We start from the raw sequence: 56922 nt of genomic DNA on the forward strand, positions 1-56922 counted from the left end.
TGATCTGACTTTTATTTTGGATTTATCAAAAAGAAGATTGTTGAGTTTCTGGAACTCATTGTCTGACTGATGCAGCTAATTAGATGGTTATGATACTTGAGTTGGAAATTAAATTTAGTTCATACCAACAAAGTATCCATACACAACATTTTAAAATTTTCAATACGACTTTTATTCATGAATATTTCCACTGACAAAGATCAGAATAAACTCATGTAAGTATTGTCATTTAATCATTGATCAGGAGGTTTATTTATGACCAAAAAGAACAATAAAGGTAGCGAGAATCAAAACTCACCAAAAAAGAATCTATTTGAATTAGAATTAGCTGAAGAACATATTCCTGGGGACAATAGCAAAGGTAACAAAAGAAACAAAGATCAAAGAGATAAAACAAGAAAAGAATAGAAAAAGCGGGCAACAGTTTGTACTGTTGCCCGCTTTTTAAAAATTAGAAACAATCTGAATGATTCACCAAAACTAGAGGGAAAATAACTTCCTTATCTCTAGATCATGAGCCAATACGTAATTTGGAAATAGAACGATACCTTCCTATTTCACTCATTATGCTATTTCAAATCTAGCAAAGTGCCTAAGCTTATTTACTCGCCTAAACCTTCTGTAGTAATAGCTCTTTCAACAGCTTCTAATGCTGCCTCTGCATCACTACCACTAGCAGAAATTGTAATTTTTGTACCTTTAGAGATTCCTAAAGACATAACACCCATAATTGATTTTAAATTTACTGTACGTCCATTTGCTTCTAGATTTACATCAGATGTAAATGAATTTACAGCGTTAACTAATGCTGTTGCAGGTCGAGCATGTAACCCCGCTTCATGTGAAATTACAAAAGACTTTTCTACCATTTCTATACATTCCCCTTTCCTATTAGCAAATGTAGCTTTATCATTTAGAAGATGATTATGTAAAACACTCATCTTGTGTAGCATAGTAATAAGCTACATTAGTATTACCATAATTATAAACCTTTTTTCAAAAAAGAAAACTAGTTTTATTACGACAAATTCATTATATATTCAGTTATTGATATTATTTTCTGAATTTTTACTAATTTATCCTCATTTTTTCTTTATTGTTTGTCATGTTTAAATTAATTAGTTTTTTTTATCAGTATGTTGATTAAAGAAATTTGAGCTGTTTGATTTTAAAAACCAATTATATCCCCACTAGTAGAAGCTAGTTATCTAGATCTAAATTAATCAGAGATTCATTTTTATAAATTGTAAACTTGTTCTCTTAAGATATGATAATGTATATGTAAAGTAAATGTATCTGTATTCATTCTTTCAATAACAAAATGCTCATTATTATTATTTATTACAAGAATGATAACCGTTGCTTTTTCAATCTGTAAATATTGTTTTTCTAAATTGCATATTTTTTCATACGCTCTATTAAATCCCTCATAATCAACATTTCTACTGCAAGTTAATATCATTTCTTGTCCTTGTATATAAAATTTGCGCATGCCTAATATACCCCCAAGGTTTTTATGCATTATATGCTAGTTTTCCTGAAAGTATTAGCGTAATAAATGAAATGTAAAGTTTCTGAAAGTTTTGTTAAAGTTCCCTTCTTAGTCTTGACGAAATTTACAAGTCTGATGTATAGTTAAAGCATCATTAATTTGAATATATATAATAACTTCTTTGTAACCAAATCATCTTTGTACATATCATATTCTGTTTATGATAAAATTTTTTTAGCACCACCTGTGCTACAGTATTAGGAGGATTAAGTACTATGCAAAACGGTAAAGTAAAATGGTTCAATAATGAAAAAGGTTTTGGATTTATCGAAGTTGAGGGTGGCGACGATGTATTCGTTCACTTCACAGCTATTCAAGGTGACGGCTACAAATCATTAGAAGAAGGTCAAGAAGTTTCTTTCGAAATCGTAGAAGGTAACCGCGGACCTCAAGCAGCTAACGTTTCAAAGTTATAATCACAATTCTACAAGAAGTGATTTAAACCATAAACATATGAACTCACAGAGGTTGGAGAATTCTCCGCCTCTTTTTATTTTTGCCATAAATGTACATGTTTATACTCTAAAATTTTCACATCATACAAAGGCTAAGACAAAGTAGCTTTTATCATTGATATCGTAATCTATCTAACTATTTTCATTTCTGAAAACAAGAACATAAAATGAAGGTCCATTTTATGTTCTTGTTTTTTGACTGATTAATAAATATTCTATTGCCTTCACATTTTGTTTTATTCCTTTTTCAATTCTACTAACTTCGTTTTGATTAAAGACGTTTGCATTGTTCGCTATAAAGACTAATTTATCTATGTCTTTATAGATCTCAGAAAATGCTTCTTTAATAGATGAATCTAAAGGCTCATTAGACATCATCACTTCTACTCCTTTAATTTTGAATTTGCCGAAAAAATAGTTCAATCTCTTTACTTAGATGCTATTTTTTTACAAACAAGTTTTATACCTCTATTTTACCACGACATGTTAATTTGTGATACATCTATAAATTTGTTTTTTTTAACGAATATTTAACCTTCAATTTCAAAGACTATAAATGGAGGTGTTTTGTAATGGATCAAATTAATCATACTGGACTAATTAGTGGTATGAATGACCTTAGTCAGCTTGAAATTGCTGTTAAATCTGCACAGAAAATGGTTGGTTCTGCAACAATGCAACTAGATCCTGAGGCTCTCGAACATGCTGGAAAGGCAATCAATGATGCCAAAGAGATCATGAACAGATCAAGTGAAACTGGTGTTGACCAAGAGTTTATTTCTCAACAAAAAAAACTTTTAGATCAATGTGAACATCAATTAATTGAAGCAAAACAGTAAGAGGCAATTCATTGGTTGAATTGCTAGTCATTAAAATGAGCCCTCTCTTTTATGAGAAGGGCTCATTTTAATGAGTGCTTGCTGAATTCTATAATAACCTGATGTTAATGTATTATGCTAAAAAAACTAACAAAGACATATTTGATCCAACTATATAATTTCATTTATTTCAGAATGTTAAAAGGGAATTTTTCAGATAGAAAATCAGGTTAATTTCTTTCCTACCTTTTTGATTTTTAACCCTACAGTACATTGGTTAATACAAAAAGAATGTGCATATCGTTTGCCACTTTCTTCTCGTAAATGTTTTTTCACCAAGCAATCAACACAATACATGTCGATTAACTCACTTATTTCTTGTAATGTCTGCTTTTTACTCATTTTCTTCAACTTCCTCATCAATAATCAGTTTACTACTTATATCGATTCCTTCCATTGCTTGTGTTGCTAATTTGTCTGCTTCAGTGTTTTCTTTTCTAGAAATCGATTCATAATTAGGTATGATCTTAAGCTTCTTTAGGTTATTTTCAATTTTATCTAACCAAACATTAAATTCTTCTTCGTAACACGGCCATTCACCAGATAGTTGATTTAGCACAACTTGTGAATCGCCTAAGAAATGAATTTTCTGTTTGCTAATCCCATTTTCTTCGAGTACATTGACTAAGAATGCAAATGCAGCATACTCTGCTTCATTATTAGAAGAAAGACCTTCTACTTTCTCATTCATTCTAATTCTGTATCGTTTGCCACTTTGTGTATAATAAATTACAGCTCCAAAACCAGCTAAACTTGTGGATTTTTGAAAACCCCCATCGAAGAAAGCAACAACATCATGTGGCTCATCCTTAACAATATCTCTTAACTTTTTAAGTTCTTTTAAATTCCAGGTTTGAGAATCTTCAGATATATATTGTAGATTTTTCACTCTACCAGTTTGGATAAAATCTTCAGCTAACATGATTGCTTCATTAAGTGATAAGTATTCAGATACAAGATTTGTTTCAAGCTTTTTTTTTGTTATATATGTCCATTCAATTCTGTATTTCACCGTCTTCACTCCTGAATACGAATTTTACATTTAAGTACATAATTATTGAACTTTATGCTTTACTTGTTTCTTTTATTTACTAATTTAATCAATATGCTATAATCATATTCGATTTACTTCAAATCAATACAATCAAGTAACAATGGTATCTATTTTATCATCGATTTATTTTTTGTAAAACAATTTACAATTTTAGGAGGTCTTCATCTACTATGATTGAAGTTTATGTTGATGGCGCAAGTGCAGGTGATCCAGGGTTATCAGGTGCTGGCATATTTATTAGAGGACACGGAACTGCTGAGAGCTATTCTTTTCCACTAGGAAAGATGACAAACCATGAAGCAGAATATCACGCACTTATAAAAGGAATGGAAATTTGCCTTAAACAAGGATATAAAGTGGTCTCATTTCGCACTGATTCACAGCTTGTTGATCGAGCGATCGAAAAAAAATTCGTTAAAAATACTTCTTATTCTCCACTACTACAGCGGGTGTTAGAGCTTTCAGATCAATTTGATCTTTTTTTTATTAAATGGATTTCTAGCAAAGATAATAAAGTGGCAGATCAACTAGCAAGATCTGCGATATTAAAACAGTAAAGTCAAAAGAAAGATGGTAATAAACGTGAATAAACTAATTGCAGATGGAAGCTTATTATTTGTAGCATTTATTTGGGGTGCGACTTTTGTCATTGTTCAAAAAGCAATCGAGTTTTTACCACCACACTTATTTAACGGTACTCGATTTTTACTCGCTACATTATTATTACTACTCTTTGTAAAAAAGAAATTTCTCATACATGTTAAAAAGGATTTAATACTTTCAGGTTGTTTCTTAGGTTTTTTCTTATTTTTAGGGTATGCGTTTCAAACGGTAGGTTTACTATATACAACTTCATCTAAAGCAGGATTTGTTACTGGTCTTAGTGTTATGATCGTACCTTTATTATCTATTTGGATTTTAAAAGAACAACCTCGAATGATTGTGATCGTTAGTGCAATAATTGGTACATCAGGTTTATATTTCCTTACATTATCAGATATATCTCAAATTAATTTTGGAGACCTTCTCGTATTTTTTTGTGCAATTGCCTTTGCTCTTCATATTATATTCACAAGCAAATATACAAAAAAACATGATGCCCTTGTACTAACAATAATTCAATTATTCACAGTTTCTATTTTTAGCTTTATCAGTTCATTTATCTTTGAACGTCAAGCAGCTTATTCAATGGAAAATTTTTTACAACCAGATGTTTTACTCGGTTTACTGATTACTTCCATCTTTGCTACAGCATTGGCATTTTTAATACAAACCAAATACCAACAGGTTACATCTGCTGCAAGAGTAGCTTTGATTTTTGCGATGGAGCCTGTTTTCGCTGCTGTTACAGCATTTATTGTTCTTCAAGAAAAATTGTCAGCAAATGGATTGGTTGGTTGTACTTTTATTTTTTTAGCGATGATTCTTTCAGAACTTCCTGAAGTAAAGTTTATGAGGAAAAAGGGTCCAGAGAATGTTAAATAAAATCATAGCTTTACTATTAGATAATAGCAAGGTGCGTAGAAACAGGTATTTTTCAAATTAAATTTAGCTTTTGTGAAAAGTAATATGCTTGTTTTCGATTCGTAATTGACTCTTTATTAAACATCTCAAGCAAAGAAATGAAAAATGCACCATCGAATTCTTTCTGAATTTTCAAGGTAAGTTCAATCGCTATATTGACCATTGTATCATTTGCGTCTGTATAATCTTTCCCAAACTGAATAAAACCATAAACATCTTCACCAAAAACAAATCCTTTGGCATTTAGATCGTCCACATACTCTTTAATCGTTTTTTCCATCGTTATGATCATCCTTATTTTATGTATATAATGATCATATCGAAAATTGTCGATTATTTCTATCTTTTTTCTGATCTTACAAATTTTTTTGTAAGATTATTTGAAATTTCTTTTATACAAATACATATAGTCCATACAACCTTTTAGTTGGTGGACTTCAAAAAATATTCACCTTGGATCAATTCTATGTATGAAACTCGATTTTATTGACTTTAATTTTTTTAGGGATATAGGTCATAATAAAATTGGAGGTGACTTAACATGAGTAGTGAAAAGAAAGGCAATAATCGTGGACAGAAGGCGCCGAGTGTAAATCCACAAGGCCATGGTGAAGATGTTGAATTTTCAACAGAACCTAAAAGCAAACTTGAAAATGCAGCTAAAAAAAAGAATACAAAATAAATAAGTAAAATAAAACATACTTATCAGATAATAGGAATAGAAGGTGTGCTTCTTCCTTCATTTCCTATTATCCTTTTTAAGTATATACTCCTGTTTAGAAAAGTTGATCTAAGGTTGACTTCTTCTTATGATTGTTTAAAGGTATAGTAACCATATATAAGCAATGAATTAAATTGCTTCTTCTACAAAAGATAAATTGTTTAGAAGTGTATGAATTCCCTTTAATTCTAGGTCTTTAATGATTGCAAAAGCTTTGTCTTCATCAATATTTAAACGAGCGTTCTCTATTAAACATTCTAGAGGTGCTTCACAATTAATTTCAGCCAGTTTTCTAGACAAATGAAGCATATCTAAGTCATTTTCAATTTTTGTTTTTTGCCCTTTAGTTAGCTCTGATATATTCTGTAGTATTCCTTCGATTGATCGATATTGAGAAATTAGTTTAAAAGCTGTTTTTTCCCCAATTCCCTTTACACCGGGATAATTGTCACTAGAATCTCCCATTAGAGCTTTAACATCTATAAGCATCGTCGGATCAATTTCAAACTCCTCAATATACTTATTTTTTGTATAATGTTTGTAATTTCCAATTCCCTTTTGAAAAATTAATACATTTACAGTATCATTTAGAAGTTGTAGAATGTCTTTGTCACCAGTAATAATTGAAATATCCATATCATTTTCGTACATTTTAGTTAATGTTCCTATACAATCATCGGCTTCATATCCTTCAATTCCAATATTCGGAATATCAAGTGCCTCAACCACTTCTTTTGCTAAATCAAATTGCGGAATAAGTTCTATCGGAGCTTCTGGTCTATTTGCTTTATAATTGTCAAATAACTCATTTCTATATGTTTTACTTCCCATATCCCAACAGCAAATTACGTGTGATGGCTTTGTATATTCAATTACAGCAATCAAATGCTTTAATAGTCCATTTATAGCATTAGTTGGTATACCTTTACTATTTATCATGAATTGTCCGTAAACAGAAGTCGCAAAAAATGAGCGAAACAACAGTGCCATTCCATCTACAATTAATAAATGATCTTTCTTCATCACATATCTCCTCAAATCTATTCATTTTCTCGTTTCATTTACTGAACTAATCTTAACATAATAACAGATTTCATTTCACCTGAGATAGTATAACATAGATCGTTTTAAATTTGGTTGGTACTTCACTCCATTCTTTGTTTCATATATTTAAGACATAAAAAAGCCCATAGAGTTTAAGAACACTACAGGCTGAAAATTTTGTAATTAAGGTTTTCTTAATCTTTATTTTGACTGCTTAATTTCTTTGCTTCATGTTGAGCATAAGAAGCAAATTCTGTATTAAAATCATTTTTCTTCTTTTTATTATTGTTTCTTTGAGCATTAGCATTTCCTAATTTAGTTCGACCCATTATTTAAACACACCTTTCAATCATATTCCATATTAGTTTTCACTATAAACTCATTTTTATATGAAATAAAAGTTGTTGAATAATGGAAATCATCTCATTTGGTCTTATTGACCGTATTTTCTCACTACATATTCTTTAACCATTTGTTTTGTCACCGTTTTTCTAGTAGGAACAATTCCTTTAGATGCCAAATGATTTATTTCCGCTGTTACTTCATTAATTTTATCAACTTCGAAAGACAACGCATTAACACAACAAAACACTGCTTCTTCAATTAGTGTTTCTCGTTTTGCTTCTAGTTTTAGGAACCTTTGTACATGTTGATGTTGACTGTTACTATGCTTTGTTATAGCTTCGTGTACATTACTCATGAGATTCACCTCTTCTTTTCATTAGCTTTGTGACATGATCTTTAGGAGTCCAGCATTCAAACTTATATGATGGCTTTGTTTCATATTTTAGCCTGCTACAGGTGTATACCATCCGCTTTCCTTTTCGCTCAGCTTGAAAATGAATACAAGTCGCACAAACATGATACGTTTTCTTATCCACGCTAACCCTCCTTACCATGCACTACATATCCATTGATTTTACCATAAATTAAGAAATTAGCTTTATTATTTATTTCTTATCTACGCTAAAAGTTCCAAGCTGTTTTCTATTTCAACTTTCTGTTTTTCAAGAAGCCCCGTATTTTGTGGTTGTAGGTCTAATAACGCTTCAAAACCTTCTGTAACTTGCTCAGTAATATCTGTTAAGAACTGAGTATAAATATCGACGATTACTTTTTCATAATAAGTTGTGAATTCATTTGTATAAATAGTTAATAATTCAGAAACAGGTTCACTAAACCTTTGACTCATATCTTCACTCATCGCTTTTTTTTCATTTTTTTCGAAAAAAGCTTTTGTATTCTTAAATAACTTTAATGATTGTTTTACTTTTGCAATCATTTCATCTGAAAACTCAATTTCTATAGTAGGAGTCTTAATTTCTTGTTTTTCATGATTTGTAACAGATACAGAGCGTGATTGTCGTTTAATAATTTGTGAAACTCTTACAAATTCATCATTCATTACTCTATATATAACATTTTCAACTCTAAGTGATGTAGCTTGAAGTTCTTGAATTAGTTCAAATTCTATTGTCTTGATAAGATCATTTAAACATAATAATAAAGCCTGTTGTGTATTCGACGAATGATGAAATACCCCTGGATGAAAAGCTTCTTTAAAAAAGTCATTGAACCTGTAAGATAATCTTTGTTTTAAGTAATGTATAAGCTCTTCTATTTCTTGTTTAACAGCTGAAATAATATGTTTGTCAGATAAATTATTAAGTTCATTTGATACATTACTTCTTTCTTTTAATAGAATTTGTTTTTCTTGTTCTTTCTCTGCTTCATCCCTTTTAGCTGCATCTAGGAAAGAATGGATTCTTTCTAGACAGCGCATTAGATCCTCACGAATAGAAAGAATGGATGTATTGGTTAATTCCTGTTTAATAAAATGCTCAAATTGGTGCTTAAATTGAATAAATTCAGTTTCCTTATTAATATTGTTAGATAAAATATTCAAACTTGACACACCAAATAATCTAACATTACTTATTTCATGCTGTAATAATTGATTCCTTATATAATCTTTTACAAGCTCTACTTCTTCTTCATCCTGTGCTAGGTCAATGGCATTAATAATAAAGAACATTTTATCTAGTGTGAAGGAATCTTTAACTCTTCCCAACTGACGAAGAAATTCTCTGTCTCCTTTAGAGAATGGATGATTATAATAAGTAACATAGAGAATTGCATCTGCTTTTTTAATATACTGAAAAGCCACATCTGTATGTCTTTTGTGTAAAGAATCAGCTCCAGGTGTATCCACAAGTGTAATACCTGCTTTTGTGATAGGACAATCATAATAAACAATCACTTCTTCAACTAAACAAGCTTTTTCTTCTTTCGCCACGAAATCCTTCATTAATTCTGTTGTTGTATCCACCACTAAATGATCACTTATCACCATAAGTTCCTGATAATGATGTAATGCAGTGCTATATTTTTTTATCTGTTCTGTTTCATTCACTGTTTTTCCTTTTAGCGATTTAAGTTTTTCACCTACTATTCCAAGAGTAGTCGTTTCAATTTTCAACGATGGGATCGACTCAATTATTTCATTAATTAATTTTTCTTCTGATTTAAGCTTGACTTCGACAACTCCATGTTCTTTCTGTTTTGTAGTTGGTGCAATTTTATTGATTGTTGCTGTTGTAGGGTTAGGTGAAGAAGGTAAAAGACGACTACCGATTAACGCATTGGCAAAAGATGATTTACCTGCACTAAATGCTCCAAATAACGCAACTGTAAACGTACGATTTTTGTAACTCTTCACTTTATCATGAATCACACTTGTGAATTGTTTAAAACCTTTTATATTTTCTAGATTATTAATTATCCTTTCTGTTTCACTTATGAATGCATCTCTATTTTCGATGTTCCCGACTGATGATTTTCCATCTAATTTTTCTTTGTTAGAATAAGTGGTTTTTTCTTTTTTATTATTTTGAAGAGAAATTCCATCAAGAGTTGTTTTTTTAAATAATTGATTAATTTTCAACCATTTATCACTATCTATTTCTCCATCTCCAACAGAGTTATTTAAGTGGTTGTTTAGAGAGATTTTATAATCTTCTAATTGCTTAAATTTAGTTAAAATATTTTCATAAGTACTAATTTCCTTGATACAGTTATTTATACGATGCTCATACTCATCAATCATACTTTGTTTTGCATCTCTTAGCACACCAATTATCTTTTTAAATATAGACATCACTTGTTGTTTACTATGTCTTTTTATAAGTTCACTAACATCTGAAGAGTAGGTTAAAACATACTGGTTATTGAAAGATGCTCCTGTTTTTAATGCTTCAGAAATTAGTTCGTCTGAAATCGATATTGAAAATGATTGTACCTGTTGCAATATCTCAGAATTATGGATATCGAACTTTTGAATATATTCCTTTAGCAAAGGAGTAAAATGCCATGTGATTTGTGTTTCAAGATTTTTCATTAAGCTTTTATATAGTTCTTGCTTTCTATTTTCACGTTCTTGTTCAGTTTTTGTTTTTGAAAAAAGAAAGCCCACTTTAAATGTTGGTTCAACAGCTTCAATAAACGATGAAACTTTTTCTCGAGTTTCATAAGGTACTAAATTTGCACTCTTTAAAATGGATTCCACTTTTTCAGTAATATCGTTTTGTATTGCTTTTAAATTCCCCTCTTCAGATTCAATGGAACCTTCTATCGAACTTTTTTCTGACAATAGTTGATGAACTAAATTTTGATACTGTTCTTTGTCTTCTATATTTATCTCTAATTGTTCTTGATAAGAATCTACAGAATCTTTTATTATTTGCACAACCGAGTTTTGTGTATTTATTTCAATATATTCCATTCTTTTTGTAACAACTGTTGTAATTAGTTCTTGAATATTTTCCAACTCATTGTTCTGATGATGATCTTTTTTTAAGCTAGTAAAAAATACATCACTTTTATGTAAACCTATATCTAAGAATGATTCGAAAATTTGATCTTTAAAATCAATAAATGAAACTTCACTTTCTACATGTTTATCAATTTGATTAACAATTAAAAAAATGTACTTGTTACGATCAATCATTTCTTTGACAAACGAGAGATTTTCTTCAGATTGAACATGATTATAATCTGTCACATAAAACACAACATCAGCCAAGTGAACCATTGATTCTGTTGAGAGTTTATGTGCAGCATCTGTGGAGTCAATACCAGGTGTATCCATGATCACTACATTCTCAGCTAAATTTTGGTAGGGCTTTTTAATTGAAATTCTTTCGATTTCATCGCCTTGCTTGCAATATTCCTTTATTTGATCAATTGAATATTGACCTGTTATTTCTATTTCTTCATTTCTATTAGAAAATAATGAAACATGTTCTTCTCCCTTTTCTAATAAAACTAAATTTGCACTAGTGGGAATAGGGCTAGTCGGTAGAATTTGTTCGTTTAATAACGTGTTTATCATTGTTGATTTACCAGCGGAAAAGTGACCTGCAAACGCTATGTATAACTTCTCATTATGCAATTTATTGGCAACTTCCAATAGTTTTCTTGCATTTTCAGAATCCTTTTCATTTACTTGATCATAAAGCTTTATTATTTTTTGGATGAACTCGTTTGTTTTTAAAGCCGCTGTCATATTAATCCCCTTTGTTTATCTTAAATTTCATTATATTCTAAATAACTTGATTAAATATTTATATTCTAACCTATATTAATGAAAAAACAAATGCATAACTGCCTTTTATTCAGAAGAAGTGTATATGACATAATAAACTCAAAATTACGTAGTGAAAATTTTTAAAAAAGCATTAAAAAAAGCCCACATATTTTGTGGACTTAACTTATGCCTTTTGAGCATCAATATTCTTTAGTATGTAGCCAATCAAGAGACTATACGTAATTACGGTACCACCTACAAATAACATCGTCATATTCGTAGCCGACCTCCATTTTTAATGAGAAGTATTTTCAATGCAAATTCATTTTATCATCAATGATAATCATTTTCAATACTTTATATAAACCTCATGAAATATTTGTCAGGTTTTTTAGGCAATTGAGCGATGTAAAATATAATGGTACTAATAATTTTTTTGTTTAGAATGAGCCTCCTAATTGCATATCCTCTTTTATCTTATTTTGATTACTTTTATGTTGGAATTTAAACTTTACATCATTATTATAAAATAAAATATCCTAATACCTATCTTTTTGGAACAAATCTAGATTTTAAGTTAAATGCTTCTTGATAATTCGTGTGTTCTTTAAGTGCCTTTTCCTCCGTAGGAATTCTAATGATCATCATTACTATGTTTAATATTGTAAATACCAAAGCGGTCACATATGCTTGAAATAGTAAAGGAATTAATAATATCTCAACAGCAACGATCATATAGTTAGGATGTTTTAAAAATTGATATGGTCCTCTTGAGATAACAATTTCATTTGGGACAATAATAATTTTCGTATTCCAATAAGAACCCAAAGATAGAAGGGCCCAGTAGCGTATCATTTGGGTTACAATCAGAATGGGAATCAATAGATACCAAAAAGCAGTAACCTCTCTTTGAAAAATCAAAACTTCAAATAAAAAAGAAAGTAAGAAGAACACATGAAGTGCAACTATATACCGGTAATGATCACTTCCATACTCAATACCACCACGGCTAAGCATCCATTTTTCATTTCTTTTTGCAATCACCAATTCTGTTAGTCTTTGTAAAATAAGTAGAGAAAAGAAAATATAAAACATTCTATTTTATTACCCCTTCCAAGTGACGAGAAGTAATTCAGAGCTGAATCCAGGTCCGAGTGCACCAATCACACCTAAATCTGATTTTTTTCCTATTTCTCGCTCTAAATATTTTTCTAGAACATACATGACTGTAACAGATGACATATTTCCGTGATTTCTAAGTACTTCTTTTGAAATATCTAATTGTCCCTCAGTAAAACCAAGTCCATCTATGTATGCATCAATGACTTTTTTCCCCCCAGGGTGAGCTATAAAGTGATTGATATTATTTAGCTTCAACTTATGTTCATCAAGAAATTCCATCATTTGTGGTTTTAACCACTTTTTTATTATAGAGGGAATATTTCTTGAAAAAACAACATATAACCCGTTATTTTTTATATCCCATCCCATCACATCTTCAGAATGCTTCATAAAAGTTGATCTTGTTCCAATGATTTCAGGTAAAGTAGATAATTTAGATTTCTTTTTCCACTCTACTGATTGACCAACAACACATGTACATGCTACTCCATCAGCGAATAAAGACGTACCTATTAAATTACTTTTACTATGATCGTTATGTTGAAATGTTAAACTGCAAAGCTCAACAGATATGACTAATACTGTAGACTTAGGAAATGCCTTACAATATTCATATGCTCGTGATAAACCACTAGCACCACCAGCACAACCTAATCCCCATATTGGAATTCTTTTTGTTGTCTTTTTAAATGGAAGGTGATTCATTATTTTAGCATCAATACTAGGAGTTGAAAATCCAGTACTACTTATAAAAAAAATCGCATCAATATCATCATACTTAATATCCTGGTTCAAAAGATTCTTATTTGTAAGACAATTTTCAACAGCTTCTATTCCGTATTTTACTGCTTTTTCAATATATAAATTATTTTTTTCTTCAAATGAATGCTCAGTTTGATACCAAGCGAGTTGTTCTGCAAATTGTCTTTTTTCAATTTGACCATTTTTAAAAACTGTTAATAAACGATCAATATCTTTAAATGAATCACTAAAGATTTCTTTTGCAAAATCAACAGCCATATTTTGACTCATTTCAAATTCTGGAATTGCTTTTCCTATAGATAATATGGTTGCCATTTCGTTTTCACCTCAAGTTTCTTAAGGTTACTATTTCCAATGATATACAATTTTATCCGAAAAAAAAGCAAAAAAAAAGCCTTCCCTATTTTTAGGAAAGACGTTTTAAAGGAGTTGTTGTTGTTGTGCTCTTTTATTATATAATAAATTTCATTCTTTCTCATTGTGAAAAATCTGGAATATGTTTTAGGATGATAAAATCTCCTTATAAATGCTATTATCAAACAACATCTTCCATATTTAAAGATCATTAAGAGGTCTAATTAGCTATAAAGACTGAAACTAACATATCTAACGTTTGGACAAAGTAAAAATAATTCAAATATCAAAAAAATAAGCCATGAAAATTTCATCATCATAACGATTACCAATTTTCACTTGTTCTTTTTGAATACCTTCTATAATAAAACCATATCTTTCATAAAGTTTTTGAGCTAATCCATTCGATGCAAATACAGTCAAACATAACTTATGTAAACTGTTAAGGCGACACCAAGCTAATGTATATGTCATGATTTCACTACCAATTCCCTGACCTTGTACTTGATCGATAAGCCATGTTCTAAATAAACCAGTGTGTCTTTTCATATCTAATTCCCCTCTTATTACTCTGGCAATGCCGACTATTTCTTTTTCTAATTCTACAACAATATACATATTGTTTTTATCATTCATTTCTTCAATAAAGCGCTTTTCTTCTTCTAAAGATCGAGGTTTTTCTTTTTGAATATATGTACCAGTGCGGATTATATGCTCTACTGCCATAATAATAGAATCTGCGTCTTTCGGCACAGCTTCTCTTAGAATTACTTTCTGTCCGTTTTTTGCAAGAAAGATTGTATTCTCCTGATTTTTATTCATAAAAATCCTCACCTCACTCTAGCATTATTGTCCTATATCCATTACTAGTAAAAAAATAAATATTGTCACTAAATAATAAATTAGAATCAGAAATTTCATACAAAATATAACAAATTACTACCGAATTTTTAATTTTTATGAAAAATGTGCTTTTTCAGCTATTTTTTATGCTAATATTAAGTAACAATTATAGGCTGGAGGAACTAGTAGGAAGATGAAAAAAGATGTGAAAGCTCAATTATTAGATGGAACAATGGCATCAATTAAAATGCTACTTACAATCCCCTATTCAATCGAGGATACAACCAATGTAATTCCTAAAGATCAATCTCTACACTCTGTTCAAATTGACCTAAAAGGTGAGTGTACTGGAACTATCCTCATTCAGGGACAAACGGGTGTTTATAGTATGATTGGAGAAGGAATGTTTGGAATGCCTGTAACTGGTGAGCTACTCGAATCCTTTATTGGTGAATTCGCTAATATGTTAACAGGTAATTTAGCTACTCTTCTTTCGAATCATGGTCTTACGACTGACATCTCAACTCCTAAGTTTCTTCCAAGTGTAGAAATCGATGATTACGAAACATTAGTAACCATACCCATAGAAATAATAGCACATGGAAATCTATCTATATCATTGTTTATAAATGAGTAAATAGCGCAAGCATCTGATTAGCCTCGGGTTATAAAACCAGAAAAATAATGTGTTCTTTGCCCTATGTTTAAAAAGGATGTTATTTTTCACTTGTCCGTCTAGGCGTTGGAGCTTGACACTTTATTTTAAAAATGAGACTGGGACATACATAACTTAAGTAAATAACAAAAATTCCGAACAAAGCTTAGCGGATGAAATATACGTAGACTCCTGTGGGATGAAAAGCAACGGCTAGACCCCACAGTGCGTAGCACGAGGAGGCTTGCCAGCTTCCCGCGGAAAGCGAAGTATATTTCAGGAGCGGCGTAACTACATTTACAACCATTTTTCGGTTTTTATTTTGTTAAAATACTTTTGTCCCAGTCTCTATTTTTTTAATTCATTCTTAAATAAAAGAAAGTAACTGAAAGACACTAATTAAGTTAAGTAATCCAATCTTTATTTTACGCCACTCGAATTGTCTTACCAAAAGGAACTTTAGGTACAAATTCATCAGGTACTAACCAAAATACTTCATTGGTGACATTTAACTCATCATAAAAATAACCTGTAACATCTGTAATATAAAATAATGTTTCAATTTCTTCTTTTTCTACCCACTCTAATACCTCAGTATAAGATGACTTACCATGATTATAATACTCCACCTTGTTTTCTTTAATCGGAGTAATACTTCTAATTTTAAAATCAGCTTGTACTAAAATTGCATCGGGAGTCACTTCACTAAACAATTTTATAATGTTTTGAATCAACAATTTGTTTATATCATTTGTTGAAGTATCAATTGCAAGAGCAATTTTCTTACCCTTTCTATCCATTAAATTAGACAGCAATTGTTTTTGCCACTTCATCTTAGCAACTCCCCTTACTTGATGAATTATGTTCAAGCGCTCTGTTGTTTGCTTGAGTTCCTTTCTAACATGTCTTTGAACATACCTGGCAGCACTTCTTAAGTTACTAGGAAGAATATCTGCTTAAGGCAGTAATGCATGTAAAATGTAAATAATCAACATCCAAGGCTTAACAGAGTGCTTTTTAAAGCATACATATTTTACGCTAATAGCATTTAAATATGCTTTTATTTTCAAGTAACCTTGTTGTATTAGGAGTGACCATTTAGTTATTCAGTATAACTTCCCGTTCCATTACAACTAGTACAGTCAAGAATAGCATCATAATTTGGAATATAAACACTAGTTAAAATCGAGGTAAAACCTCGCCCTCGACAATCAGGGCATTTCCCCAAATTTTCCAGCTCAGTTCTAACCTTTTCATTTCTTGTTTAGTTCCATTGACTTAATGATTGAAATAAATTCATATTTACTATCACCTTTTTTCCTTACTATTAACAAAAAAAGGTTTTTTACACATATTTTTTTATTAATTGAGTTATTCTCCAATTCAAAGTATTATTTAGTCATAAGGTTATTGAAGGAATTTCAACATTTTTCAGCATTTCTTATGAATATGCATTAACAATCAACATAAAATTTTGTAAAATAAAGTAGTTTCATTTATTTGAACGAAAGAAGAGGGATTTATAATGGCAGAGTTGGCTTTCAAGGAATATGTTTTTAAAAAAGGTAATAAAGTAACTGTTTATCTATATCAAAGCAGTATTGAACTAGTCCAGCACGGACTTTTAGGGAAATTTAATAAAATCAATTTAATTCCCTATAAAAATATTATAGAAATTTCTATAAACAAACCAGGATTTGCTTCAATTGGAGAGTTAATTATAGATTGTGGTGCTAATAGCAATAAAAAGGAAAAACAAAAAAACACAATTGATTTCTCTAAACATGAAATGGACCAAATCATTGAGTTAAAAGAAACACTTGAAAATAAAATAAACGAAATTAAAGGACTGAGAGTCGATTCTGCTATAGACAATTTTGATAAGTTAAAAAAGCTTAAAGAATTATATGATTTGGAAATTCTGTCTGAAACAGAATATGAAGAACAGAAAGAATTGTTATTAGAAAGATAAAAAAGAACCTTTTTTCAGAGTTTTGTTTGAATATTTACTACCTATTAAGATTGGTCACTATTCTCTTGTTCCCACTCTGAATATCTTCCAGTGCTATTACATGCATAACACTCTAAAGAATTTGCCAAATATGTGCTAGAAGTAATGATAAAGCCATGACCGCGACATTCTGGACATTTGTTAATTTTTTTCATTTGATTATGATACTTTAATTTTCTTTTATTGAACCAGCTAAAAAGTAAGGATTTAACTTTCATTTTTTAACCACTCCTGAGAATTCTTTTTACATTATATTCACTTTCAAAGGACAAGGTGAATGAATTTACAAATTATAAACCAGGATAAGAAAAAGAGTAATTTTCAATAATATGTTTTGGCAAATCAAACAAATTCGGTTAGAAGAAGCTCACTTCAATAAGAAATACAAAGTGCTTATCCACTATTCATCAATTTTAATAATTCCTGAACAACAAAAAACTGTTAACGTAAAAACATAAAGTTCCTACGTTAACAGTTCTTTTATTTTGTCATTATAACTAACTAAAATTATGGTATTTTTGGCTTTAATTGTTGTTTTTCATAAATGCTTAGGTAATACTATCACAGGTAAAGAAGTCAAACTTCTTCGGCTTTTCACTCTTAGAGCTGATAGATTTCTTTGTATTTCTCCTCAAGATATTCAATTAAATAGTTTGCATTCAAGCTTTCCCCTGTTACATCTATAAGAATTTCTAATGGTTGTTTTGTTTTTCCATATTTATGAATGTTTTCTGTGAGCCAATCCTTAATTTTATCAAATTGTTTATTCTTAATTAACTCATTAAAATTCGGTAACTCTTTTAACATCGCAGATTTAAATTGTGCAGCATACATATAGCCTAATGCATATGATGGAAAATAACCAAAACTTCCACCAGCCCAATGCACATCCTGTAAAACACCTTTCGCATCATTAGGCGGAGTTACTCCAAGATACTCTTGATATTTTTCATTCCAAATACGAGGCAGCTCATCCACAGTGATTTCTTCATTAAATAGAGCCTTCTCAATTTCATATCTAATCATAATGTGAAGTGGATATGTCAGTTCATCTGCTTCGATTCTAATTAGTGACGGTTTAGATTCATTTATTGCAAGATAGAAATCATCTAACTGGACATTAGAGAATTGTTCTTTTGAGTAAGTTTGTAATTGTTTGTAATAAACTTCCCAAAAACCTTTATTTCGCCCTATAAAATTTTCATAAAATAAAGATTGTGATTCATGAATACCCATTGATGTTCCACTACATAATGGTGTCCCCTCAAAATCTTCGGAAATATTTTGTTCATAAATTGCATGACCACATTCATGAATTGTCCCAAAAACAGCTGTACGAAAATCTGCTTCATCATACTTTGTCGTAACTCTCACATCACCGCGGTTTAATGTGATTTCAAAAGGGTGTACCGTTTCATCAAGTCTACCTGCTTCAAAGTCGTAGCCAATCTCTTTTAAAATGTACTCACTGAAATCTTTTTGATTTTGCTTTGGAAAGCGTTTGTACAAGAACTCAGTTTTAGGTTGTTTTCCTGAGTTAGCAATATCTTTTACAAGTGGGACGATTTTTTCACGTACTTGTGCAAAAACTTTATCCAATATTTCAACAGTTATACCTGGTTCATATTCATTAAGAAGTGTATTGTATTTATTACCATCATGTCCCCAGTAATCTATAAGTTTTTTATTGTAATCGACAAGTTTTTGCAAATAAGGCGCAAAAAGTTGAAAATCAGAATTGCTTTTCGCTTCTTCCCATACAGCTTCTGCTTTTGAGCAGAGAATCACATATTCCTGATACTCCTTTGCTGGAATAACTTTGTTTTTTTTGTATTCTTTCTTCATTAGTTCTACTGCCTTTTGCGTGACAATATTTAGTTCCTCATAAATTCCTTTTTCAGAAAGAGCAGTTAAATATTCATTCATTCTATCTGAAACTAGCATTTCAAAAGCTTCTGTAGATAACATTCCGATTACTTCGGACCGTTGTTCAATTCCTTTTTTAGGGGCACCAGTTCTCATATCCCAATACATGACATTAATTGCTTCATCATAAGCCTGCATTTTTTTTATGTAATCTAAAAAATCATTTTCCAATTGTTTCATTCAATCCACTCCCTTTTGTTATTCACTTTAAGATTATAGACCAGTAATCTACATGTCAACAGATAAAAAAATAGACAAGAAGCAATCTGCTCCTGCCTATCGAATAACTGATTTTACTGGTAAAATTGATTGGATTTGCTCTAAATATAATTGATCATTTTTTGAGTGGAAGATCGTAATAAAACCATGATCTTCATTTGTTCTAATTAGACGTCCAATACCTTGTCTTAGACGCAATAGCATATAAGGTAGGTCCACTTCCTGGAAAGGATTAACTTTGTCAGATCTTTTTGCCTCGAATACCGGATCTTCAGGTGGATATGGCAAAGACCAAATAATAACATTAGATAACGAAGGGCCAGGTATATCAAGACCTTCCCATAAATGTACAGCACAAAGGACTGCAGATTCATTTTTTTGAAATTCTTTTACTAATGAGCTGATTTCTTGATCACCTTCAAAAAGAACAGGAAAATCAACATCTATTTCTTTAATCATTGTTTTAAACAAGTTTAATTCTGCCTTAGAATTAAAAAGAACAAGACCCTTACCTTCTGTATTACGTAATTCTTCTAGTGTTTTAGAAAACTTCACTTCATTTTCTTCTTCATTGATCATTTGAAGTTTCATTTGCTCTTCATAATCAAATGGTGAATCAACCGATAGGGATAAATAATCCCTAATACCTAAGCTATTTGCGATAAATTCAAATGACTTATTTTCAGACAGTGTAGCAGATGAAAAGATAAAAGGAATTTTTGCAGAAAACACTTTCTCTTTAAGCACTTCTTCCACTTTTCTTGGCATAATGACTAAAGTATAATCAGATTCCTTTTCTTCAACCCAACTCACAGCACTTTTACTCTTTGTAAATAGTGATAATGAGTATTCCATTTGATCTATATACTCTTCGACTATTTTTAATTCATAATCGCCAATAGTATATAACTCACCCTCGAAAACAAGAGCCTCACTGATTTCTGATAACTTTCTTTGGAGGATTCCAGCATTTTTCTGTAATTTTTCTTTACTAGTAATCGACAGTCGATCAGATCCTTCAACATGACTTGTGTATGTTTGTAGATCATCAAAAAATTCATCATTAATTGCTAACGCATCTTCAACCAAATATGCAAGTTCTTCACGAATTTCATTTTGCAATAACCTTTCTAAAAAGTTTTGCAATGAACTCTGTTTTACTCGATAAGTTAAAGCCTTTTGAGCAGCAAACTCCAATAAATGTCCTTCATCAAATACAACACTACTATATTCTGGAAGAAGAGGAATTTGCCCTTCGCGCTTCCGTGAGTCAAAAGTCCAAACATGTTCCATAAAATAGTCATGTGAACAAACAATGATGTCAGTTGCTTTACGATAATGATCACGAGACAATGTTAAACCACAACGATGTCTTTGATTACAAGTGAAACAATCTTGAAAACTATCCCAACCAACACGTTCCCACTCTTCATCTGAAAAATGACCAAATTCTTTTCGATCTCCATATGGAGTAAACTGCTGCATTCCTGCTTTTTCATGAACAAAATCAGGTAATGATTCATAAAGATCTAAATATTTTTCTTCACCTGTTTTTTGAATCGTCTCATCTAGCTTGTTTAAACATAAATATTGACTATGTGTTTTACTTAATCGAACATCCATATTCAAATCTAAAAATTTAGTTAATTTGGCAATGTCGCCTTCTTGTTTTACTAATTGTTCAATTAATGTTTCATCTGCACATGCAATTATTGCAGGTTTACCAGTATATCTCGCATAAGATAATGCATAAAGCAAATAGACAATGGTTTTACCAGTACCTACTCCAGCTTCTGCAAACATAACCTTCTTTTCTTGATAAGCTCTTTCTAATTGAAAGGCCATGAAGATCTGTTCATCTCTTAACTCAAAGCCTTGGTCTGGAAGGATATCATAAAAAACATCTCCTATCCAGTTATTTAAAGCTTGGTAAAAGCTCTCATCCTTTGATATAGCAAAAGGCAAACGTGATGTAACCATAGACGTTACCTCCAATTAATCTTTTTTACCGTAAATTTTAATTATCATATTATTAAGACCAAAAGTCAATTTTAAAATCTCTATTATACAAGTTCAAAGTAAGATGAAATATATATGTTATGAAAAATCAGTAGGATCAGAGTTATGAAAGAAATCTATTATGTATCACTTTGTTACAATTTGAAAAATGAGATTTTTTAATTAAGGCTCCAGATTTAGCTTTAGTATAGCCTATTTATCAAGGCTTTTCCCTTAAACTTTTGTTGTTTTCAGAAGCCTATTTGAAACATCTATGTATAAAGTTTAGTTGCATCTTTTCTTCTAGATAAGTACCATTTATTCGATAAAAAGACTTTTTTCAACAGATAATTAAGGTAACTAGCAACCTTCTTTCAGAAAGAGCCTAATAAAAGTCAGATAGCTTATTTTATTCAGATCTGTTCTAAAAAAACACGAAGAAAATCTTGCAAGAAAAACGTTATATAGCAAAAAAAAGAGAGTTTGCTCACATATTGAGCTACTCTGCTAACTAATGATTATAGAGTGTTTCTATAATTAATCGATGATCAATAGAGGTTGTATATGAAAGTGATTCAATCATATCAGCTTTTGCTTGAGTGACTTGAAGAATCGAGGGATCATCAAAATCAACCTTTTCTTCTAAAGCTTTTTGTGTTGAATCCAAAGCTTTTGCAATTAATTTAAATTGATCATCTTGATACATCTATTTGTCCCAACCTTTCACGATTAACCAATACAATTTTCTAGAGCACTTTGCCCTCCAATTACTAGAGGGAATAGTATTAGCATGTCCAAATGTTCTTATATTATTCAGAAAGTGCACTCAGAAGTCATATTTATAAACGTGAAAAATATGAGCATATAATAATAGGATCCTTATAGTAAAAAATACTGTTTTCACTTCAAATTTGGTTACATAGCAACAATCGTTCAGAAAAGAGCACTTATTAATAAGCTAAAAAAACGAAGAGTAAGTTCACTCTTCGTTTCCAACTGGTTTATATCCCATTTGATTTAATTCGTTTGTTAAATTTTCTGGCGTTACTATGAAATAGGTTTTTCCCTCATCATTAGTAATAATAATTTCAGTGGGACTAGCATCTACTTGAGCAGCATCAAGTGAAAAATATTTCGGTCCAAGTATTTCAGTTATTGATGTCATGATAATCACTCCTTGTTATGATTATATCAAGTTTAATTACCTTATAATAGATAATAATCAAAAAAACAAAATATTTAACCCTCTAATTTCTAGGTGGGCGAACATTAGACCAATATTGATAAAAATCTGTTTTGATAAATCCATTAAACAGTTTTCGTTTTTTTGTAGCTGGTTTTCCATATAATTCTTCAAAACCTTCATGGGAAGTTAGCATATAAACACTCCATGTATCCAGTGAAGCGAAAGCCTGTCCCATTTCTTTGTACAATTGTTCAACTTCTCTTTTTTCTCCTAATCGCTCACCATATGGAGGATTACCTACAATCACGCCAAAATCTTTGGTGGTTGTGAAATCTCTAACCTGCATCTGTTTAAATTGAATAAATTCTGAAAGTCCTGCTTCTTCAGCATTTTCTTTTGCAATGTTTACCATTCTATGATCAATATCTGATGCTTGAATATCAAGCGGTTGATCATATTTTGCCTTATCTTCTACTTCTTGTCTAGCTAAATCCCACTTGTCTTTACCAATCCAATCCCACGCTTCAGAAGAGAATTCACGGTTGAAGCCAGGAGCAATATTTTGCCCAATCATAGCAGCTTCAAGTGGAATTGTTCCAGATCCACAAAACGGATCCACAAATGGACGGTCAGGATTCCATCTTGTTAATAATACAAGTGCTGCAGCGAGTGTTTCTTTGATAGGTGCACCACCTTGGTCCATCCTAAATCCACGTTTATGTAATCCAGCACCACTTGCATCAATTGTAATTGTAGCAACATCTTTTAATAATGCCACCTCAATACGGTAAAATGGACCATTTTCACTAAGCCAGCCTTCCGTTTTATAGTGGGATTTTAGTTTTTCAACAACAGCCTTCTTCACAATCGCTTGACAATCTGGCACACTAGCTAAAGTAGATTTTACTGATTTACCTATAACCGGAAACTCTGCGTTTATTGGTAAATAATCGTCCCAGTTAAGCGCTTTTGTTTTTTCAAACAATTCATCAAAGGTTTTTGCCTGGAATTCTCCAACTTTAATTTTTATTCGATCAGCTGTTCTAAGCCACAAGTTCGAACGACAAATTGCTAATTCATCACCTTCAAATGTCACTTTCCCATTTTCCACCTGACAATCATAACCTAAGTCTTTTACTTCCTTACCTACTATTGCTTCTAACCCCATTGCGGAAGTTGCAATTAATGATAATTTATTCATCATTCACCCTGCCTTACCTATTTTATTTCGTCCTTTTTATATACATAATTGTCTACATATATAAATGATATCCAAATTTACTATGTATAGAAATGTTAATCAAAATTAATCTAAAGGGTTGAAATTGTATTATTTATTCTAACATCATTGTAAGTTAAATTCTATTTAATGAGAAGGATATGTTAAATTAAATGATTTTTTGTATTTTGTAAGATGTAGGCTGGGACAAAAGTATTTTAACAAAATAGAAACCTAATAATTGTTGTAAATGTAGTTTGCCGCTCCTGAAATATACTCCGCTTTCCGCGGGAAGCTGGCAAGCCTCCTCGTGCTACGCACTGTGGGGTCTAGCCGTTGCTTTTCATCCCGCAGGAGTCTACGTATATTTCATACGCTAATCCCAGCCTCTTCTACTTTGAGAAGTCTTCAATGAGAAACGCCACAGGTGCTAAAACTTATATTACAGACTTTATTAAGTGCTGTTATCTTCAAAGTTGTCAAAGCAAATAAGTTTTCGAAAGCAGCCTTTTAAAAAGAATATTATTTCTTTATTTCGAAACATACTTGAACTAGAAACCATAACTAGGTCCTAATACTTTTAATCTAAAAAAAGGACTGATCAAATCAGCCCTTTGTTAGTTATTTTCTATAAAACTAATTAATAACGTTCGATAAGCCATGTTTTGTTCCATTGTACTACAAACGGCAAAGCCTCGTACTCAGGTGGTAATCATCTATCTACAAAAGCTAAAAGCTCTTGTCCTTCTCTTCGTTCAATTCCTCCAAGAAGGTGCCCCTACCATAATTTGGGTTTCTCGCTCGTGGGGTTTACCTCGTTCCACTCTTACGATTTCTCGGAAGACTCCGTCACTGTGGCACTTTCAAGGTATTCAAGCCATATCCAAGGACTTAGGCTTTTTCCCTGCCGTCAACCAAGCGTGAGCTTTAGCTGCCCTAGCTTATGAATTCGCTAGGCACGAACACTACGGGCATCTCAGCACCGTGCGAGCATGGACTTTCCTCTACAACCCTATAGATTGCAGCGATTACCTGAACGTTATTAATAAAACGACAAGACTTAGTATACCTAATTATTACTTATAAAACAAGTGGAATATTTTAGGAACTAATCAATCGTATAATTTACTTCCGAAAACATGTTTCTCTAGATTAGATAGTCTTTTTAAAATATCAAAGTTCGTTGTATTTGTTTGTACTGGGGTTTGTTTTTTATATGTATCATCCAGTTGTTTTTTCAAACGTAAGTTTTCTTGTTGCAAATCTTCAATTTCTTGATGAAACGTTTCGTAATCTTTAATAACAAGGTCAAGGAATTTATCTACTTCTTCCTGTTTATAACCTCTTACACCTGATTTAAATTCTTTTTCTAAAATTTCTTTAGCTGTTAATTTAACTTTATCTGAAAGCATTTTATCCACCTCAATTTACCGAAGTCATCAACCTTTATTTTTTCAGAAAACTTTCAAAATGTCAATTTAACTTTTTTGATTATTATTCTTAAAATAAGGCTTTGCTGAAAGTGCAGTTTTTCAATTTGTCACCAAATATCATTGTTTTTCATATTCTCTTCTTCTACAACGACTTGTAAATCGGAAAAATTAATTGTTTCAACGTAATAGTCCTTCACTTCTTGCTTTTTTCGTGCTACTTCTAAAAGAAACTTAGGAGAACCTTGTTTTTCTTCATCATAGATTAACAATAGCCCATCACTTTTATTAACAAGGAAATCATTTTTTTGTCGAAATTGTAAAGGACTTTCATACTCCCTCTTTGTAATGCTATCTACATAATCTGCCTGTGAAACGATTAATTCGTAATATTCCTTATTTACTTCATTCCATTTACTTTCTTGATTCAAAAATGGCGTTAAAATTGCGAGTCTTAAGTCCGGATATTCAATCTGCAAATCAAAGACCACTTCAGCTGCCCATAATTCAACACCCATTTGACCACTAATAATGACCCACTCTAGTCCTTCTTCAACAAGGGAAATCAGTGTTTTTTCTATTGCTTTCTTTATATATGTTACAGCTTGGTCATCATTTTTGAAAATACCCAATTCAAATGACTTATACCCTGATATTGTTACTACTTTCAAGTAAATCACCTTATCATTATACGAGCTATATATCTATATTATAACAAAAGAAAGAATTGAATGGAAAATATTAAGAAAGGAGCTGAAAATTCAGCTCCTAAAGAATAATAATTATCCGAAAAATGGACCAGGGCCAAAACCTGGACGAGGAACAGGAGCTCCTTGACCGAAACCTGGTGTTGGACCATACACATTAAAATGTTGGTGAGAAACTTGATTTTCTACAGATTGTGTTTGCGGGAAATAGTGTTGGTGCTTAAAGAACTCATTATTTACCGTTGTTGTGTGTTGTGGATGAATGTGTGGTACGATCGTCTCAGAATAATTATTGTTAACACAGCATTTTGTTGGGTGTACAATTGGTGCCATTACATTTGGTCTGCAATGCATATTACATTCTCCTTTCAATCATTTAACTTATCTTACACTAATAGCCTATGATGAAAGGTACATACATGTACTAATGCAAAAACCTAATTTTTATAAAAAAGCATAAAAACTTTCCTTAAAGTTTGAAAAAATAAAGATTGTTAAAACAATTACGATGAAAAACAAATATAATATCCCTTTATACAAAATACTCTTCTCCCTTATTGATATGGCTTTTTCGTAAACATTGTTGCTTCTAAAAGGGAATATTTAGCGCTGTCGGGTCATGAAATTTTTGTTTAAAAGCTAATACTTCTTTCCGGTATATGTGTGATGAGTCTTTTACCCTTTAAGCTTCTATAGTATCTATAACCTCGGAAAAGTTGAATTCCCTTCCCACGAGTTAACCATAACAACCATGTATAGTCTTGTTTGACTCACAATACAATAATCTTTTAGAAAGAGCCTGAATGTTTTACAACTATATATTACATGGTTCTGCAAAAACCTACAATTACTATTTAATAAATTCATATAATCTTAAGATTTTAGAGATTATTGACGAATTCACTCATTTTTTGCGCTTGCCCGGGGAATATTTTTGGAATATTTCTTCATTAATCTGCTTAGTCGTTTTTCAATCTCAACTCCACAATCCTTATTTAGCTCCACTTGATTATCGTTAATCGAAGCAGAGACAATTTCACAATAAAAAATCGCTTTTTTATAATTTTTCTCTTTGTGTTCATAATATTTAGCTAATTCAATTGCTGCCTTTTCTTTTGTACCTTTTTTATTTATTTGAAGAATCTCGTTCCATACTTTAATTGCTTCATCCCAATTCTTCTGTTTTTTATAATGAAGTGATAACGCAAGCTTAGCTTTATCTTCTTGCTTCGAGTCTTTATTCAATAGCGTTTTATAAGAGTTGATAGCTGATTTTTCATCACCAACATAATCTAACCACCTAGCAATCTCATAATGCTCTTCTCCACTTGCTTCTTGATCTGTTTTTAATATCTTCAAAGATAAGTGAATATATAAAGTGATTAATGAGAGTACATCAATTTCATTATGCTTTAAAACACCTGTTATGATTTCAGGTTGTTGCTGTTTAACAAACTGAAAATAAAGCATAGGAGCTAAATACCCTGGAACATCGTCTTCTCGGGTAATTCCCAAGATCTCTGACTCTACTATTGATAAACGTACAGATTCTAATTCGTTTTTCCACAATCTTCTTGCTGCATGAAACAAATCAAAATGACCGAAAGATGGTAGACTAGGCACTGAGTTTCGAATTAACATATGGCGCGTTTTCACCTGTGGCCAATCAAAGGCTTTACCATTATACGTGACAAGTGTTTTACTATTAATTCCTTGCAGAAAATACTTATATAATGCTACCTCATTTCCCGGCTGCGGTAATAAATATTGTCTAACGACAACACGATCATGAAATACTTGTGCTTGCCCTAATAAAAAGATCGTATTGCCTACACCTCCACCTAATCCTGTTGTTTCAGTATCGAAAAAAAAGAGATCGCTAGACTTGTGACCTTTTGAAGTTAAAGGATGTGCAGAATCACTGTTATTCCAGAGAGAGACAACATCATGAAAATCTCCGAGCTTGTAATGTCCATGCTTAAAATCAAGAGGATAAATAACTTCTCTTATAAAGCATTTCTGTCCATCAAATTGATAGACAGCTGTATCAAATTGCTTCCATTGTAGATCAGTCTCATTTATCACTGAATGATCTTCTTGATTTAATGGAAGATCATGATCTCTTACAATGTTTTGCTTTAATCTATTAAGTTTATTCTTTAATGACATCTTGCCTCATCCTTTATGTTTCCTAGTAAATAATGAGTATCAGTTTTAACTGTTTTCGAAACGGTTCCTGCACCAATACATGAAGGACACCCTTCAAGACACGGACATTTCTCTATTAACTTCATTGCTTCAGCTATTACATCATTCATAGTTTCATATAATTTTTTAGACAAACCAACTCCACCAGGATACCTATCATATAAAAATATTGTCGGTTTGTTATTATGAACAGCTTTAATCTGCGCTACTACATGTAAATCTGACGGGTCACACATTACTTTTAAGGGTGCGACATGCTGTAACACATGTGCTGCTCCAACTAATGACTCCTCTACTTGTTTCAGAGAAAGTTTTTCTAGTACCATATCACTTAAAGTAACCCAAGCTGAGTTTGTATGCAACTCTTCCTCAGGTAAGTGAATTGGACCTGATCCAATATTTTCATGTGTATCGAATTTAATTTTCTTGAAGATCGTTGCCATTGCTTGGACAGTCACGTCTCCATATCCAATTAATACTCCATTTGCTTCTTGTTGCAAATCCTCTTCAAGAACTTTTAGCTGAACAGCGAGGTTTGCGTCTGTAAAATAATCCACATCTACTTCCCTAACGAAGGCTTTCTTCTCTTCCCAATCTAGCTTCTCTACTTGAAATTGAACACCTTGATGTAAATATATCGCCTCATCGTGAAGTAATGTCATAGCACTAAATCGATCCATTTCACCGATAACTTTCACATTAGCAATATCCGTTTGATCAATGATAATAACATTTTCTTGTGAAGCTGAGCGCAGACTAATATTGTGGGCTGGAAAAGAATCATTCATCCAATGGTAGGTCTCATTGTTAAAATACAAAACCCGTTCTTCGGCTAAAAATTGTAAAATATCTTCTAAATCCAATCCATCAAAAGTTTCACCAACCTTAAAAGGAAGCTCAAATGCAGCACATTTTAAATGATCAACTAAAACAACAAGATTATCAGGATTAATAATCGCTGTTTCAGGATTTTGTTCAAAGAAATAGTGAGGATTTTGAATAATATATTGATCAAGTGGACTTGAACTAGCTACCATTAAAATAACGGCTTCTCCTTGTCTTCTTCCTGCCCTACCTGCTTGCTGCCAAGCACTTGCAATTGTACCTGGATACCCAGTCATAATACACACCTGTAAGCTTCCGATATCAACTCCAAGTTCTAAAGCATTCGTACTTACTACACCTAAAACATCTCCATTTCGTAATCCCTTCTCTATTTCTCTCCTTTGCTTAGGCAAATATCCCCCTCTATACCCTTGAATCGATTTTTTTATCAATTCATTTTTTACCAACTCATGTAAATAAGTTAAAATAATTTCTACTCTTACACGACTTCTAGCAAATACTATCGTTTGAATTTTATTTTTCAAAAATTTACCTGCTAGTCTTCTTACCTCTAATGTTGCACTTCTTCTTATATTTAAAGGCTTATTAACAATTGGCGGATTATAAAAAATAAAATGCTTCTTACTAGCTGGTGCACCATTTTTATTTATTAAGTTCATCGATGTTCCGGTTAATGTTTCAGCTAATTCCTTAGGATTTGCAATCGTTGCCGATGTACAAATAAACTGCGGGTTACTTCCGTAAAAGCGGCAAATTCGTTTAAGCCTTCTTATTACATTAGACACATGACTGCCAAAGATTCCTCTATAAATATGAAGTTCATCAATGACTATATATTTTAAGTTTTCAAATAAGGAAACCCATTTTGTATGATGAGGTAAAATGGCTGAATGAAGCATATCAGGATTAGTAATAACAATATGTCCAGCTTTTCTAACCTTTTGACGTATAGCTGGTGATGTATCTCCATCATATGTATACGAATTCAACTGAACACCCATTTCACTGATTATTTCATTTAACTCTGATTTTTGATCTTGCGCTAATGCCTTAGTTGGAAAAAGATATAAAGCACGACTTGATTCATCTTCTAAAATTTTCTGTAGTACAGGTAGGTTATAACATAAGGTTTTTCCAGAGGCTGTAGGGGTAACTGCAACAAAATTTGTTCCTGACTTAGCATAATGAAATGCTTCACTTTGATGTGAGTATAATTGAGAAATTCCTCTTTTTTCTAGAGCCATCTTTAAACGAGAGTCTATATTATCAGGCAGTTCGACTGACTCAGCCGTTTTGGCTGGTATTGTCTTCCAGTGGACAATTTGTTCATTAAATTCCTTATCTTCTTTCAATGATTGCAGAAGACTTGATAATGATTTCTTAAATTCCATTTCTTCACCTCATTACTAATACTCATGTGTAGATTCGGTATCTCTTATTCTACCGAATAAACGTTCGTAAATAAAGTGTTTTATAAAAAATCGCTCTTTTCAAGAAGATTATTGCTTATCGACGTATTTATAAGTTAGAGCCCATTTTATAGCAATAAATGGGCGACCAGTTCAAGAAACGATACCACTAGACTTTATTCAGATTTATTTTTATCAGGATTCTGAATCCACAAAACCAATACAATCCAAATACTAAAACCAAAGAGCTAGCTACGTTATAAACTAAGAGCTTTTTCATGTACAAAAAGATCACTGAAAAAATGGCGTGAATTCAAATTTCCCTCACTCATTCATTAACTTCGATTAAGAGATAAGATTTTTACTTCTTCAAAAAAGAAATTACCAATAATATTAATAACCAATTAATAGCTTCATCATATAATAATTTGAATTTTATTACAGTGGATAAGGAGGATTGATTATGAAGAACAAAGATGAGTTATCAAATCATGATCAAAATCAAACATTAGAAAGTTTTGATTTTTTTCAAATTGTAGATCAGTTTTTCAGATCTGAACCATTAAAACAATTTTTGAGTGAATTTGATACAATACTTGAACAATCTTTTCCTCATAAATCAATATCAGTAAATACTTTTGAAACGGACAAAACTTGTGTGATTGAGCTGCAAATTCCACCAGTAAAGAAAGAACAAATAAAATTGGAACTCTATGACCAATACCTTACAATACACATTACGAATAGAGAAGAAATAAAAGAATACAACGAAAATTCCTCTACTTTTCGAAATTATACATCACTAGATAGTTTATCAAAGACCATTTTATTACCATATCAAGTTGATGAAAATGATATAAAAACAACTTATAAAGAAGGTTCTCTTTTCGTAACCATCCCTAAAAAATCAAAGAAAATTTTCATTCAAGATGAATCACAACTTTAATATAGTCATCCTTATCAGTTAAACAAGGGTAGATAATTTAGTTTCTACCCTTGTTGCTTTGTTAACTATTTTTATGTGATTTGCTGCCATACTTAGGATTTTCTTCTGGTGTAGGATCTTTTGCTAAATCTTTAGCTGAATTTGTTACCTCATTTTTATTATGAATACTTTGTTTTTTACTCATGCTCTTCCCTCCTTTTTACCTTTTTTATAGATTTACTATTTTTCATTAACTTAGTCTAAACATTTTGAGATGTAATAAATCTCTTACAACACAACTTATTAAAAAAAATCCATATTTTGTTTAGCAAGAAATAACCCATGAATCAAACACTACTATATGGAGGTGTTAACAATATGAGAAAAAACATTAAGAATGAGAAAATGCCTGATTTCAAACAGCTTGATGATCGAATAATTGCAGAACCTTCAACATCACCAAGCCTAGTTATAAAAACAAATCTCGATACAGAAAATGTCTCAGAGGAAAACCCTTACATTAATAACAATAATTCTTCAAATGATTTAAAATCTTTTTTTAAGGACTGATCATATTGGACTTCACTTTAAATTATTTAAAAGAAGCATTGTCAAATTATGATAGAAGCTCTGTATGTCATCGAATTGTGGATAAATTAGAAATGAAATCCTTTCCAAATGAGCGTGATTTTGTGTTTTCTTTGGAGGATGATGAGGTCCAATTTTTAAACAATGTGTTACCTGATGAAATAAAATACGCATTTAATGAACAAGATTTTATTAGAGGCAATCAACTGAATGAGGTTTATGAGTTATTAATCTAGATTGATCATCAATTTATGTGTTATGAAAAAGTCTCCTCTAAGTCTTTTCTATAAATTTAAAAAAGAAACCCTATTTCATAAAATATTTTATGGAGGCAATTAATGAATAGAAATAGTAACCATTACATTAATATAAAGTTTCAAACTGGAGCAATTGATTCTGAGGGCGTAAATGGATGTCAAGTGGAAGATGTTATTAGCGTCCTTGTAGATAAACTAAAATCACATCAAAATGGTGAGTTTGCTTGTCCAGAAAATTCTATTGCAATTACAAATCTCCAAAGCGCTAACTATGCCTTACGTGTAAGGAAAGAAAGACTTGAAAATAAAGAAAGAGAGCATGAACATCATGAAATTTATGAACACTAAACAATTCTCAGATACAAATATAGAAGAAGTTAAACGTTTAAATGCTCAATCAGGATTATCTTATAATGAAATTAAGGAAAAACTAGCAATAGAATATTTACGAAGTCACCAAAAGTAAGAAGTTTATTGGGGAGGTTAGCCCCCTCCCCATTTTTTAGATAACTTTTTTTAAAAAACATAAACTTTTTAAATAATTTCTCTTTAAGGCTTAAAGATTGATGTTACGCCTTTAAACAATCCTCCCATTTGGTTAACAGCACTCATCATTTGACCTGCCGTATCCATCATTTTATTAAAATCAAATTGACCATCATTTTTTTTGAATTGTGAAAGAACATTTTGAAATCCTGAAGGTTGTTGTTTAAAATATGGCATCGGTTTTGGATAAGGTGTTGGAAATGGTGTATTCATTGGTCCATTTAAATGTCCATTATTATAATTATTTACAAATTGTTGTTGTGGATTTTGTTGATATGTTTGTTGTTGATACAGATAAGGTACTTGTTGCCCATTAAAACCGTTCACATTTGAATTGGTATTGTAATGAAAAGACTGTTGGTCATACTCATTATAATTTGGAAATTGTTGATAGTAACCCTCATTTCTTCGTTGTGATCTTCTTATAAAATACGGATATTGTTGATACAAGAGTGTTCCTCCTCTCATCATTAAACCATTGTTTCTATATATTATGATCCTTTCGCCCACTAGGTGAAAAATTTCATCAATAAGTTTTAATATGCAGGCTTTGTTAAATACTCGTTGTTGATAGCCGTCAGAGGCACTCTCTTTTAGAGGAAAAAATGTTAAATATCAACATTGAGCTTAAACTTAGTAAATATGTAAAAATTTGAATACATGTTTGATCGGTGGATTGCTCATATTAGGAGAGAATCTATTAAAGGAGGTTTTTTCTTATGGCAAGAGGAAAACATTTTAATCATAAAGAAAAGGGCCATGAACCTACAATATCAGAACAAGGACAACCAGTAGCAGGCAAAGAGACAGAACGAGTAGGGTATGCTATTGAACCAGTGGCATCAGAAGGAGACCGTCCTGTATCGATCAAAGTTGAGGAATAGAGATAAGGTATTGATGTTAATTTAATGAAAAAGCTCTGTCTACTAATTGTTAACCCACAAGGAGATGATTTCAAATATTCTCTTCGTGGGTTAGCACACTGTATAACAAAGCCAAAATAAAAAGACTAACTATATTAGCTAGTCACCTTTGATAATCATTAATCTCATTCAGTATACTTTTCAATACATATTCTACTGAATTGTGTAAATTATTAAATCTTTGCTTGTTTATATCTTTATAAAATGATTGTAAAACAACCTGTTCAATATTATCAATTGTTGAATCAATTTGTGCAGAATGTATATATTTAGGTTTATTTATTTTAACCCATTGATCTGCTTCTGGTTTCCAATCCTTGATTTTTTCAGAAGCTAAATCAAATGCTGGTTTTACTTCTCGAAAAAACAAGTCTTCTGTTTTTTCTGGTTTTTCCTTTAATAATTCAAACCTTTTTTTACAATCTTCTAGAAGCAAAAGTAATTCTCTAGACAACATGATTAGGTTCATAACACTCACCTCAAACTAATCATATCAAAATCTACAATAATTCGCACATTTATCTCTTAAGCATTTGTTGCCATTAGTGAAAAGTAGGAAGATTTTGTACTATTTTGATCATTCTTTTTATGTGGTAGTTTTGATTGTATGCAAAGCAAAACCTCTGTTAATTGTTGATCAACTTGCTTAACTTCTTCCGTAAGATTATGTTCAAATTCATAAGTCGAAGAAGCTTTTACATTAAAAGTACTCTCAAGTTTATTTAATTCAAGTTCTAATTCCGCTAATTTCTCTTCAATTTCAGTTTTAGACATGATTTTATTCATCTTTCTCCCTCCCCTTTCATGCTAGTATTCGTCACCACTTCTTTACAACCTTCTTGGTTGACAAAACTAGTTTCCATTCGTCAAAGAAAGTGCAATTACACATTGTTCGACATCTGAAATCGACTGAATGGAAATTGATATGTTAGGTCAAAATAAGGGTTAGGAGGTGCTTATAATGGCAAAAAAACCAAAAGATAAACAACAAACTTCTGACGATAAAGCTCGTATTCCAGGAGACAAAAAATTAGATGGACCAAACCGTCCGTCTACTTAAACATTCGTAGTATTTAAAATGTAAACATTTTATTTTTTTACTAAAAAGCAAGGATCTTAATCCTTGCTTTTTAGTTATCCATTTCTGATATATTCTTTTAGGATGGATAACAAATGCAGTTGATCTTGTTTATGGCTAAACCACTCTGTTAATTCATATTTATTAGGGATATTAATTTCTTTAAACCACTTTTCGGTATTTTGCTCGTGAAACCAATCTTTTTTATTTTCGTCTAAGGGATGTGAAACCATTGGATAAGTTGTACGTAATAAAGGTGTTTCCCTTTTTCTTTTTACGGGCATATAAAACTCATAATCAAATCTTGTGCCAGTATGAACAACTGTTTTTGCAAATGCAGTAAATTCATCATATAAACCTGAATGAAACATAAGCCAAGCAAGTCTTTTACCCAATTCTATACGCTTAGTTAGATGGTTAAATTGATAAACGGAAAAACCAAATAATTTACCTTGTAAGGTAGGAAATACAACCGTGCTGAAATGAAGCAATTCCTGTAAACGAAAATTTTTGGATTTGAATATATGTTTTTTATAAAGCTTATGCTCTATTACCGGCCCTTGTATCACATTCTGTTCATTAATAATTAATGCAGTTACTAAGTGATCTATTTCAGCTTTTTTCCAAAAGTGCTCCCATTCCTTTATCATAAATGATGATACATCAAATTCTTTTAATAAATAAAATAAAGGTTTATTATATCTTTTTGAGAACTCATAAATTAATAATTGTGGAAAGGCGTCACGGAATATCAACCAATTAGCTCGTTCATATGTCATAAATAACAAGCTTCGGACTTCTTCATTCAGAGCTTTTCGAAACCAAGTTCCTTTTAAGTCAGTCATACTCCACCCAGCATTTCGTGAGACCATACCAGCTAAAAAGGCCCAACGTATTTCTGGAAAGCGAAAATAAAAATTTTCGTATGCTTTTGTTCTTGAGATATTATCCAAGTTATTAATTTTAGTCGTAGTTGATATATATTCGATTAACTCTTTATCTGTTTTAAAGCTCATATCTTTTATAATGTTACTAAACATCGTACCACCTCATATGTATAGGCTTTCCTGAAGGAATTAAATGTACACATTAACAAAATTGAAACTTTTATATCATTTCTTTTCTGTTTTTTTTGGTATGATAGGTAGTAGTTTTAATAAGGAGGTATCGTATGATCTTTCGTTATCCTAACGGAAAGGCCTATGAGCCAAAAGAACAAATAAGAAAAAAACAGCAGCCTTCTTTTACTTATAGTAACCGCGGAATGTCACTTGAAGATGATTTAAATGAAACCAACAAATACTATTTGGAGCATCAGCTTGCTGTTATACATAAAAAGCCTACTCCTGTTCAGATTGTAAATGTCGATTATCCACGTCGTAGTGCAGCTGTTATAAAAGAAGCTTACTTTAAACAAAGCTCAACTACAGATTATAATGGAATATATAAAGGTAAATATATTGATTTTGAAGCAAAAGAAACAAAAAACAAAACTTCCTTTCCTTTGCAAAACTTTCATGCTCATCAAATAGAGCACATGCAAAATGTTGTTAAGCAAGAAGGGATATGTTTTGTTATTTTGTCAGCTTTTAACAATTTTTATTTTTTACAAGCAAAAGACCTTTTTATCTTCTGGGATCGTCAGCAAAATGGAGGTAGAAAATCAATTACAATTGAAGAAATGAATAAAGAAGCTTATAAAATTCCGATCGGATATCAAGCAAGGATTGACTATCTGAAAATTATAGATAAACTATACTTTTAAGATGCTCTGTATTAATTGGTATTATTTATTGAACTTTCTCAGAAATTTTTGAACAAACTCATTAAATAAAACCTATTATGAAAGGTTGATGAACATGACTGAACAATATAATAGTCGTGAAGAACGAAAAAAACGACAAACAAAACAAACTTCAAAGAAAAATAAGAAAAAACAGAATAAAGCAGGTCTTTGGAAAAAGATATTTTTGAGTTTACTAGCTTTAGGGATCGTCGGAATGATTGGTGGAGGTATTACATTTGCCATAATCGTCTCAGGTGCCCCCCCACTTGATGAAAAGAAACTAAAGGATTCTTTTTCATCAAAATTATACGATATAAATAAGGAAGAAATTACAGAGTTTGGACAAGTAAAACGAACCTATGTCCCTTATGATGAAATTCCTGACATATTAAAAGAAGCCGTACTAGCAACTGAGGATGCAAGATTTTACGAACATAACGGAGTTGATTTTATCCGGATTGGAGGAGCATTTGTAGCCAATGTTCAAGAAGGATTTGGCGCTGAGGGTGGAAGTACCATTACACAACAAGTGATTAAAAATTCTCTACTGACTAACGATAAGACGATTACACGTAAGGTTCAAGAATTATGGTTAGCTTTCCAATTAGAGCAAAAATACTCAAAACAGGAAATTCTAGAAATGTACTTAAATAAGATCTACTTTCCTGGAAATATATATGGGGTATCTCAAGCTGCTGAATCTTTTTATGGAAAACCATTAAGTGAGCTTGAATTACACGAAGCAGCAATGATCGCTGGAATACCACAGAGTCCTAATAATTATAATCCTAGAACACATCCTGAAAATGCAGAAAAAAGAAGAAATATTGTTTTAACATTAATGGCAAAGCATGGGTTTATTACAGAAGCTAAAGCAACAGAAGCTAAAAGTATTCCCGTTCAATCAACAGTTGTAGAAGATCAAGAAAAAGCAAATCCATATCACGCTTTTGTCGAAGAAGTCATTGAAGAAGTTAAGGAAAAAACTGACATTGACGCTGGTTCTGCGGGCTTAGAAATTTATACAACGTTAGATCCAGATGCACAAGATGCAGTCGAAAATGTGTTAAATGGAGATGTTATGAATTTTCCAGATGACGAATTACAAGCAGGTATCGCGTTGATTGATACTCAAACAGGTGAGATTCGAGCAATAGGTGGGGGTAGAAACCAACCTGTCGGAGGTTATAATTATGCCACAGATACAAGAAGACAGCCTGGTTCAACGATTAAGCCAGTTTTAGATTATGGTCCAGCTATTGAACATTTAAAATGGTCCACTTATCATCAACTGGTTGATGAGCCCTATACTTATAGTGATGGAAAAACACCTATAAATAACTGGGACCTTAGTTACAAAGGACAAATGTCCATGCGCCAAGCTCTAGCAGACTCTAGAAACGTACCCGCATTAAAAGCACTACAAGAAGTAGGTCTTGATAAAGCAAAAGAATTTGCACAGGGCTTAGGTATACCTTTAGACGAAATTTATGAGCCTTATGCGATTGGTGGATTTAGAGATGGAGTCTCTCCACTACAAATGGCAGGTGCATTTAGTGCTTTCGGTAATAATGGAATGTATATCGAACCACATGCCGTGAAAAAAATTGTTTTAAGTGATGGAACAGAAATAAGTCTCGAGCCTGAACCAGAAGCTGCGATGAGTGATTATACAGCATTTATGATCACAGATATGATGAAATCGGTCATCTCATATGGTACTGGTCAATCGGTTCAAATCCCTGGAATTAATATTGCAGGTAAAACAGGTACAACTAATTTTAGAGATGAAGATAAATCAAAATACAATATTCCATCTGGAGCAGCAAAAGACGCTTGGTTTGTAGGTTATAATCCCAACTACACAGCCGCTGTTTGGACGGGGTATAATATTTCTGAGGGCAGTGAGAAGGTATATTTAGACTCTTCAGACCAAAAGCTTGCAAGAGCAATGTTTAAAGAGATTTTCTCTCAAGTAGCTGCAGGAGATTCTTCAGATTTTGAACAACCAAATAGTGTTGTTAAAAAAGCAATTGAAAAAGGCTCAAAAGATGCTGTATTAGCTAGTGAATATACACCATCAAATCGTATTACGTATGAGTACTTTGTTAAAGGATCTGAACCAACAAAGGTATCTAAAAAGTTTGAAAAACTTGACAAACCATCAAACTTAAACATAAATTATGATCAAGTTACAAATTCAATTAGTATTAATTGGAATTATGATGAAAGTAAATTAGCTGATGTCACTTTTGAAGTCAGTCAATCGATAGACGAAGGCCCCTACCAAATCGTTAATAAATCAAAAGATATGGGTTATGAAATTGCTGACGTCATTCCAGGCGCAATTTACGCCTTTAAGGTAGTTGCAGTCAGTGACAGTGATACAAACAACCGTAGTGATGAAGCGGTCACAAAAGTTCAAGTACCGGAGCCTGAGGTAGATGTGCCTGAGCTTCCGACTGAAGACGAAGATAGTGAAGAAACCCCTCCTGGTAATGGTAATGGGAATGATAATGGTAACGGTAATGGCAATGGCAATGGCAATGGCAATGGTAATGGTAATGGCAATGATGATGGTAACGGTAATGGAGAAGATGGCAGTGATCCTGAAGGTGAAACTGACGAAGAACAAACACCACCTGATGAAGAAGCTACCACTCCTCCAACTGAGAACAATGGGAGAAAGAATGATGATCAGGACGAAGAAGATAATGATATATAAGGAAACGCAATAGTCTTGAACAAACGCTCATAAAACAATTAGTTATAAAAAGATTTCTGAACTCTCTCAAAAACGAAAAAAGAACCTGGATATTTCCATGGTTCTTTTTTTGTTTCTTTCGTATTGCTAGTCTAAGATTTTTTTCTTTATCATATTTGCTTTAGTGCAACGACCTTTGCAAAAATTTTCTCTATTTCTATAAATAATTGCTGTAACTGAATAAAAGCATGATATTGTGTAGGTTTTTTTATAATAAAATGTAAACGTTCTTCACAATTTACTGGTTTTTTTGAAAGTTCATTGATGAACATATTTTTTAATTCTAAATTTTTTATAGGTTGTTTATTAACCCAAAACAAAGAAAGCAAAAATACTGAAAGTAGTTTAATCATTAAATCTTCATTAGGTTTTCTTAACTTGAAATTTTCTTTCATTGCACAGCTTAGAAATTTTTGATATTCAAAAATTCCTGGTAGAACTTCTGAAGGATTTTCCCATGGCTTAGGTGCTTCTTGATTATAAATAAAAAGGATATCATAATAAAACGGTTCATTTTCAATGTTTTCTAATAATTGTACTTTGTCATTCAAAGTGATCAGTTCTACATCCTTCTTATGAAAAGGAGGAAATAAAAACTCCTCTGGGATTTTCAGTTGATTATTTTGCATTTGCCATATTTGCCTTTTTCATTCTCTTTTGTCCTTCCCTACATAAATGAAGGAGAGGACAAATATCACAGTTGGGAGATTGTGCCTTACAATGATACCGTCCAAAAAAAATTAATCTGTGGTGCGTATCAGACCATTCTTCTTTTGGGATTTTTCTCATAAGCGTTTTTTCAACTTCAAGAACTGAATCTTTCCATTTACATATAGCCAAACGTTTACTAACTCTCTCCACATGAGTATCAACTGCTATTGCAGGTACACCAAATGCGACTGACATCACAACATTTGCAGTTTTTCTACCAACACCTGCAAGCTTTGTTAACTCTGTATGGTCATTTGGAACAACACCATTATAACTTTGCAATAATGTTTCACAAAGTTTACGAATATTTTTAGCTTTGTTTCTAAAGAGTCCTATCGACCGTATATCGTTTTGTAATTCTTCTAAAGAAACAGCCAAGTAATCTTCAGGTTTTTTATATTTTTGAAAGAGGTTTTTCGTTACCTTATTAACAAGAGCATCCGTACATTGTGCAGAAAGTGCCACAGCTATAACGAGTTCGAAAGGATTTTCGTGCACTAATTCACAATGTGCTTCTGGAAACATCTCAGTCATTGTATCTAAACATTCACGTATTTGAACCTTTGTTAACATTCATTTTCACCTGCTTATTCATACGTAATTAAATATAAATTTTTGAACGTTTATTGTAAATGGCTCTGATAAAAACTTTGTATTTGATTTCCGTCCTAGGCATGTGCTTCCCAGGAAAAAAGCACCTTTTTTCACGTTTCTTTAATTAGGAGTCTCATATATTCGACTCCAATCAACAAAGTGCTAAAAATCAACATTAAAGCTTTAACACAACCTATAAAAGCCATTTGCTTTAACTAAAAATATCGGTAGCATTCTACCCTAGTAATAGCCAGGCCTTGATTCTAAATTGATATCATACGGATTTAGAATCAAGGCCATATTAACTTTACTCTTCAACTTAACTTTCAAGCCAATTATAAAAAGGAACTTTACGTTGATAATCTTCATTCGTCTCAGATTGCTTTTGATTAGTATTAACTTGATTTTGACGGAATTTTTTTGAATGGTTTCTAGCTTGATCTATTGTTCGTATCCCATTCTTTTTCCACTCAAAGAGAATTCTATCAATATAACGGAAATTTATTTTGCCAGACATTACAGCTTCTCGTAAAGCAGCTTTAATGATTACTGGATCATAGTCATCTTGATCAATCCAAATGGCTAATGATTCACACTCAAACGGGGATAATGGACGTCCAAATTCATTTTCAAAAACACTATACAAACTCATATCTTCTTCTTTGCTTTGTTCCTGAACTTTATCTTGATTTTCTTTCATTAAAAAAGTATATAATTTGTCCCAAAGAGGCTTTAAAGAATAAAATTCACAAAGTAACCTGTTTTCTTCACTTTCTTCTATCATTAAAAATCCTTTTTGAATTAAACTTCTTAATATGGATGTACATGCAGATGTAGAGATTGACATATGCTCGGAAATTTCAGTAGGAGTTGGAAATTGATTTCCTGATTGTTTGAATTTTAATACTTGGAGTAAGACCATAAATTCTTCTTCATTGATGCCAAGTTTAGCGTAATAATTAAACAAAATCACTGGAACAGAAACATGACCAGTTTCTTGTAGATAAATAAATTGTTCTTTGTTCATAAATACACCTCGCTTTTTAGTATAACATGACGAGCTATTTCTTTGTATGAAATAGATTTATGTTCTTATTGCCAATTTAACAAATATAACATAATAAAATTAAAAAACCGACTCTTAAAATTTCAAGAGTCAGTCTGTTTTTAATACGCTGTTAAATTTTGTTATTGAATTCTGTATAGGTCTTCACTTTCAGGTGAATCCACCTATAAGTGCGTCTGTGAGGTTTTATATTCTCTACCACACTTCATTAGGCAGGAGTCTCATATATGAAGGCCCAATCAAAAAACGTTTAAAATTAACACTGAGTTATAACTAGTAGATATTAAGGATATAGTCTATTTAACAAGCGCGGGAAAGGAATTGTTTCTCGAACATGTTCAACACCACTTATCCACGCGACAGTTCTTTCTAGCCCTAAACCAAATCCAGAGTGTGGAACAGAGCCATATTTTCTTAATTGTAAATACCAATCATAAGCAGATTGATCTAATTGGTGTTCATCCAAACGCTGCTTTAGCAATTCGGCATTATGAATACGCTCTGATCCACCGATAATTTCCCCGTACCCCTCAGGTGCAATTAAATCAGCACAAAGAACAACATCGTCTCGATCTGCGTCTGGTTGCATATAAAAAGGTTTTAAGCTAGTCGGATAATGTGTAATAAATACCGGTTTTTCATAACTTTCTGCTATAGCTGTTTCATGTGGTGAGCCAAAGTCATCACCCCATTTAATTTCGTCAAAGCCTTTTTCATGTAGGAATTTAATTGCATCATCATACGTAATCCTTGGAAAAGGAGCTTGAATCTTCTCCAATTTAGTAAGATCTCTTCCTAATGTATTTAATTCTAATTTACAATTTTTTAATACACTTTGAATGATATATGTAACATATGTTTCTTGAACTTGTAAATTATCTTCAAATTCATAAAAAGCCATCTCTGGTTCAATCATCCAAAATTCAATTAAATGACGTCTTGTTTTTGATTTTTCGGCTCTGAATGTTGGACCAAATGAAAACACTTTCCCTAATGCCATAGCAGCAGCTTCCATATAAAGTTGTCCACTTTGAGATAAGTAGGCATCTTCATCAAAATATTTTGTGTGGAATAACTCCGATGTTCCTTCTGGCGCACTACCAGTTAAGATTGGAGGATCTACCTTTACAAAACCTTCATTATTAAAAAATTCATATGTTGAACGAATAATCTCGTTTCTAATCTTCATAACTGCATGTTGACGTTTAGAACGTAACCAAAGATGTCGATGATCCATTAAGAACTCCGTACCATGTTCTTTCGGAGTAATAGGATAATCTACCGATTCAGAAATAACACGGATATTTGTAATTCCTAGCTCATATCCGAAAGGTGAACGTTCATCTTCTTTAACAATACCTGATACAAATAGAGATGTTTCTTGTGTAATTGATTTTGCCTGTAGAAAGATCTCCTCTTCTACTTCAGCTTTGACAACAACACCTTGAATAAAACCAGTTCCATCTCTTAATTGTAAAAAGGCAATTTTTCCGCTTGATCTTTTGTTTGCTAACCAAGCACCTATCGTTACTTCTTTTCCTACATATTTCCCTACTTCTGCTATCGTTGTTTTCACTTAATAATTCCCTCCAAAAAGCTACGATGTCTACTTACTTTATGATCTATGTACGTAACACTAACCTATTATACTTATTTTACTATTGTGTAGCAATGAAGTATATTAAAGCGCCAAAATGTTTGATTATTTAAATTTATTGTTTTTTAATGCCATATGTTTGATAATTTCTCCATTGCTAAAATGGACAAAATCAAATGTATACCGATCAGATTGATCCTTATACTTAACTTCCCATATAGGAATTCCTTCATCCATTCCTAATTGGACATTAATAAGCTTTTTCACCTTATATTCATTTTGAACTACTTGTATTGCTTCATCCCTTGTCACTCCAGAAGAATGTTTTTCTACAACAATATTTTTAACGATATCATTTTCTTTATTATTTTCTTTTTGTGGCTGTGGTATCCATACATAAACTTCTTCATTTTTAGCATTTTCACCCGAAATCACATGATATTTCTGATTACCGTTGAATGTATTAATCGATTCGACCGTTGTAAGGTCTGCCTTTTCCATAGCTAATTCTTTAGAACTTTGATGATTTTCTTTATATTGATTTCTAGCTGTGTTATATATTGATCCAAAAACCCAAATACTAGTAATAATCAAAATGAAGATGATAACCAATGTAATAATTGTTTTTTTTCCCATCTATGTCACGTCCTTATGTTCGATAAATGGTAAAAACTGCTTTAGATTTATCTTCCTTATCAAGAGCTAGACCAAACATTAAGTCTTCTCTTTTTAACGTACGGTTTAACACATCTACCACTTTATAAAGATCATCTGCATGATCGATCGTTACAGTTGATAAAATCTCTATTTTACTTTCCATGACAATTTCCTCCTACATCAAACAAATATTGTTACTTATATGTCTCTTCCGTCTGGATACAATAACATTACAACAACATACCATTTGTTGTACCATGTTTTATTATAACAGTTGAAAACACTTAGCGCGCGAAAATAAATTTCTCCTAACCCACACCATTTAACGGCTGATTCAACTTTGAATCAGCCAATTTTTTGAAAATGATTTTAAATTGTCCAATCTTCAATTAAATGAGTTAATTCATGCATAGGTTTCTTTTCTAGCTTTAACTCAGGAATAGAAGATAAAAATTCTTTTCCATATCTTGTTGTAATCATTCGATTATCAAGTATAAATAATATGCCTTTATCTGTTTCATTTCTTATTAACCGACCAAATCCTTGTTTAAACCTTAAGATAGCTTCAGGTAGAGAATAATCGTAAAATGGATTTTTGCCTTGACTTTCAAGTCTCTTATTTTTTGCTGAAACGATTGGTTCATCAGGTGATGCGAATGGTAATCTTACAATCATCAATGCTTTCAAATCATCTCCAGGGAAATCCACACCCTCCCAGAAGCTGTTAGTTCCAAGTAAAATGGCCCGTTCATATTGCCTGAAATTTTTCGTAATTCTAGAAGGACTTCCACTTCCTGTCCCCTGTCCCATAATGACAAAATCTTCTAAAGTTACATCGTCTTTTAATAAATAATATGTTTTTCTTAGCATTTCAAATGAGGTAAATAATACAAGGATTTTCCCTTCTATTATTTGTGCTACACTTCTAATATTAGCTGCAATAGCTTCTGCATACTCTTCAGTTGTTACTTCATTAACTATAGGCATATCAGTTGGTATAAATAATTTCACTTGCTCTTTATATGGAAAAGAAGAAGTGAGCTGAACTTTTTTTGGAAAAAAATCATTTAAACCAAGTGACTCAATCATATAAGAGAATGAATTTTTAATTGTCAAAGTTGCAGATGTTAAGATTACACTCTGCTTTTGAGCAAAAAATTCATCTGCCAAATAATCTGCTATTTCTATGGGCTGTGCATATATTGACACAGCATTTTTTGCTCCTTTTGAGTCAATTTCAATCCATTTAACACTTGAGTCATCTGTATCAAAAAATAAATATTCAAATGTATTTTTATATTGTTTAAGTAGTAACTGCTGTTGTTTAAATTCCTCGATAACTAGATTATCTTTTATTGACATTTCTTCGACATTCACATTATCCAACAAATTCATCCATTTTTGTAGTAACAATTGGTAATCATTTAACATAAATTGCACTCTTTTTACAAGCTCTAAGAGAGAATTCCAATTACGATTATTCTCTTGATTTGTTTCATATTTATAGGAAGATCGATTTAAAGCAGGATCCTTTCTCCTTTTGTTAACATAAGCATGTAATCCAGAGAATAATAAGTGGCATTCCTCTTGAAGTTGAGCATGAATGTTGTCTAACTTTTTTGCAAATGGCTTCGTTTCTTTAATTAATTTTTCCTGGAGATTATTAAATTTCTTTACTAACCCACTAGATGTAGATAGCCCCAAACGATTAAGCAAATTATGTATATCTAAATAGCTTAATCTTAATCCAACTTGTTCGCTTGCTACACGGTTGAGGTGATGCGCTTCATCAATTATGACTTCTTCATAGCTTGGCAAGGTTTTATCTTTTCGTTCTAAATCAGACAACAGCATAGCATGATTAGTTATGATAATATTTGCTTTTTGTGCCTTTTCCTTTGCACGCTGATAAAAGCAATATGAGGAGAATGGGTTATTCTTAAAAGAGGAACGATCAACATGTAACTGTTCCCATAATGCTCTACCACCTGAAGGTAGATTTAATTCATCTACATCTCCTGTTTCTGTTTCAGTTAACCATATAAGTAATTGTGCCTTACTTAAAATAAAATCATAATTATCTTCTCGTTCGTGTAGAGATTGCTCAAACTTTTGTAAGCATAGGTAGTGGCTTTGTCCTTTTAGAATTGCAGCAGATATATCAAAGGGTAATATCTTTTGAAGAAAAGGGATATCTCGCTCAATCATTTGAGTTTGTAAATGTGTTGTATATGTACTAACAATTACATTTTTGTTTTGTTGTTTGGAAAATAAAAACGCTGGTACTAAGTAACCAATTGTTTTTCCACTTCCTGTTGGTGCTTCAATTAGACCGTGTTGATGAGTATTAAGAGCATCATTAACTTCACTCATCATCGCCAATTGCTCAGGTCGAACGTGATAATCTAAAATAGCTTCTGTCATTTGACCATTTTGATTTTTGAATAATGCCAATAATTGCTGAAAACTATAGTTATCTTTTGTGGAATCCACTTCAGCATTCTTTTCTTCAATTTTTTTAATTACCAAAGATCTAACAGTTTCTAGGTCAGGACGATTTGTTCCAGTCAACTTCATTAACTTTTCAGAAATGATAAAATCCAACTCTTCTTCAATATCACTAATAAATGATCTAGATAGTTTAATTAATTGTTGGAGTGTTAATAAAGGTAATTTTTGAATTTTATTAAAAATACGTATAAATAATAATGCGGTTGCTTCAGCATCACTATCTGCACGATGGGGATTTTCATGTATCATATTAAATTTTACACTTAGATCTGATAATTTATAGCTGTTTTCTGTAGGAAAAACTAGTCTTGCCAATTCAACAGTATCTAAAATTTGACCAGAAAATTGAAAACCACATTCTTTTAATTCTTCTTGTAAAAAAGATAAATCAAAATAAACGTTATGAGCTACAAAAAATGATTCGTCAAGTAATGCTATAATTTCATGGGCAATCTCTTCAAAGGTTGGTGCATTCTCAACCATTGAATTTGTAATACCTGTCAATTGCTCTATAAATAGCGGTATTCTTTGCAATGGGTTCACAAAACTCATATAACGATCTACTATTTGTCCATTTTCAACAACTACAGCAGCAATTTGTATAATTTTATCCCCTTTTTTAGGAGAATTTCCTGTTGTTTCTAAGTCTAATACAACATATCGTTGATCTTTCATGTATAACACCTCAATCATTATGTAAAACCATCTATATTGAAGTTAATTCTTTTCTCTCCATGCTTTGATTAAGTAGTAGCTTATAATTATTTCTTGATTACCTCTTTATCGTGAATTAAAACTAAATGGAGTCCAAAACTTCATATTATTACTATATCACATGATGATAAAAAAATAGGACTGACTATTAGTAAAGTATATCAGTCACGTTTAAAAAACAAACACAATGATCTACTTTAGTAAGTCAGCCCTATAAATATTTAGCTATGTTAAAAGCTCTATGTTAATTTTTTGCACTTGTTATTTGAATTGGGAGTATCAGAGAACGATTAACCTAACCATGTCTGCTGGACGTTGTTTTTAAATGATCCATCATTCAGATGCAACAAGCAAGGTAATCTGAAATCCGAGCAACTATTGTACAAATTACATAATCGTTGCTGCAGGTTCATGTCCTAGCATATCAACAATATTATTTTTTTCGTCCATAATGGCAATTTTCGGTTGATGTGTAGAGATTTTTTCTTCAGGAACTAACGTATAAGTTAAGATGATAACCACATCACCTTTTTGTACTAACCGAGCTGCTGCTCCATTTAAACAGACAACTCCACTTCCTCTTTCACCAGCTATAATATAAGTTTCAAAGCGGGCACCATTATTATTATTTACTATTTGAACCTTTTCATTAGCTACCATTCCAACAGCATCTATTATATTTTCATCTATAGTAATACTACCTACATAGTCTAAATTTGCTTCTGTCACACGAGCACGATGTATTTTAGCATTCAACATTGTACGAAACATTTTGCTCTCCTCCAAGTGAATTTTTCTATTCTTAACTAGTTAATTAGTGAAATTGTTAAACTTCCATCGTTATATTATCAATTAGTCTTGCATTTGTAAACTTCACAGCAACTGCAAGTATGAATTTCCCTTTAATTACCTTCATTTCCTTTAATTCTGGATAAGAAAGTACCTCAACGTAGTCAATTTTACCTGTCGTTTCTTTCATAATCATCTGCTGTACTTGCTTCTTAATTTGATCTATGTTTCGCTCTCCATTATTAATGTCATCTCTTGCTTTTAACAAACTTCTATAAAGTGCCGAAGCTTGGTGTCTCTCGAGTTCATTTAAATACACATTTCTAGAGCTTTTTGCAAGACCATCTTCTTCTCTAATTGTTGCAACAGGTACAATTTCTATAGGAAAATGAAATTCACTTATTAACCCTTCAATAACAGCAACTTGTTGAGCATCCTTCATGCCAAAATATGCTTTATTAGGTCTGATTAAATTAAATAGCTTTGTAAGAACTGTTGCCACTCCATTAAAATGACCTTCTCTTGATTTCCCACACAATACATTCACACGATCTCTCACATTTACAGTATAAGATGGCTCAGTTGGGTACATTTCTTCTACACTAGGAGAGAAAATTAAATCTACACCAGCTTTAAGTGCAAGCTCTTCATCTCTCTTCTTATCTCTTGGATAAGAGTCAAAATCCTCGGTGGGTCCAAATTGAAGTGGGTTAACAAAGATACTTAATATAACAATTTGATTATCCTTTTTTGCTTCCTCAATTAATGTTAAATGTCCTTCATGTAGGAAGCCCATAGTCGGTACAAATCCAATAGATTTATTTTGTTGTTTGAATCTCATCATTTCGTTTATTAGTTCATTTTTTGTTTCTACTTTTTTCATTTTTTGATACCTCCATACAGATTATGGAGCTCTTCTTGCTTCATATTAAATGAATGTTTTTCTTCAGGAAACGATCTATTTTTCACTTCATTTATATAATTAATAATTGCTTCATCAATAGTCTCAGCTATTGATGCATATTTTTTCACAAATTTCGGAACATGGCCATACCCATAACCTATTAAATCATGGTATACCAATACTTGACCATCTGTATGACAACCTGCACCAATACCGATTGTTGGGATCGATAATATGTTCGTTAATTCCTCAGCTAATTGCTGTGGAACGCATTCTAGTACTAATGCGATAGCCCCAGCTTCTTGGCATTTTATCGCATCATCTATTAGCTTTTTAGCTGCATCTGCATTTTTACCTTGAACTTTGTATCCACCTAAAACATTTACCAATTGAGGTGTTAAACCTAAATGGGCAATTACAGGTACACCTCCGAAAGTAAGCGCTTCAATAATCGGTGTTACTCCATCAGCACCTTCAACTTTTAGAGCATCTGCTCCACCTTCTTGCATTAGTCTTGTTGCATTTTTCATCGATTCTTCTTTTGATAAATGATAAGACATAAATGGCATATCAGTAACAACAAAAGTGTCTCTCGCCCCACGCTTAACAGCTTTTGTATGGTGAATCATGTCGTCTACTGTAACAGGAATAGTGGAATCATAACCTAGTACGACCATACCTAAAGAGTCACCAACCAATATCATGTCTACGCCTGCCTTTTCCGCTTGTTTTGCACTTGGAAAATCATATGCAGTAATCATACTAATTGGTTCTTTATCTTTTTTCATCTTCATAAAATCTAGTCTTGTTTTCAAAAAGTTCCCCTCCTAAATTAAACCAATTAACTTCAAATTTAATAAAAGCAATTGAAATTAATGTAATCATTTTTCTCGGCAGCTTAATACTCAGCACTTTCTAAAATACCTTAGTAGCCTTTGTAAGAGAGGAGATGAAACACCCAAAATATCTAAAAACCTAATTGTTTCAAAATATAAAAAACCCTTTTTTCGATAAGAAAGAAGGATTTGTAGTATACAAATATCGGTTTTCATCCCTCTGTCCTAGTCCTACATGGATCAAGGCAGATATAAATTTCTTTAACACAATAAAATGAAATAAAACTTCGAGGTGTAGTTCTAAAAGATACTACCCAAAGGAAGTATATCAGAAAAAAATGTAAAATACCATAAGTAGAAATCACAACTTTTTTAATGAAATTTATTTATTTCTTTATATCGATATCAGCTGAATATATTTCTTTAATTGAGCCATCAGAGGTTTCTATTAATAATACTCCTTGATCATTAATACCTATTGCTTTTCCTTCAACAGATCCATTTAATGTTCTGGCAACAATATCCTTATTTAAACTTATTGCATAAGATTCCCATAATAACTTAACAGGTCTAAACCCTTCTGCTAAATAGAGAAAATATAGTCGTTCAAATTTTAATAAGATGGTTTGAATAAATAATGATCGTTCCCATTTTTTACCTGTCTCAATTCGGATTGAAGTGGCGATTTTTTGTAATTCTTCTGGAAAGTCTTCTAATTTTTGGTTCACATTAATGCCAGGACCGATGATAACTGAATGTACTTGATCTGCTTCTGCCTGTATTTCAGTTAGAATTCCGACTACTTTTTTACCATTAATTAAAATATCATTTGGCCACTTAATTTCAGGTATTAATGATGTTTCTTCTTCAATAGCTTGTACGACAGCAACCGCAGTTAATAGTGTTAATTGTGGCGTTGATTGGATAGGGATATTCGGACGAATAATCATACTCATCCAAATACCTGTTCCACTTGGAGAATACCAAGCTCTGGACATTCGTCCCCGTCCATGGGTCTGTTGATCTGCAACAACTATTGTTCCTTCCAATGCACCTTCAGTTACTAACGTTTGTGCTATTTTCTGTGTGGATGTTACAGTTTGTTCAAAATGAATGTGTCGTCCCATCATTTTTGTCTTTAACCCTAATTGGATTTCGTTTTCACTTATTTTATCAGGCTTTTTTGTAATTCGATACCCTAGCCTTCTAACGGCTTCAAGCTCATATCCTTCTTTTCTTAATTCCTCAATATGCTTCCACACTGCTGTTCTTGAACAACCTATGTGCTCACTAAGCTTTTGTCCTGAAAGAAATTCCCCATTCGCTTCAGAAAAGGCTTTTAATAATTTTGTTCGAAGTTCTGATTGCAACTTAATAACCACTCCTTTATTGCTGACCTATTATTTTCTAGTTTATTTGTTAAAATAGCTTTTTCAATTTCAGTTATCATCTTAGAAACCCAAGGCCCTGGTGGTTTTTTCATATAATCTATAATTTCTCTACCTGTTGTATCTATGTCTCTTCTATCTCGAATAGGAAGATTACCATAGGCAGATTTGACATTTTTTAAATTACTTTCCAAAGAATGACTATCAACAAGTAAAGAACGAATTCTCTCAGTAGATAGTGCTGAATCGATACCTGCTTCATACAATAATAATTCTGACCATGGTTGTTCTTCTAGTAATCGTTTCAGTAAAAATACATTCTTTTCTACTGTTTTTATTAGCTTTACAGGTAATTTCCAACTTCTTAAAAATTCTTCAACTGAGTTTGGTTTTATAAAATGAGTAATAACTGTCCAAATCTCTTCTTTTGTTTTCAACATCTTAAAGTTAAAAAGTGAAAGCTTTTTTATTTCATCTTGTTTTTCTGAAAAACCAGGTAAATAATCACACACATTACCTTCAATTAAAAGATTTAGGGCTTCTTCATAGCTTTCGCCCGAAAAAAGTTTATCAATTTCTATTAACTTTCTTTCCGTTGATATGGATTCTAATAAATGTGCATGCTCACGTATGGCAGATATAGTATTCTTGGATAAAGAGAAACTTAACTGACTTACAAATCGAATGGCCCTTAATATTCTTAATGCATCTTCGGTAAATCTTTCAGAAGGCATACCTACCGTTTGAATAAGCTTATTTCTTAAGTCATCTTTCCCATTAAAATAATCAATAATTTCTCCATTAATGTTCATTGCCATTGCATTAATGGTAAAATCTCTTCTTTTTAAATCTTCTTTGAGTGAAGTGATAAACGCAACTGTACTAGGTCTTCTGAAGTCTTCATAATCCGATTCTGTACGAAATGTTGTTACTTCATAAGGGATGTCTTTATGTAATACAATGATCGTACCGTGTTCAGCTCCGACATCAATTGTTTTACGAAAAAGCATTTTGATTTCTTCAGGTTTTGCAGAAGTTGCGATATCCACATCACCAATTTCTCTATTTAAAAGGATATCTCTTACAGATCCTCCTACATAAAATGCTTCATATCCTGATTTATGAAGTTTTTCAAGAATAGGCTTTGCCTCGAGAAAGGAAGAATTCATATTTACTCCTTTAATAACAAGTCATAATATATTGATTCATATTGAGTGACAATTTCATCTGAATGGAAAGTATGTTGTGCTAAATAGATAGACTTTTCTGCCATTTTCATATGTAATTCTTCATTAGAAAGTATTTCTATAGCTTTAAATGCAAAAGCTTCAATATCTCCGACTTCACAAATGTAGCCTGTTTCACCTTCTATTATAACCTCTGGTATTCCTCCTGCGTTCGTACCGATGCACGGAACACCACAAGCCATAGCTTCTAATAATACTAAACCAAAGCTTTCTTTTTCTGATAATAAAAGCATTAAATCACTTAATGAATATAATTCTTCTAAATTATCTTGTTTGCCTAAAAAAAGGACAGATTCTGATAGTCCAAGCTCTCGAACAAGCTTTGAAACATATGACATCTCAGGTCCATCTCCAACTAAAAGTAATTTTGATTTAAGTTTTCGTTGCATCTTTTGGAACGTGTAGATAACATCTTGAACTCTTTTTACTTTACGAAAGTTAGAAACATGGATGATGACCTTCTCATCATTCTTAATTCCATACTCATACTTAAGTTCTGCGGTATTTTTTTTATAATAAACGCGGTCATCTACAAAATTATAAACTGTTTCAATTTCTTTATTTGGATTAAGCAATTCATTTGTTTGTTGAACTAATGCATTAGAAACGGCTGTAACTTTATCAGAAGCTTCGATGCCAAATCTAATTAGTTCAGATAACGATTCATCATAACCCAATACAGTAATATCTGTTCCATGAAGTGTTGTTACTATCTTAAGATCGTTACCGACCATTTGCTTAGCTAAAAATGCACAGATTGCATGTGGTATTGCATAGTGAACATGAAGTAAATCCAGTTTCTCTCTTTTTGCGACCTCAGCCATTTTACTTGCTAAAGCCAAATCATATGGCGGGTACTTAAAAACTGAATACTGATTTACCTCTACTTCATGAAAGGTAATATTACAGTAAACTTTATTTAAGCGGAAAGGTAAACTAGAAGTGATAAAATGAATTTCATGTCCTTTTTCAGCTAGAAGCTTTCCAAGTTCTGTAGCAACAACACCAGAGCCTCCAACAGATGGATAACAAGTAATACCTATTTTTAATTTTTTCTTCATATTTTTTCACCTATTATGTCTTTCGATAGCAAAAGAGGTTTTCTTGTTTTAAAACCTTCAGCATACATCACACCAACTTCTTTGCCGTAAAGACGCTCCCTACTTTCTACTGCTTCTATGTAACCATTTGTTAAAGGAGTACTTGTAGATTCTTTCCCCATAACAAATTGGCTTTTATATGCTTCTAAACTATTGATTTTAGTTTGAATTGTATCACTTATATCAATGACAAAATCCGGCTTATGAAAACCATTTATCATGTAATAATAAAGATCACGTACACGGTGTGATGAATGACCACTTTGATCTTTGTAGTTTTTAATTCCTGCAGAAAATAAGGCTTCTTCAACTAATTTTGCACAATGACCATGATCGGGGTGACGATCTTCAAAATAAGGAACAAATACAATGTCAGGTTTATATTTTCTAATGATTGAAACAATCAGATTAATTGAAGCTTCTGTTAGAAATAAGCCTCTATCAGGTAAAGATAGTTGAATTCTTTCTGAAACACCTAATATACTTGCTGCATGTTTCGCTTCTTTTTGACGGAGTTCAACTGTTCCATTTGAAGATAATTCTGCCATTGTTAAATCGCAAATCCCAATTTTTAAACCTTGATTAACATATTTAGAAATTGTTCCCCCCATCCCAATTTCAACATCATCAGGATGAGCACCAAAAGCAAGAATATCAAGTTGTTTACTCATTTCTCTCTCCTATATTTAGGTGATTTTTATATGACAATACATGTAAGTCTATTTCTTTATATCTTTATGATTGATTCTCTTTTATTCAGCTTCGTATTTTTTCAATTGTTACCTTTTTCATGAACAACATCTCTCCAATGTAAATCGCCACGGTCTAGGCCTCTTACAAGAATTTCAGCTGTACCCATGTTTGTAGCCAAAGGGATAGAGTATACATCACAAAGACGAATAAGTGCTGTGATATCAGGCTCATGTGGTTGTGCAGTTAATGGATCTCTAAAAAAAAGAACCATATCCATCTGATTTTTTGCAATTAATGCACCAATCTCCTGATCACCACCTAAGGGGCCTGATTGGAAGCGGTGTATACTTAAACCTGTTGCTTCTTGGATTCTTAAGCCTGTTGTTCCTGTTGCAAATAATTCATGATCAGTAAAGATCGGTTGGTAAGCTGTTACAAACTGTACAAGATCTGTTTTCTTTTTATCATGGGCAATTAAAGCAATCTTCATAGATAAATCTCCCCTTTATTCAATAATGTTTTCTAAACCATATACAAGCAAGTCAATTTTCATCACATTTTCAACAGCTAATTTCACACCTGACATAAAGGATGCGCGGTTATAAGAGTCATGACGAATCTTCAAAGTCTGTCCATCACCACCGAATAATACTTCTTGATGAGCGATTAATCCCGGAAGACGCACACTGTGTAGACGAATACCTTTGAAGTTTGCTCCTCGTGCACCGGCTAGGATCTCTTTTTCATTTGGGTGTCCTTGTTGCTTTTCTTCTCTAACAGCAGAAATCATTTCAGCTGTCTTTAACCCAGTTCCAGAAGGGGCGTCTAGTTTCTGATCATGATGTTGTTCAATAATTTCAACATCAGAAAAATATTTAGCAGCCATCTGTGAGAATTTCATCATTAAAATTGCACCAATAGCAAAGTTTGGTGCGATAATTGCACCGATCCCATTTTGAGTTGTTAACTCCTCGAGCTCTGCTAAATCACTCTCAGAAAATCCAGTTGTACCTACTACAGGACGAACACCGTTTTCTAATGCTTTTTTCGTATGTATTTTACCAATCTCAGGCGTTGTTAAATCAATTAAAACATCCGGATTTGTTTCAAAAAAACACTGTTCAATATCTGAATATATCGGGACATCTACCTCAAAACCTGAGATATCTTTAAGACTCATTCCATTATATTTATGGTCAACTACTGCAACGAGTGTAAAATGTTCTGTGTCTTCTACTAACTTTACAGCCTCGCTACCCATTCTGCCTCTAGCGCCTGCAATAACAATTTTAATTTTTTCCATTTATTTTTACTCCTTTATTCATTAATTCTAGTCCAACGATCCTTGTCTCTTGTGTTGAATTTATCCATAACTAGATTATGTGATTTTTCCAAATCTATATTTAATGAATTTGCTAAACAAATTAACACAAACAAAACATCACCAAGTTCTTCTTCAATTTTCTTTTCCTTTTCAGAAGACTTTTTCGGTTTCTCACCATATGTATGATTAATTTCTCTAGCCAATTCTCCTACTTCTTCTGAAATTCTAGCCATCATAGCTAGAGGTGAGAAATAGCCTTCTTTAAATTGACCAATGTATTGATCAACTTCCTTTTGAAGGTCATTCATACTTTTTTGTGTCATAGTTATCACCTCTTTTACTTTTCTTTTTTAATGTTAGCTAATACAAGATAATTTTACAATTATTTCGTCATGTTTTTATCAAAATTTGCACCTTGACATTTTATCAACTATAATATTTAAGCTATGATTCTATACTTGGAGGTGTTTTATGTTTAGTGATATTCGGATTAAAAACATTCTTTTTATCTTAATTGGCTCTGGAATTTTTGGTTTTGGACTTGTTCATTTTAATATACAGAACAATTTGGCAGAGGGTGGTTTTACAGGTATTACACTCATGCTATATTTTCTTTTTTCTATCGATCCATCCATTTCCAATTTAGTACTTAATATTCCTTTATTTATTATCGGATGGCGTGTGTTGGGGAGATTATCCTTTATCTACACAATCATTGGTACAGTTAGCCTTTCCTTTTATCTCTGGTTTTTTCAAAAATATCAAATAAGTATGCCTTTAACAGATGATTTAACGCTTGCAGCACTCTTTGCAGGGATCTCAATTGGGATTGGATTAGGAATAATATTTCGTTATGGCGGAACAACAGGTGGAGTGGATATAATTGCAAGGCTCTCTCATCGTTATTTAGGTTGGAGTATGGGAAAGACAATGTTTTTATTTGATTTATGTGTTATAACCTTATCTTGGATTACTTATTTGTCCTACAAGGAAGCTATGTATACACTAGTTGCAGTGTTTGTAGGTGCACGTGTGATCGACTTCATGCAGGAAGGTGCCTATGCAGCAAAAGGAGCAACAATCATCTCTAAACATTCAGAAGATATTTCAAAAAAAATAATGCAGGAAATGGATCGTGGTGTAACCATCTTAAAAGGGCAAGGCTCTTTTACTAAGCAGGATCAAAATGTTTTGTATTGTGTTGTAGGGAAAAATG

General features: G+C 32.0%; 67 protein-coding genes and 1 other RNA gene (1 of these 68 running past the window's edge). 18 read left to right on the forward strand and 50 right to left on the reverse strand.

The genetic code is table 11. The annotated features are described in order from the left end of the window. Positions 1 to 255 precede the first annotated feature (255 nt). Complete coding sequence (locus LC076_RS05350; RefSeq protein ID WP_226666767.1) at positions 256 to 408, forward strand: hypothetical protein; 153 nt, start codon at positions 256 to 258, stop codon at positions 406 to 408. 194 nt (positions 409 to 602) lie between these two features. Here the strand turns inward: LC076_RS05350 and LC076_RS05355 are convergent, their stop codons facing one another. Both LC076_RS05355 and LC076_RS05360 read right to left on the reverse strand, forming a co-directional pair. Continuing rightward, entirely contained in the window at positions 603 to 869 is a 267-nt protein-coding gene (locus LC076_RS05355) for a phosphocarrier protein HPr (RefSeq protein ID WP_226666768.1), read from the reverse strand. A 368-nt stretch (positions 870 to 1237) separates the two neighbouring features. Continuing rightward, a complete protein-coding gene (locus LC076_RS05360) occupies positions 1238 to 1492 on the reverse strand; it encodes a hypothetical protein (protein ID WP_226666769.1) in 255 nt (84 codons plus the stop codon). Positions 1493 to 1767: 275 nt separating this feature from the next. Between LC076_RS05360 and cspD the strand changes: the two genes are divergently transcribed. Continuing rightward, positions 1768 to 1968, forward strand: coding sequence for a cold-shock protein CspD (gene cspD / locus LC076_RS05365; protein WP_146946074.1), 201 nt, complete (start codon positions 1768 to 1770; stop codon positions 1966 to 1968). Between the two features lie 219 nt (positions 1969 to 2187). On the opposite strand, the gene LC076_RS05370 is transcribed toward cspD, so the two are convergent. Then, positions 2188 to 2385 (reverse strand): hypothetical protein, encoded by a 198-nt coding sequence (locus tag LC076_RS05370; protein ID WP_226666770.1) that lies wholly within the window; start codon positions 2383 to 2385, stop codon positions 2188 to 2190. 194 nt (positions 2386 to 2579) lie between these two features. On the opposite strand from LC076_RS05370, the gene LC076_RS05375 reads away from it, so the two are divergent. Further along, positions 2580 to 2846 carry a DUF2564 family protein gene (locus tag LC076_RS05375; protein ID WP_226666772.1) on the forward strand — a complete coding sequence of 89 codons (267 nt, stop codon included), beginning with the start codon at positions 2580 to 2582 and terminating at the stop codon, positions 2844 to 2846. A 204-nt stretch (positions 2847 to 3050) separates the two neighbouring features. Here the strand turns inward: LC076_RS05375 and LC076_RS05380 are convergent, their stop codons facing one another. Further along, positions 3051 to 3227: a zinc-finger domain-containing protein gene (locus LC076_RS05380; RefSeq protein ID WP_226666773.1), complete on the reverse strand. Its 177-nt coding sequence runs from the start codon at positions 3225 to 3227 to the stop codon at positions 3051 to 3053. After that, a complete protein-coding gene (locus LC076_RS05385; RefSeq protein ID WP_226666774.1) occupies positions 3220 to 3897 on the reverse strand; it encodes a reverse transcriptase-like protein in 678 nt (225 codons plus the stop codon). Before LC076_RS05385 ends, LC076_RS05380 begins: the two co-directional genes overlap by 8 nt. Positions 3898 to 4109: 212 nt before the next feature. On the opposite strand from LC076_RS05385, the gene LC076_RS05390 reads away from it, so the two are divergent. Together LC076_RS05390 and LC076_RS05395 are read left to right on the forward strand one after the other, a co-directional pair. Continuing rightward, entirely contained in the window at positions 4110 to 4496 is a 387-nt protein-coding gene (locus LC076_RS05390; protein WP_226666775.1) for a reverse transcriptase-like protein, read from the forward strand. Between the two features lie 13 nt (positions 4497 to 4509). Next, positions 4510 to 5424: a DMT family transporter gene (locus LC076_RS05395; protein WP_226666777.1), complete on the forward strand. Its 915-nt coding sequence runs from the start codon at positions 4510 to 4512 to the stop codon at positions 5422 to 5424. A gap of 52 nt (positions 5425 to 5476) precedes the next feature. Here the strand turns inward: LC076_RS05395 and LC076_RS05400 are convergent, their stop codons facing one another. Continuing rightward, a complete protein-coding gene (locus LC076_RS05400) occupies positions 5477 to 5743 on the reverse strand; it encodes a DUF6123 family protein (protein WP_226666778.1) in 267 nt (88 codons plus the stop codon). 261 nt (positions 5744 to 6004) lie between these two features. On the opposite strand from LC076_RS05400, the gene sspL reads away from it, so the two are divergent. Then, positions 6005 to 6145 (forward strand): small, acid-soluble spore protein L, encoded by a 141-nt coding sequence (gene sspL / locus LC076_RS05405; RefSeq protein WP_226666779.1) that lies wholly within the window; start codon positions 6005 to 6007, stop codon positions 6143 to 6145. 168 nt (positions 6146 to 6313) lie between these two features. Here sspL and LC076_RS05410 read toward each other — a convergent pair whose 3' ends face one another. The 9 genes from LC076_RS05410 to LC076_RS05445 form a co-directional block, all read right to left on the reverse strand. Next, positions 6314 to 7207, reverse strand: a complete 894-nt coding sequence (locus LC076_RS05410; RefSeq protein WP_226666780.1) for a 5'-3' exonuclease — start codon at positions 7205 to 7207, stop codon at positions 6314 to 6316. A 215-nt stretch (positions 7208 to 7422) separates the two neighbouring features. Then, positions 7423 to 7557 carry a hypothetical protein gene (locus tag LC076_RS24110; RefSeq protein ID WP_264191424.1) on the reverse strand — a complete coding sequence of 45 codons (135 nt, stop codon included), beginning with the start codon at positions 7555 to 7557 and terminating at the stop codon, positions 7423 to 7425. Positions 7558 to 7661: 104 nt separating this feature from the next. Then, entirely contained in the window at positions 7662 to 7928 is a 267-nt protein-coding gene (locus tag LC076_RS05415; RefSeq protein ID WP_226666781.1) for a DUF2533 family protein, read from the reverse strand. Continuing rightward, positions 7921 to 8109 (reverse strand): hypothetical protein, encoded by a 189-nt coding sequence (locus tag LC076_RS05420; RefSeq protein WP_413465948.1) that lies wholly within the window; start codon positions 8107 to 8109, stop codon positions 7921 to 7923. The genes LC076_RS05415 and LC076_RS05420 overlap by 8 nt, the downstream gene beginning before the upstream one ends. Positions 8110 to 8189: 80 nt before the next feature. Continuing rightward, positions 8190 to 11792, reverse strand: a complete 3603-nt coding sequence (locus LC076_RS05425; RefSeq protein ID WP_226666784.1) for a dynamin family protein — start codon at positions 11790 to 11792, stop codon at positions 8190 to 8192. Between the two features lie 205 nt (positions 11793 to 11997). Next, a complete protein-coding gene (locus LC076_RS05430; RefSeq protein WP_226666785.1) occupies positions 11998 to 12087 on the reverse strand; it encodes a Fur-regulated basic protein FbpC in 90 nt (29 codons plus the stop codon). A 272-nt stretch (positions 12088 to 12359) separates the two neighbouring features. Continuing rightward, positions 12360 to 12908 (reverse strand): isoprenylcysteine carboxyl methyltransferase family protein, encoded by a 549-nt coding sequence (locus tag LC076_RS05435; protein ID WP_226666786.1) that lies wholly within the window; start codon positions 12906 to 12908, stop codon positions 12360 to 12362. Between the two features lie 9 nt (positions 12909 to 12917). Further along, a complete protein-coding gene (locus LC076_RS05440) occupies positions 12918 to 14012 on the reverse strand; it encodes a type III polyketide synthase (protein WP_226666787.1) in 1095 nt (364 codons plus the stop codon). Positions 14013 to 14330: 318 nt separating this feature from the next. Then, positions 14331 to 14873, reverse strand: coding sequence for a GNAT family N-acetyltransferase (locus tag LC076_RS05445; RefSeq protein WP_226666788.1), 543 nt, complete (start codon positions 14871 to 14873; stop codon positions 14331 to 14333). Between the two features lie 214 nt (positions 14874 to 15087). Here LC076_RS05445 and LC076_RS05450 point away from each other — a divergent pair, with 214 nt between their 5' ends. Next, complete coding sequence (locus tag LC076_RS05450; RefSeq protein ID WP_226666789.1) at positions 15088 to 15531, forward strand: chemotaxis protein CheX; 444 nt, start codon at positions 15088 to 15090, stop codon at positions 15529 to 15531. Between the two features lie 443 nt (positions 15532 to 15974). Here LC076_RS05450 and LC076_RS05455 read toward each other — a convergent pair whose 3' ends face one another. Then, positions 15975 to 16382, reverse strand: coding sequence for a VWA-like domain-containing protein (locus tag LC076_RS05455; protein WP_226666792.1), 408 nt, complete (start codon positions 16380 to 16382; stop codon positions 15975 to 15977). Between the two features lie 692 nt (positions 16383 to 17074). On the opposite strand from LC076_RS05455, the gene LC076_RS05460 reads away from it, so the two are divergent. Next, positions 17075 to 17521 (forward strand): SHOCT domain-containing protein, encoded by a 447-nt coding sequence (locus tag LC076_RS05460; RefSeq protein WP_226666793.1) that lies wholly within the window; start codon positions 17075 to 17077, stop codon positions 17519 to 17521. A gap of 44 nt (positions 17522 to 17565) precedes the next feature. On the opposite strand, the gene LC076_RS05465 is transcribed toward LC076_RS05460, so the two are convergent. From LC076_RS05465 to LC076_RS05525, 12 genes are all read right to left on the reverse strand, one after another. Then, entirely contained in the window at positions 17566 to 17778 is a 213-nt protein-coding gene (locus tag LC076_RS05465) for a methionine aminopeptidase (protein WP_226666795.1), read from the reverse strand. A 382-nt stretch (positions 17779 to 18160) separates the two neighbouring features. After that, positions 18161 to 19666: a carboxypeptidase M32 gene (locus tag LC076_RS05470; RefSeq protein ID WP_226666797.1), complete on the reverse strand. Its 1506-nt coding sequence runs from the start codon at positions 19664 to 19666 to the stop codon at positions 18161 to 18163. 96 nt (positions 19667 to 19762) lie between these two features. Then, the gene (locus LC076_RS05475) at positions 19763 to 21685 is read right to left on the reverse strand and encodes an ATP-dependent DNA helicase (RefSeq protein ID WP_226666799.1); all 1923 of its coding nucleotides are present in this window, start codon (positions 21683 to 21685) and stop codon (positions 19763 to 19765) included. 529 nt (positions 21686 to 22214) lie between these two features. Continuing rightward, complete coding sequence (locus LC076_RS05480; protein WP_226666800.1) at positions 22215 to 22409, reverse strand: hypothetical protein; 195 nt, start codon at positions 22407 to 22409, stop codon at positions 22215 to 22217. A gap of 273 nt (positions 22410 to 22682) precedes the next feature. Continuing rightward, entirely contained in the window at positions 22683 to 22868 is a 186-nt protein-coding gene (locus tag LC076_RS05485; protein ID WP_226666802.1) for a hypothetical protein, read from the reverse strand. A gap of 82 nt (positions 22869 to 22950) precedes the next feature. Next, positions 22951 to 24090, reverse strand: coding sequence for a THUMP domain-containing class I SAM-dependent RNA methyltransferase (locus tag LC076_RS05490; protein WP_226666803.1), 1140 nt, complete (start codon positions 24088 to 24090; stop codon positions 22951 to 22953). 667 nt (positions 24091 to 24757) lie between these two features. After that, an RNA gene (gene rnpB, locus LC076_RS05495) (RNase P RNA component class B) lies at positions 24758 to 25148 on the reverse strand. Between the two features lie 72 nt (positions 25149 to 25220). Further along, entirely contained in the window at positions 25221 to 25520 is a 300-nt protein-coding gene (gene gpsB, locus LC076_RS05500) for a cell division regulator GpsB (RefSeq protein ID WP_146946097.1), read from the reverse strand. 128 nt (positions 25521 to 25648) lie between these two features. Beyond that, positions 25649 to 26209: a DUF1273 domain-containing protein gene (locus LC076_RS05505; RefSeq protein WP_226666805.1), complete on the reverse strand. Its 561-nt coding sequence runs from the start codon at positions 26207 to 26209 to the stop codon at positions 25649 to 25651. Positions 26210 to 26320: 111 nt separating this feature from the next. After that, positions 26321 to 26599 (reverse strand): CotD family spore coat protein, encoded by a 279-nt coding sequence (locus LC076_RS05510; protein ID WP_226666807.1) that lies wholly within the window; start codon positions 26597 to 26599, stop codon positions 26321 to 26323. A 546-nt stretch (positions 26600 to 27145) separates the two neighbouring features. Then, positions 27146 to 28414: a ribonuclease H-like domain-containing protein gene (locus LC076_RS05520; protein WP_226666810.1), complete on the reverse strand. Its 1269-nt coding sequence runs from the start codon at positions 28412 to 28414 to the stop codon at positions 27146 to 27148. Further along, positions 28405 to 30690, reverse strand: a complete 2286-nt coding sequence (locus LC076_RS05525) for a DEAD/DEAH box helicase (RefSeq protein ID WP_226666811.1) — start codon at positions 30688 to 30690, stop codon at positions 28405 to 28407. Before LC076_RS05525 ends, LC076_RS05520 begins: the two co-directional genes overlap by 10 nt. A gap of 481 nt (positions 30691 to 31171) precedes the next feature. Here LC076_RS05525 and LC076_RS05530 point away from each other — a divergent pair, with 481 nt between their 5' ends. After that, positions 31172 to 31654, forward strand: coding sequence for an Hsp20/alpha crystallin family protein (locus LC076_RS05530; RefSeq protein WP_226666813.1), 483 nt, complete (start codon positions 31172 to 31174; stop codon positions 31652 to 31654). 61 nt (positions 31655 to 31715) lie between these two features. On the opposite strand, the gene LC076_RS24115 is transcribed toward LC076_RS05530, so the two are convergent. Further along, entirely contained in the window at positions 31716 to 31838 is a 123-nt protein-coding gene (locus tag LC076_RS24115) for a hypothetical protein (protein WP_264191425.1), read from the reverse strand. 173 nt (positions 31839 to 32011) lie between these two features. Here LC076_RS24115 and LC076_RS05535 point away from each other — a divergent pair, with 173 nt between their 5' ends. The 4 genes from LC076_RS05535 to LC076_RS05550 all read left to right on the forward strand — a co-directional run bounded on the left by LC076_RS05535 (position 32012) and on the right by LC076_RS05550 (position 32944). Beyond that, positions 32012 to 32203: a hypothetical protein gene (locus tag LC076_RS05535; RefSeq protein WP_226666814.1), complete on the forward strand. Its 192-nt coding sequence runs from the start codon at positions 32012 to 32014 to the stop codon at positions 32201 to 32203. Between the two features lie 5 nt (positions 32204 to 32208). Beyond that, positions 32209 to 32457 carry a sigma-G-dependent sporulation-specific acid-soluble spore protein CsgA gene (locus tag LC076_RS05540; RefSeq protein ID WP_226666815.1) on the forward strand — a complete coding sequence of 83 codons (249 nt, stop codon included), beginning with the start codon at positions 32209 to 32211 and terminating at the stop codon, positions 32455 to 32457. Positions 32458 to 32559: 102 nt separating this feature from the next. Next, positions 32560 to 32826, forward strand: a complete 267-nt coding sequence (locus LC076_RS05545) for a hypothetical protein (protein WP_226666816.1) — start codon at positions 32560 to 32562, stop codon at positions 32824 to 32826. Continuing rightward, positions 32807 to 32944 (forward strand): hypothetical protein, encoded by a 138-nt coding sequence (locus tag LC076_RS05550; protein ID WP_226666817.1) that lies wholly within the window; start codon positions 32807 to 32809, stop codon positions 32942 to 32944. The genes LC076_RS05545 and LC076_RS05550 overlap by 20 nt, the downstream gene beginning before the upstream one ends. 83 nt (positions 32945 to 33027) lie before the next feature. On the opposite strand, the gene LC076_RS05555 is transcribed toward LC076_RS05550, so the two are convergent. Then, positions 33028 to 33474, reverse strand: a complete 447-nt coding sequence (locus tag LC076_RS05555; protein ID WP_226666819.1) for a YppG family protein — start codon at positions 33472 to 33474, stop codon at positions 33028 to 33030. 269 nt (positions 33475 to 33743) lie between these two features. Between LC076_RS05555 and LC076_RS05560 the strand changes: the two genes are divergently transcribed. Then, positions 33744 to 33908, forward strand: coding sequence for a hypothetical protein (locus LC076_RS05560; RefSeq protein ID WP_226666820.1), 165 nt, complete (start codon positions 33744 to 33746; stop codon positions 33906 to 33908). A gap of 142 nt (positions 33909 to 34050) precedes the next feature. On the opposite strand, the gene LC076_RS05565 is transcribed toward LC076_RS05560, so the two are convergent. Together LC076_RS05565 and LC076_RS05570 are read right to left on the reverse strand one after the other, a co-directional pair. After that, positions 34051 to 34416 carry a DUF1798 family protein gene (locus tag LC076_RS05565; RefSeq protein ID WP_226666821.1) on the reverse strand — a complete coding sequence of 122 codons (366 nt, stop codon included), beginning with the start codon at positions 34414 to 34416 and terminating at the stop codon, positions 34051 to 34053. A gap of 56 nt (positions 34417 to 34472) precedes the next feature. After that, a complete protein-coding gene (locus LC076_RS05570) occupies positions 34473 to 34733 on the reverse strand; it encodes a hypothetical protein (RefSeq protein ID WP_226666822.1) in 261 nt (86 codons plus the stop codon). A gap of 175 nt (positions 34734 to 34908) precedes the next feature. Here LC076_RS05570 and LC076_RS05575 point away from each other — a divergent pair, with 175 nt between their 5' ends. After that, positions 34909 to 35007: a spore protein gene (locus tag LC076_RS05575; protein WP_226666824.1), complete on the forward strand. Its 99-nt coding sequence runs from the start codon at positions 34909 to 34911 to the stop codon at positions 35005 to 35007. 74 nt (positions 35008 to 35081) lie between these two features. Here the strand turns inward: LC076_RS05575 and LC076_RS05580 are convergent, their stop codons facing one another. After that, complete coding sequence (locus LC076_RS05580) at positions 35082 to 36065, reverse strand: DUF2515 family protein (RefSeq protein WP_226666825.1); 984 nt, start codon at positions 36063 to 36065, stop codon at positions 35082 to 35084. A gap of 134 nt (positions 36066 to 36199) precedes the next feature. Here LC076_RS05580 and recU point away from each other — a divergent pair, with 134 nt between their 5' ends. Together recU and LC076_RS05590 are read left to right on the forward strand one after the other, a co-directional pair. After that, complete coding sequence (gene recU / locus LC076_RS05585) at positions 36200 to 36790, forward strand: Holliday junction resolvase RecU (RefSeq protein WP_319005487.1); 591 nt, start codon at positions 36200 to 36202, stop codon at positions 36788 to 36790. Between the two features lie 94 nt (positions 36791 to 36884). After that, positions 36885 to 39536, forward strand: a complete 2652-nt coding sequence (locus tag LC076_RS05590) for a PBP1A family penicillin-binding protein (protein WP_226666827.1) — start codon at positions 36885 to 36887, stop codon at positions 39534 to 39536. 149 nt (positions 39537 to 39685) lie between these two features. Here LC076_RS05590 and LC076_RS05595 read toward each other — a convergent pair whose 3' ends face one another. From LC076_RS05595 to LC076_RS05675, 17 genes are all read right to left on the reverse strand, one after another. Then, positions 39686 to 40204, reverse strand: coding sequence for a YpoC family protein (locus tag LC076_RS05595; protein ID WP_226666829.1), 519 nt, complete (start codon positions 40202 to 40204; stop codon positions 39686 to 39688). Further along, entirely contained in the window at positions 40194 to 40859 is a 666-nt protein-coding gene (nth, locus tag LC076_RS05600; RefSeq protein WP_226666831.1) for an endonuclease III, read from the reverse strand. Before nth ends, LC076_RS05595 begins: the two co-directional genes overlap by 11 nt. Positions 40860 to 41199: 340 nt before the next feature. Beyond that, positions 41200 to 41907: a DnaD domain-containing protein gene (locus LC076_RS05605; protein ID WP_226666832.1), complete on the reverse strand. Its 708-nt coding sequence runs from the start codon at positions 41905 to 41907 to the stop codon at positions 41200 to 41202. Between the two features lie 322 nt (positions 41908 to 42229). Then, on the reverse strand, positions 42230 to 43522 hold the full coding sequence (gene asnS, locus LC076_RS05610; protein ID WP_226666833.1) for an asparagine--tRNA ligase: 1293 nt from the start codon (positions 43520 to 43522) through the stop codon (positions 42230 to 42232). A gap of 126 nt (positions 43523 to 43648) precedes the next feature. Next, a complete protein-coding gene (locus LC076_RS05615) occupies positions 43649 to 44179 on the reverse strand; it encodes a DUF5590 domain-containing protein (protein ID WP_226666834.1) in 531 nt (176 codons plus the stop codon). Between the two features lie 13 nt (positions 44180 to 44192). Further along, positions 44193 to 44363: a YpmA family protein gene (locus LC076_RS05620; RefSeq protein ID WP_226666836.1), complete on the reverse strand. Its 171-nt coding sequence runs from the start codon at positions 44361 to 44363 to the stop codon at positions 44193 to 44195. Positions 44364 to 44569: 206 nt separating this feature from the next. Continuing rightward, positions 44570 to 47386, reverse strand: a complete 2817-nt coding sequence (gene dinG / locus LC076_RS05625) for an ATP-dependent DNA helicase DinG (protein ID WP_226666837.1) — start codon at positions 47384 to 47386, stop codon at positions 44570 to 44572. A 426-nt stretch (positions 47387 to 47812) separates the two neighbouring features. Next, a complete protein-coding gene (gene panD, locus LC076_RS05630) occupies positions 47813 to 48196 on the reverse strand; it encodes an aspartate 1-decarboxylase (RefSeq protein WP_226666838.1) in 384 nt (127 codons plus the stop codon). Between the two features lie 55 nt (positions 48197 to 48251). Further along, the gene (panC, locus tag LC076_RS05635; RefSeq protein WP_226666839.1) at positions 48252 to 49097 is read right to left on the reverse strand and encodes a pantoate--beta-alanine ligase; all 846 of its coding nucleotides are present in this window, start codon (positions 49095 to 49097) and stop codon (positions 48252 to 48254) included. Then, a complete protein-coding gene (gene panB, locus LC076_RS05640; RefSeq protein ID WP_226666841.1) occupies positions 49094 to 49933 on the reverse strand; it encodes a 3-methyl-2-oxobutanoate hydroxymethyltransferase in 840 nt (279 codons plus the stop codon). The genes panC and panB overlap by 4 nt, the downstream gene beginning before the upstream one ends. 407 nt (positions 49934 to 50340) lie before the next feature. After that, on the reverse strand, positions 50341 to 51324 hold the full coding sequence (locus LC076_RS05645) for a biotin--[acetyl-CoA-carboxylase] ligase (RefSeq protein ID WP_226666842.1): 984 nt from the start codon (positions 51322 to 51324) through the stop codon (positions 50341 to 50343). Next, positions 51294 to 52511 (reverse strand): CCA tRNA nucleotidyltransferase, encoded by a 1218-nt coding sequence (locus tag LC076_RS05650; protein WP_226666843.1) that lies wholly within the window; start codon positions 52509 to 52511, stop codon positions 51294 to 51296. The genes LC076_RS05645 and LC076_RS05650 overlap by 31 nt, the downstream gene beginning before the upstream one ends. Positions 52512 to 52513: 2 nt before the next feature. Continuing rightward, complete coding sequence (gene bshA / locus LC076_RS05655; protein WP_226666844.1) at positions 52514 to 53650, reverse strand: N-acetyl-alpha-D-glucosaminyl L-malate synthase BshA; 1137 nt, start codon at positions 53648 to 53650, stop codon at positions 52514 to 52516. After that, positions 53647 to 54360 carry a bacillithiol biosynthesis deacetylase BshB1 gene (gene bshB1, locus LC076_RS05660; RefSeq protein ID WP_226666846.1) on the reverse strand — a complete coding sequence of 238 codons (714 nt, stop codon included), beginning with the start codon at positions 54358 to 54360 and terminating at the stop codon, positions 53647 to 53649. Before bshB1 ends, bshA begins: the two co-directional genes overlap by 4 nt. Before the next feature lie 101 nt (positions 54361 to 54461). Then, positions 54462 to 54872, reverse strand: a complete 411-nt coding sequence (gene mgsA / locus LC076_RS05665) for a methylglyoxal synthase (RefSeq protein ID WP_226666847.1) — start codon at positions 54870 to 54872, stop codon at positions 54462 to 54464. 15 nt (positions 54873 to 54887) lie between these two features. Then, positions 54888 to 55685, reverse strand: coding sequence for a 4-hydroxy-tetrahydrodipicolinate reductase (gene dapB / locus LC076_RS05670; protein WP_226666848.1), 798 nt, complete (start codon positions 55683 to 55685; stop codon positions 54888 to 54890). A gap of 14 nt (positions 55686 to 55699) precedes the next feature. Further along, entirely contained in the window at positions 55700 to 56029 is a 330-nt protein-coding gene (locus LC076_RS05675; RefSeq protein ID WP_226666849.1) for a nucleotide pyrophosphohydrolase, read from the reverse strand. 148 nt (positions 56030 to 56177) lie between these two features. On the opposite strand from LC076_RS05675, the gene LC076_RS05680 reads away from it, so the two are divergent. Continuing rightward, positions 56178 to 56922, forward strand: the 5' portion of a protein-coding gene (locus tag LC076_RS05680) for a YitT family protein (RefSeq protein WP_226666851.1). 128 nt of this gene lie beyond the right edge of the window; 745 of the gene's 873 nt are visible here — the first part of the coding sequence; it begins with the start codon at positions 56178 to 56180; its stop codon lies beyond the right edge, outside the window.

Origin of the sequence: Metabacillus litoralis, from assembly GCF_020524045.1 — a bacterium.
Classification (GTDB): domain Bacteria; phylum Bacillota; class Bacilli; order Bacillales; family Bacillaceae; genus Metabacillus; species Metabacillus litoralis_C.

Excerpts from the sequence above, each read along its gene's own strand:
- LC076_RS05350 (WP_226666767.1), top strand. The coding sequence starts at position 256 with ATGACCAAAAAGAACAATAAAGGTAGCGAGAATCAAAACTCACCAAAA.
- LC076_RS05355 (WP_226666768.1), bottom strand. The coding sequence starts at position 869 with ATGGTAGAAAAGTCTTTTGTAATTTCACATGAAGCGGGGTTACATGCT.
- LC076_RS05360 (WP_226666769.1), bottom strand. The coding sequence starts at position 1,492 with ATGCGCAAATTTTATATACAAGGACAAGAAATGATATTAACTTGCAGT.
- cspD (WP_146946074.1), top strand. The coding sequence starts at position 1,768 with ATGCAAAACGGTAAAGTAAAATGGTTCAATAATGAAAAAGGTTTTGGA.
- LC076_RS05370 (WP_226666770.1), bottom strand. The coding sequence starts at position 2,385 with ATGATGTCTAATGAGCCTTTAGATTCATCTATTAAAGAAGCATTTTCT.
- LC076_RS05375 (WP_226666772.1), top strand. The coding sequence starts at position 2,580 with ATGGATCAAATTAATCATACTGGACTAATTAGTGGTATGAATGACCTT.
- LC076_RS05380 (WP_226666773.1), bottom strand. The coding sequence starts at position 3,227 with ATGAGTAAAAAGCAGACATTACAAGAAATAAGTGAGTTAATCGACATG.
- LC076_RS05390 (WP_226666775.1), top strand. The coding sequence starts at position 4,110 with ATGATTGAAGTTTATGTTGATGGCGCAAGTGCAGGTGATCCAGGGTTA.
- LC076_RS05395 (WP_226666777.1), top strand. The coding sequence starts at position 4,510 with ATGGTAATAAACGTGAATAAACTAATTGCAGATGGAAGCTTATTATTT.
- LC076_RS05400 (WP_226666778.1), bottom strand. The coding sequence starts at position 5,743 with ATGGAAAAAACGATTAAAGAGTATGTGGACGATCTAAATGCCAAAGGA.
- sspL (WP_226666779.1), top strand. The coding sequence starts at position 6,005 with ATGAGTAGTGAAAAGAAAGGCAATAATCGTGGACAGAAGGCGCCGAGT.
- LC076_RS05410 (WP_226666780.1), bottom strand. The coding sequence starts at position 7,207 with ATGAAGAAAGATCATTTATTAATTGTAGATGGAATGGCACTGTTGTTT.
- LC076_RS24110 (WP_264191424.1), bottom strand. The coding sequence starts at position 7,557 with ATGGGTCGAACTAAATTAGGAAATGCTAATGCTCAAAGAAACAATAAT.
- LC076_RS05415 (WP_226666781.1), bottom strand. The coding sequence starts at position 7,928 with ATGAGTAATGTACACGAAGCTATAACAAAGCATAGTAACAGTCAACAT.
- LC076_RS05425 (WP_226666784.1), bottom strand. The coding sequence starts at position 11,792 with ATGACAGCGGCTTTAAAAACAAACGAGTTCATCCAAAAAATAATAAAG.
- LC076_RS05430 (WP_226666785.1), bottom strand. The coding sequence starts at position 12,087 with ATGACGATGTTATTTGTAGGTGGTACCGTAATTACGTATAGTCTCTTG.
- LC076_RS05435 (WP_226666786.1), bottom strand. The coding sequence starts at position 12,908 with ATGTTTTATATTTTCTTTTCTCTACTTATTTTACAAAGACTAACAGAA.
- LC076_RS05440 (WP_226666787.1), bottom strand. The coding sequence starts at position 14,012 with ATGGCAACCATATTATCTATAGGAAAAGCAATTCCAGAATTTGAAATG.
- LC076_RS05445 (WP_226666788.1), bottom strand. The coding sequence starts at position 14,873 with ATGAATAAAAATCAGGAGAATACAATCTTTCTTGCAAAAAACGGACAG.
- LC076_RS05450 (WP_226666789.1), top strand. The coding sequence starts at position 15,088 with ATGAAAAAAGATGTGAAAGCTCAATTATTAGATGGAACAATGGCATCA.
- LC076_RS05455 (WP_226666792.1), bottom strand. The coding sequence starts at position 16,382 with ATGAAGTGGCAAAAACAATTGCTGTCTAATTTAATGGATAGAAAGGGT.
- LC076_RS05460 (WP_226666793.1), top strand. The coding sequence starts at position 17,075 with ATGGCAGAGTTGGCTTTCAAGGAATATGTTTTTAAAAAAGGTAATAAA.
- LC076_RS05465 (WP_226666795.1), bottom strand. The coding sequence starts at position 17,778 with ATGAAAGTTAAATCCTTACTTTTTAGCTGGTTCAATAAAAGAAAATTA.
- LC076_RS05470 (WP_226666797.1), bottom strand. The coding sequence starts at position 19,666 with ATGAAACAATTGGAAAATGATTTTTTAGATTACATAAAAAAAATGCAG.
- LC076_RS05475 (WP_226666799.1), bottom strand. The coding sequence starts at position 21,685 with ATGGTTACATCACGTTTGCCTTTTGCTATATCAAAGGATGAGAGCTTT.
- LC076_RS05480 (WP_226666800.1), bottom strand. The coding sequence starts at position 22,409 with ATGTATCAAGATGATCAATTTAAATTAATTGCAAAAGCTTTGGATTCA.
- LC076_RS05485 (WP_226666802.1), bottom strand. The coding sequence starts at position 22,868 with ATGACATCAATAACTGAAATACTTGGACCGAAATATTTTTCACTTGAT.
- LC076_RS05490 (WP_226666803.1), bottom strand. The coding sequence starts at position 24,090 with ATGAATAAATTATCATTAATTGCAACTTCCGCAATGGGGTTAGAAGCA.
- gpsB (WP_146946097.1), bottom strand. The coding sequence starts at position 25,520 with ATGCTTTCAGATAAAGTTAAATTAACAGCTAAAGAAATTTTAGAAAAA.
- LC076_RS05510 (WP_226666807.1), bottom strand. The coding sequence starts at position 26,599 with ATGCATTGCAGACCAAATGTAATGGCACCAATTGTACACCCAACAAAA.
- LC076_RS05520 (WP_226666810.1), bottom strand. The coding sequence starts at position 28,414 with ATGTCATTAAAGAATAAACTTAATAGATTAAAGCAAAACATTGTAAGA.
- LC076_RS05525 (WP_226666811.1), bottom strand. The coding sequence starts at position 30,690 with ATGGAATTTAAGAAATCATTATCAAGTCTTCTGCAATCATTGAAAGAA.
- LC076_RS05530 (WP_226666813.1), top strand. The coding sequence starts at position 31,172 with ATGAAGAACAAAGATGAGTTATCAAATCATGATCAAAATCAAACATTA.
- LC076_RS24115 (WP_264191425.1), bottom strand. The coding sequence starts at position 31,838 with ATGAGTAAAAAACAAAGTATTCATAATAAAAATGAGGTAACAAATTCA.
- LC076_RS05535 (WP_226666814.1), top strand. The coding sequence starts at position 32,012 with ATGAGAAAAAACATTAAGAATGAGAAAATGCCTGATTTCAAACAGCTT.
- LC076_RS05545 (WP_226666816.1), top strand. The coding sequence starts at position 32,560 with ATGAATAGAAATAGTAACCATTACATTAATATAAAGTTTCAAACTGGA.
- LC076_RS05550 (WP_226666817.1), top strand. The coding sequence starts at position 32,807 with ATGAAATTTATGAACACTAAACAATTCTCAGATACAAATATAGAAGAA.
- LC076_RS05560 (WP_226666820.1), top strand. The coding sequence starts at position 33,744 with ATGGCAAGAGGAAAACATTTTAATCATAAAGAAAAGGGCCATGAACCT.
- LC076_RS05565 (WP_226666821.1), bottom strand. The coding sequence starts at position 34,416 with ATGAACCTAATCATGTTGTCTAGAGAATTACTTTTGCTTCTAGAAGAT.
- LC076_RS05570 (WP_226666822.1), bottom strand. The coding sequence starts at position 34,733 with ATGAATAAAATCATGTCTAAAACTGAAATTGAAGAGAAATTAGCGGAA.
- LC076_RS05575 (WP_226666824.1), top strand. The coding sequence starts at position 34,909 with ATGGCAAAAAAACCAAAAGATAAACAACAAACTTCTGACGATAAAGCT.
- LC076_RS05580 (WP_226666825.1), bottom strand. The coding sequence starts at position 36,065 with ATGTTTAGTAACATTATAAAAGATATGAGCTTTAAAACAGATAAAGAG.
- LC076_RS05590 (WP_226666827.1), top strand. The coding sequence starts at position 36,885 with ATGACTGAACAATATAATAGTCGTGAAGAACGAAAAAAACGACAAACA.
- LC076_RS05595 (WP_226666829.1), bottom strand. The coding sequence starts at position 40,204 with ATGCAAAATAATCAACTGAAAATCCCAGAGGAGTTTTTATTTCCTCCT.
- nth (WP_226666831.1), bottom strand. The coding sequence starts at position 40,859 with ATGTTAACAAAGGTTCAAATACGTGAATGTTTAGATACAATGACTGAG.
- LC076_RS05605 (WP_226666832.1), bottom strand. The coding sequence starts at position 41,907 with ATGAACAAAGAACAATTTATTTATCTACAAGAAACTGGTCATGTTTCT.
- LC076_RS05615 (WP_226666834.1), bottom strand. The coding sequence starts at position 44,179 with ATGGGAAAAAAAACAATTATTACATTGGTTATCATCTTCATTTTGATT.
- LC076_RS05620 (WP_226666836.1), bottom strand. The coding sequence starts at position 44,363 with ATGGAAAGTAAAATAGAGATTTTATCAACTGTAACGATCGATCATGCA.
- dinG (WP_226666837.1), bottom strand. The coding sequence starts at position 47,386 with ATGAAAGATCAACGATATGTTGTATTAGACTTAGAAACAACAGGAAAT.
- panD (WP_226666838.1), bottom strand. The coding sequence starts at position 48,196 with ATGTTTCGTACAATGTTGAATGCTAAAATACATCGTGCTCGTGTGACA.
- panC (WP_226666839.1), bottom strand. The coding sequence starts at position 49,097 with ATGAAAAAAGTAGAAACAAAAAATGAACTAATAAACGAAATGATGAGA.
- LC076_RS05650 (WP_226666843.1), bottom strand. The coding sequence starts at position 52,511 with ATGAATTCTTCCTTTCTCGAGGCAAAGCCTATTCTTGAAAAACTTCAT.
- bshA (WP_226666844.1), bottom strand. The coding sequence starts at position 53,650 with ATGAAGAAAAAATTAAAAATAGGTATTACTTGTTATCCATCTGTTGGA.
- bshB1 (WP_226666846.1), bottom strand. The coding sequence starts at position 54,360 with ATGAGTAAACAACTTGATATTCTTGCTTTTGGTGCTCATCCTGATGAT.
- mgsA (WP_226666847.1), bottom strand. The coding sequence starts at position 54,872 with ATGAAGATTGCTTTAATTGCCCATGATAAAAAGAAAACAGATCTTGTA.
- dapB (WP_226666848.1), bottom strand. The coding sequence starts at position 55,685 with ATGGAAAAAATTAAAATTGTTATTGCAGGCGCTAGAGGCAGAATGGGT.
- LC076_RS05675 (WP_226666849.1), bottom strand. The coding sequence starts at position 56,029 with ATGACACAAAAAAGTATGAATGACCTTCAAAAGGAAGTTGATCAATAC.